This window comes from Arthrobacter sp. 147(2020) (assembly GCF_013116715.1).
GTDB lineage: Bacteria > Actinomycetota > Actinomycetes > Actinomycetales > Micrococcaceae > Arthrobacter_D.
The window spans coordinates 228,227-271,848 of the sequence record NZ_JABFOM010000002.1; the positions used below are offsets into that span (position 1 = coordinate 228,227).

Annotated in this window: 33 protein-coding genes and 1 tRNA gene (1 of these 34 cut by a window edge); 15 read left to right on the top strand and 19 right to left on the bottom strand. The window is 66.1% G+C overall.

Annotated elements, in window-relative coordinates; genetic code table 11:
- The 3 genes from HMI58_RS03295 to HMI58_RS03305 all read left to right on the top strand — a co-directional run.
- Positions 1-2,132 carry the 3' portion of a TPM domain-containing protein gene (locus HMI58_RS03295; RefSeq protein ID WP_171618135.1) on the top strand. Its footprint begins 16 nt before the window's first position, so the window shows 2,132 of its 2,148 coding nt (coding positions 17-2,148); its start codon lies beyond the left edge, outside the window; it ends in the stop codon at positions 2,130-2,132.
- Positions 2,133-2,207: 75 nt separating this feature from the next.
- A complete protein-coding gene (locus tag HMI58_RS03300; RefSeq protein WP_171584084.1) occupies positions 2,208-2,987 on the top strand; it encodes a PspA/IM30 family protein in 780 nt (259 codons plus the stop codon).
- A gap of 123 nt (positions 2,988-3,110) precedes the next feature.
- The gene (locus HMI58_RS03305) at positions 3,111-4,514 is read left to right on the top strand and encodes a deoxyribodipyrimidine photo-lyase (protein ID WP_171618136.1); all 1,404 of its coding nucleotides are present in this window, start codon (positions 3,111-3,113) and stop codon (positions 4,512-4,514) included.
- Between the two features lie 181 nt (positions 4,515-4,695).
- On the opposite strand, the gene HMI58_RS03310 is transcribed toward HMI58_RS03305, so the two are convergent.
- The 3 genes from HMI58_RS03310 to HMI58_RS03320 form a co-directional block, all read right to left on the bottom strand.
- Positions 4,696-4,769: transfer RNA gene (locus tag HMI58_RS03310), tRNA-Met, on the bottom strand.
- 71 nt (positions 4,770-4,840) lie between these two features.
- Complete coding sequence (locus tag HMI58_RS03315; RefSeq protein ID WP_171584317.1) at positions 4,841-7,771, bottom strand: UPF0182 family protein; 2,931 nt, start codon at positions 7,769-7,771, stop codon at positions 4,841-4,843.
- Between the two features lie 309 nt (positions 7,772-8,080).
- Entirely contained in the window at positions 8,081-9,181 is a 1,101-nt protein-coding gene (locus HMI58_RS03320) for a S16 family serine protease (RefSeq protein ID WP_171618137.1), read from the bottom strand.
- 359 nt (positions 9,182-9,540) lie between these two features.
- Here HMI58_RS03320 and HMI58_RS03325 point away from each other — a divergent pair, with 359 nt between their 5' ends.
- Entirely contained in the window at positions 9,541-10,971 is a 1,431-nt protein-coding gene (locus HMI58_RS03325) for a zinc-dependent metalloprotease (RefSeq protein ID WP_171584081.1), read from the top strand.
- On the top strand, positions 10,971-12,014 hold the full coding sequence (locus HMI58_RS03330) for an aldo/keto reductase (protein ID WP_171618138.1): 1,044 nt from the start codon (positions 10,971-10,973) through the stop codon (positions 12,012-12,014). The genes HMI58_RS03325 and HMI58_RS03330 overlap by 1 nt, the downstream gene beginning before the upstream one ends.
- Positions 12,015-12,060: 46 nt before the next feature.
- Here the strand turns inward: HMI58_RS03330 and HMI58_RS03335 are convergent, their stop codons facing one another.
- From HMI58_RS03335 to nudC, 3 genes are read right to left on the bottom strand one after another with little or no spacing between them, the layout of a single operon-like run.
- On the bottom strand, positions 12,061-12,639 hold the full coding sequence (locus HMI58_RS03335; RefSeq protein WP_171618139.1) for a M48 family metallopeptidase: 579 nt from the start codon (positions 12,637-12,639) through the stop codon (positions 12,061-12,063).
- Positions 12,636-14,747, bottom strand: a complete 2,112-nt coding sequence (locus tag HMI58_RS03340) for an ATP-dependent DNA helicase UvrD2 (RefSeq protein WP_171618140.1) — start codon at positions 14,745-14,747, stop codon at positions 12,636-12,638. Before HMI58_RS03340 ends, HMI58_RS03335 begins: the two co-directional genes overlap by 4 nt.
- A gap of 2 nt (positions 14,748-14,749) precedes the next feature.
- Positions 14,750-15,721 carry an NAD(+) diphosphatase gene (gene nudC / locus HMI58_RS03345; RefSeq protein ID WP_171618141.1) on the bottom strand — a complete coding sequence of 324 codons (972 nt, stop codon included), beginning with the start codon at positions 15,719-15,721 and terminating at the stop codon, positions 14,750-14,752.
- Positions 15,722-15,852: 131 nt separating this feature from the next.
- Between nudC and HMI58_RS03350 the strand changes: the two genes are divergently transcribed.
- Positions 15,853-17,214, top strand: coding sequence for a phosphotransferase (locus HMI58_RS03350; RefSeq protein WP_345890609.1), 1,362 nt, complete (start codon positions 15,853-15,855; stop codon positions 17,212-17,214).
- On the opposite strand, the gene HMI58_RS03355 is transcribed toward HMI58_RS03350, so the two are convergent.
- Genes HMI58_RS03355 through HMI58_RS03365 form a run of 3 tightly spaced genes read right to left on the bottom strand, consistent with a single transcriptional unit; the run spans position 17,211 to position 24,459 of the window.
- A complete protein-coding gene (locus HMI58_RS03355; RefSeq protein WP_318779115.1) occupies positions 17,211-20,744 on the bottom strand; it encodes an ATP-dependent DNA helicase in 3,534 nt (1,177 codons plus the stop codon). The two genes, HMI58_RS03350 and HMI58_RS03355, sit on opposite strands and share 4 nt — an antisense overlap.
- Complete coding sequence (locus tag HMI58_RS03360) at positions 20,741-23,977, bottom strand: ATP-dependent DNA helicase (RefSeq protein ID WP_171618142.1); 3,237 nt, start codon at positions 23,975-23,977, stop codon at positions 20,741-20,743. The genes HMI58_RS03355 and HMI58_RS03360 overlap by 4 nt, the downstream gene beginning before the upstream one ends.
- On the bottom strand, positions 23,974-24,459 hold the full coding sequence (locus HMI58_RS03365; protein WP_171618143.1) for an MGMT family protein: 486 nt from the start codon (positions 24,457-24,459) through the stop codon (positions 23,974-23,976). The genes HMI58_RS03360 and HMI58_RS03365 overlap by 4 nt, the downstream gene beginning before the upstream one ends.
- A 65-nt stretch (positions 24,460-24,524) precedes the next feature.
- On the opposite strand from HMI58_RS03365, the gene HMI58_RS03370 reads away from it, so the two are divergent.
- The 4 genes from HMI58_RS03370 (at position 24,525) to HMI58_RS03385 (ending at position 28,065) form a co-directional block, all read left to right on the top strand.
- On the top strand, positions 24,525-25,211 hold the full coding sequence (locus HMI58_RS03370) for a 3'-5' exonuclease (protein WP_171618144.1): 687 nt from the start codon (positions 24,525-24,527) through the stop codon (positions 25,209-25,211).
- 240 nt (positions 25,212-25,451) lie between these two features.
- Positions 25,452-26,426 carry an ATP-binding cassette domain-containing protein gene (locus tag HMI58_RS03375; protein ID WP_171618145.1) on the top strand — a complete coding sequence of 325 codons (975 nt, stop codon included), beginning with the start codon at positions 25,452-25,454 and terminating at the stop codon, positions 26,424-26,426.
- The gene (locus tag HMI58_RS03380; protein ID WP_171584072.1) at positions 26,426-27,172 is read left to right on the top strand and encodes a methionine ABC transporter permease; all 747 of its coding nucleotides are present in this window, start codon (positions 26,426-26,428) and stop codon (positions 27,170-27,172) included. The genes HMI58_RS03375 and HMI58_RS03380 overlap by 1 nt, the downstream gene beginning before the upstream one ends.
- Positions 27,173-27,225: 53 nt before the next feature.
- Positions 27,226-28,065 carry a MetQ/NlpA family ABC transporter substrate-binding protein gene (locus HMI58_RS03385; RefSeq protein ID WP_171584071.1) on the top strand — a complete coding sequence of 280 codons (840 nt, stop codon included), beginning with the start codon at positions 27,226-27,228 and terminating at the stop codon, positions 28,063-28,065.
- Positions 28,066-28,144: 79 nt separating this feature from the next.
- Here HMI58_RS03385 and hemL read toward each other — a convergent pair whose 3' ends face one another.
- The 8 genes from hemL to hemE all read right to left on the bottom strand — a co-directional run bounded on the left by hemL (position 28,145) and on the right by hemE (position 36,914).
- A complete protein-coding gene (gene hemL, locus HMI58_RS03390; protein ID WP_171618146.1) occupies positions 28,145-29,470 on the bottom strand; it encodes a glutamate-1-semialdehyde 2,1-aminomutase in 1,326 nt (441 codons plus the stop codon).
- A complete protein-coding gene (hemB, locus tag HMI58_RS03395) occupies positions 29,467-30,453 on the bottom strand; it encodes a porphobilinogen synthase (RefSeq protein WP_171618147.1) in 987 nt (328 codons plus the stop codon). Before hemB ends, hemL begins: the two co-directional genes overlap by 4 nt.
- 35 nt (positions 30,454-30,488) lie before the next feature.
- Positions 30,489-31,406, bottom strand: coding sequence for a uroporphyrinogen-III synthase (locus HMI58_RS03400; RefSeq protein ID WP_171618148.1), 918 nt, complete (start codon positions 31,404-31,406; stop codon positions 30,489-30,491).
- Complete coding sequence (gene hemC, locus HMI58_RS03405; protein WP_171584067.1) at positions 31,403-32,356, bottom strand: hydroxymethylbilane synthase; 954 nt, start codon at positions 32,354-32,356, stop codon at positions 31,403-31,405. The genes HMI58_RS03400 and hemC overlap by 4 nt, the downstream gene beginning before the upstream one ends.
- Complete coding sequence (locus HMI58_RS03410; RefSeq protein WP_171618149.1) at positions 32,353-33,567, bottom strand: ferrochelatase; 1,215 nt, start codon at positions 33,565-33,567, stop codon at positions 32,353-32,355. Before HMI58_RS03410 ends, hemC begins: the two co-directional genes overlap by 4 nt.
- The gene (hemQ, locus tag HMI58_RS03415) at positions 33,564-34,280 is read right to left on the bottom strand and encodes a hydrogen peroxide-dependent heme synthase (protein WP_171618150.1); all 717 of its coding nucleotides are present in this window, start codon (positions 34,278-34,280) and stop codon (positions 33,564-33,566) included. Before hemQ ends, HMI58_RS03410 begins: the two co-directional genes overlap by 4 nt.
- 100 nt (positions 34,281-34,380) lie before the next feature.
- Positions 34,381-35,850 (bottom strand): protoporphyrinogen oxidase, encoded by a 1,470-nt coding sequence (gene hemG, locus HMI58_RS03420; protein ID WP_171618151.1) that lies wholly within the window; start codon positions 35,848-35,850, stop codon positions 34,381-34,383.
- A 2-nt stretch (positions 35,851-35,852) separates the two neighbouring features.
- Positions 35,853-36,914 carry a uroporphyrinogen decarboxylase gene (hemE, locus tag HMI58_RS03425; protein ID WP_171584063.1) on the bottom strand — a complete coding sequence of 354 codons (1,062 nt, stop codon included), beginning with the start codon at positions 36,912-36,914 and terminating at the stop codon, positions 35,853-35,855.
- 204 nt (positions 36,915-37,118) lie between these two features.
- Here hemE and HMI58_RS03430 point away from each other — a divergent pair, with 204 nt between their 5' ends.
- Positions 37,119-38,441: a glutamyl-tRNA reductase gene (locus HMI58_RS03430; RefSeq protein ID WP_171618152.1), complete on the top strand. Its 1,323-nt coding sequence runs from the start codon at positions 37,119-37,121 to the stop codon at positions 38,439-38,441.
- A 12-nt stretch (positions 38,442-38,453) separates the two neighbouring features.
- Here HMI58_RS03430 and moeB read toward each other — a convergent pair whose 3' ends face one another.
- Complete coding sequence (moeB, locus tag HMI58_RS03435; protein WP_171618153.1) at positions 38,454-39,650, bottom strand: molybdopterin-synthase adenylyltransferase MoeB; 1,197 nt, start codon at positions 39,648-39,650, stop codon at positions 38,454-38,456.
- Positions 39,651-39,778: 128 nt separating this feature from the next.
- On the opposite strand from moeB, the gene HMI58_RS03440 reads away from it, so the two are divergent.
- From HMI58_RS03440 to HMI58_RS03455, 4 genes are all read left to right on the top strand, one after another.
- Positions 39,779-40,399, top strand: coding sequence for a TetR/AcrR family transcriptional regulator (locus HMI58_RS03440; protein ID WP_318779116.1), 621 nt, complete (start codon positions 39,779-39,781; stop codon positions 40,397-40,399).
- Between the two features lie 62 nt (positions 40,400-40,461).
- Positions 40,462-40,686 carry a DUF3107 domain-containing protein gene (locus tag HMI58_RS03445; protein ID WP_171584060.1) on the top strand — a complete coding sequence of 75 codons (225 nt, stop codon included), beginning with the start codon at positions 40,462-40,464 and terminating at the stop codon, positions 40,684-40,686.
- Between the two features lie 36 nt (positions 40,687-40,722).
- Entirely contained in the window at positions 40,723-41,025 is a 303-nt protein-coding gene (locus HMI58_RS03450) for a hypothetical protein (RefSeq protein WP_171618154.1), read from the top strand.
- Positions 41,026-41,092: 67 nt separating this feature from the next.
- Entirely contained in the window at positions 41,093-42,559 is a 1,467-nt protein-coding gene (locus HMI58_RS03455) for a protein adenylyltransferase SelO (RefSeq protein ID WP_171618155.1), read from the top strand.
- Here HMI58_RS03455 and HMI58_RS03460 read toward each other — a convergent pair.
- A partial coding sequence (locus tag HMI58_RS03460) for an HNH endonuclease signature motif containing protein (RefSeq protein WP_171618156.1) occupies positions 42,556-43,622 on the bottom strand: 1,067 nt, incomplete at its 5' end. The genes HMI58_RS03455 and HMI58_RS03460 overlap by 4 nt on opposite strands.

Consider the following 43,622-nt stretch of genomic DNA (forward strand, 5'->3'; position numbering starts at 1 on the left):
GGCGCCTCGCGGCAACAGTAGGCGTCACCGCTGCACTAATGCTGCCCCTGACCACACTTCCCGGCGTGTACGCTGCGCCACCGGTCGACTTCGGTGCGGAGGAGATCATCGACGACGCCGGTGTCCTCGACTCGGGCGGGCTGGCCGAACTCGAAGATGCGATCGCCCAGCTGAGGGACGAAGAGGGGTACCGGCTGCGGGTGGTTTATGTCGACACCTTCACTGATCCAGAAGACCCAGAGGAGTGGACAGCCCAGACCGCCGAACTTAGCGGACTCGGCGAATCCGACCTGCTGCTGACCGTCGCGATCGGAGACGAGAGCAGCTCGGGCCAGGCCAACTTTGTGGCCGCCAACTCCAGCCCCGTGCGCGCGGATGCGCCCCAGATTTACACGTCCTACATCCTGCCCGAACTGGAGGATGGGAACTGGGCCGCAGCGGGTGTCGCCGCAGCGACGGGTGTATCCGAATCACTCGCCGGTGAGACCGGCGGTTCAGGGAATGACGACAACGAATCGAACGGTGGTGGCAGCGCTTTGGGCGCGATTATTCTAGTAGGTGCCCTGGTGGCGCTCGCCGGTATCGGTGGCTTCTTCTTCCTCCGGTCCCGCAGCCAGAAATCGCTCACCAGCGGCCCCACCGAAACCCAGGACTTCGGTCCAGGACGCGGACCAGACGGCGAGGTCCTCGACCCGTTGGCGGCCTTCAGCGTCGAAGATCTGAGGAAGAAAGCGGGCAGCCTCCTCATTGCCGCCGATGATGCCATCAAGTCCAGCGAGCAGGAAGTCGGGTTCGCCCAGGCCCAGTACGGGGATGCAGCGGTGCAGCCTTTCGTCGACGACATCGCTGCTGCCAAGACTCACATGAGTGAGTCCTTCAAACTCCAGCAGCAGCTCGATGACCATATTCCCGACACCGAGGAACAACAGCGCACCTGGCTCGGCGACATCATCCGCCGCTGCGAATCGGTCAACAGCTCACTTCAGGAGCACAAGGCGGACTTCGACGCCCTCCGGGAACTCGAACGCAACGCCCCCGCTGCCCTGGCGGCGGCCCAGCGCTCTGCCGAGGAGGTCAGGACCCGTGTGGCAACCGCAGAGCAGACCCTGCGGCAGTTGCAGCAGAAGTACGCGGATTCGGCCACCTCGCAGGTACAGGACAACGTCGAGCAGGCCAACGAACGGTTGGAGTTCGTCGACAGCGCCTCCGCGTCGGCCCAGCAGCACCTGGATGCCGGTGATACCGGATCGGCGGTGATCGCCGTCCGGGCGGCTGAGGAAAGTGTTCACCAGACGACTGTTCTCCTTGAGGCCATCAGCAAGCGGGCTACCGAACTGGATGCGGCCAAGGAGGAGTTGGACCGCTCTGTTTCCGACACCGCCCAGGATCTGGCGCAGGCGCAGGCGATGCTCGCGACGGGTCAGCATCAGGAACTGGCTGGCCCGGTGGCCTCGGCGGAAGCTGCCCTCAACACGGTCCGTACCGAGTCGTCAGCGGGCAGGGTTGACCCGGTGTCGCTCCTGCAACGCACCGAGGCTGCGCATGCACAGCTGGACGCTGCGCTGGGCGGTGTAAAGAACCAGACCGAACAGACGCAACGCGCCCGTGAGGCGCTGCAGCATGCCATCATGGCGGCCCAGTCGCGTATTTCAGGAACTTCCGACTACATCCGTGCGAGGCGAGGTGGAGTCGGAAGCGAGGCACGCACCCGTCTCGCCGAGGCGGAACGGAACCTTGACTACGCGGTCCAGATCCAGTCGGACGACCCCGTCGCCGCACTGTCCCACGCACAGCAGGCAACGGCACTGGCAGAGCAGGCAGCCCAGATAGCCCAGCAGGACGTCGACGGCTTCGGCGGCGGCATGGGCGGTTTCGGTGGTGGAGGCATGTTCGGAGGCCGGGGCAACCAGGGCGGCGGCGGAATGGGCGGAGCCCTTCTCGGCGGCATCCTCCTTGGTGGAATCCTCAACGGTGGCGGTGGCGGCGGCGGCCTCTTCGGGGGCGGCGGCGGCGACAGCGGCGGAGGCTTCGGCGGTGGCGGCGGCGACATGTTCGGCGGCGGCGGCTTTGGAGGCTTCGGCGGGGGCGGCGGCGGCTTCGGCGACTTCGGTGGTGGCGGCGGCGATTTCTAGCCCACACCACGGCAACAGACCTCACCACAGTGGTGAAAACCTATCCAGAACAGACGCGAATTGAAAGGCAAACCCATGGTAAAACAGTCAATCTTCGGACGTATCGCCCAGCTAGCCAAGGCAAACATCAACTCCCTCCTGGACCAGGCGGAAGACCCCCAGAAGATGCTGGACCAGATGGTCCGTGATTACACCAACAGCATTGCCGAGGCCGAGAGCGCTGTGGCCCAGACCATCGGCAACCTGCGGATGCTGCAGGAGGACTACAAGGAAGACCTGGACAACGCCCGAAACTGGGGCAACAAGGCACTTGCCGCGTCGAAGAAGGCCGATGAGTACCGCAACGCCGGCGATACGGTCGATGCCGAGAAGTTCGACAACCTGGCCAAGGTGGCTATCCAGCGCCAGATGACCGCCGAGAACGAGGCACGCGGCGCAGAGCCGACCATCGGGTCGCAGGAAGAGATCGTCGAGAAGCTGAAGACCGGTCTCAACCAGATGAAGGGCAAGCTCAACGAGCTCACCAGCAAGCGCGACGAGCTGATCGCCCGCTCCCGCACCGCGCAGGCCCAGCAGCAGGTGCACGATGCGGTGAAGAGCATCGACTTCATGGACCCCACCAGCGAGGTGGGACGGTTCGAGGAGAAGATCCGCCGCGAGGAGGCCCGCGTGCTCGGTCAGGCTGAACTGGCCAATTCAAGCCTCGATTCGCAGTTCGAGAGCCTCGAAGACCTGGGCGAACAGACCGAGGTCGAAGCGCGCCTCGCCGCCCTGAAGTCCGGCGGCTCCGGCGGCCGCACGCCGTCGGCCATCGGGCAGGGCAGCGACTCCGAGGAATACCGGCCCGGCCAGTAACTCAGCTATCCCCGCGGGTAGGCCCGTGGGGATCGCAGCACAAAGCCGGCGTCCGGCGCAGAGCGAAGGGCGCCGGCTTTTTGCTGCCCTCTTCCTGTCCCCCGCGCCAGGTAGATTGGCATCATGTCTGAACAACAACTTGTCTGGCTCCGCGATGACCTACGCCTTGGCGACAACCCAGCGCTCTCCGCAGCCCTCGCGGCTGACGCCGAAAACACTATTGTCTGCTTCGTCTTCGACGAGGAAAGCGAGGGTATCCGCCCTCTCGGTGGAGCCACCCGCTGGTGGCTCCACCATTCACTTGCCAAACTTGGCCAAGCCATCGAACAGCTTGGCGGCCAACTGGTGCTGCGCTCCGGTCCAGCCGGTGATGTTATCCGCTCCCTGGTGCAAGAAACCGGCGCCGACCGGGTCCTGTGGAACCGTCGGTATGGACAGCCGGAGCGGACCATCGACGCTGCGCTGAAGTCGTGGTGTGGCGACAACGGGGTAGAAGCAACCAGCTTTCAGGCCAACCTCCTGTTCGAGCCCTGGCAGATCACCACCGGTGCCGGTGGACCATACAAGGTGTTCACGCCCTTCTGGCGGGCCTGCAGGGACCAGCCCGAACCACGGGCACCCCTGCCCGCTCCTGAGCGTCTGGCGGGCCCCTCTCTGCCGTCGGAGGACCTCGCCGCCTGGGGCCTACTCCCCACCCGGCCGGACTGGTCTGCAGGATTACAGGAACAGTGGACCCCCGGCGAGGACGGAGCCGCCGAACGGCTGGATGAGTTTTTGGACGGATCGGTTGACGGGTACGCCGGGAACAGGGACCTGCCCGGTGTCGAGGGCACCAGCCGGCTCTCACCCCACCTGCGGTTCGGCGAGATCAGTCCGTTCCAGATCTGGCACGCGTCGAAGGCTGCCACCAACCCTTCGATCGCGAAGGACATCCAGGTCTTCGGCTCCGAGGTGGGCTGGCGCGAGTTTTGCTGGCAGTTGTTGTACCACAACCCCGATCTGGCGACCCAGAACTACCGGCGGGACTTTGATGGGTTCGCGTGGCAGACGCCAACACCCGGCGAACTGGGTGCGTGGCAGCGTGGACGCACCGGCTACCCGCTGATTGATGCGGGAATGCGCCAGCTGTGGGACACCGGTTGGATGCATAACCGGGTGCGAATGGCCGCGGCGTCATTCCTGATCAAGAATCTGATGGTGGATTGGCGGGTGGGAGAGCAATGGTTCTGGGACACCCTGGTAGACGCCGACCCCGCCAACAATCCGGCGAACTGGCAGTGGGTTGCGGGCTCGGGTGCCGATGCCTCACCCTATTTCAGGATTTTCAATCCGGTCACCCAGAGCAAGAAATTCGACCGGGACGGCGCGTACCTCAAGCGCTTCGTTCCAGAACTGAGGGCTGCGGGAAACGTCCACGAGCCGTGGAAGGATGCCGAAGCACCGGGCGGCTACCCCTCCCCGGTGGTGGACCTGGCAGAAACCAGGGAACGTGCCCTGTCGGCCTACCAGGACCTCCGCGGCAGCTAGCTGCGGTAGACAAGGCTCCCCAACCCGAAGTGGATGAGCCGTCGGGGCTGCGCCGGTGAAAGCCCTGGGCGCAGCCCTCCGGGCTGGTCCAGCAGACTGGTTCCGGGGGCTCGTTCGGGGGGCTCGTCTGGGCACACAAAAAATCCCGGCCAGTCTGTGACTGGCCGGGATCTCTTTCTCGTTGCGGGGACAGGATTTGAACCTGTGACCTCTGGGTTATGAGCCCAGCGAGCTACCGAACTGCTCCACCCCGCGGCGTAAACTCAACGTTACGGCCCCGGGGTGGATAGTGCAAATCGGCGGGAATCGGGCGGCTATTCGCTGCCCTACTCCCCTGCTGGCGCGGCCCCTGACTGCCGCTCTTCGGCCTCCAGTGCCCGTGCCAGAGCGTCGCTCAGACGATCCTGGGCTTCACCGTAGGCAGCGAAGTCACCGTCGGCGAGGGCATCCTGCCCCTCCTGGATCGCCGTGTTGGCGTCCTCAAGTGCCGCCCGAAGGTCAGCTGCCGGATCGTCGGTTCCGCCGGTCGCCGGTGCGGTGGGCTCTTCAGTAGGTTCGCCCTCGGTGGGCTCACCCTCCACCGGTGGAGCAGCAGGATCGACCGGCGTCTCGCCGACGTTCTCGCTGTCACCGGTCACCGCTCCCGAGTCTCCGCCGAAGACCTGGTCCAGAGCCTCCGCGAGGGTCGGTGCGAAACCAACTTCTTCGCCGAAGCTCACCAGAACCCGCCGCAGGACGGGGAAGGACGAGTCGCCGGACGACTGAACGTAGACCGGCTGCACGTACGCCACGCCGCCACCGATGGGCAGGGTGAGCAGGTTACCGCTGATCACCTCGGAAGCACCCTGACGCAGCAGGTTCAGCTCCTGCGACACGGTGGTGTCCGAGTTGAAGAGGTTGGCAGCCTGACCGGGGCCGACCGCTGAATCCTGGCCTGATGAATCGAGCAGCCGCAGCGTGCCGTAGGTATCGGCTTTCACGCCATCCTCGCCAGTGCCGGCGTCGCCGTCGGCGGCCAGGAAGCCGTAGAGCACGTTCCGTGCCTCCTGGCCCGCAGGGACGAACGGGATGAACGGGGTGGTCAGCGAGAAGCTGGCCCCCTCCTGCTCGGGCATCTGCAGTGACAGGTAGTACGGCGGCTGGGGGACACTGATGGCCTCCCCTTCAAGCGTCGGATCGTTCGGAACGCTCCAGGCCTCGTTGTTGCTGTAGAAAGGCTCAGTCTCGGTCACGTGGTACCGGGCGAGCAGTTCGCGCTGCACCTTGAAGAGGTCCTCCGGGTATCGGACGTGGGCCATCAGGTCAGCCGACATGGCGCTGTAGGGCTGCAACGAGGAGGGGTAGATGTTCTGCCACGCCTTCAGGATCGGGTCTTCCTCATCCCAGGCGTACAGGTCCACTGATCCGTCATAGGCATCGACTGTCGCCTTGACCGCGTTACGGATGTAGTTGACCTGCTCCGGTGGGAGCGTGGTGGCAAGCCCCTCGGCGGTCAGTGAATCCTGGGTTGCCGACTGCAGCTCCTGCTGCGTCGAGTACGGGTAGTCGGCGGTGGTGGTGTACCCATCGATGATCCACTTCACGCGGCCGTCGACAATCGCGGGGTAGCTGTTGCCGTCGAGGGTCAGGTAAGGGGCGACCTTTTCGACCCGCTCCACTGGATCCCGATCGTAGAAGATCTGGGATTCGCTGTTGACCTGGTCCGACAGCAGGAGGTCGGTCGACTGGAACTTCAGCGCGTACACCAACCGGTTGAAGATGTTGCCGACGTCGGGTCCGCCGCTGCCCTGGAAGGTGCTGCGCGACTGCTGGTCGGATTCCTCGCTCTGCGGGCGGTCAATCTCGATCGGGTTGGCACCCTCGGGTGCGCCGACTACCGAATACAACGGGGATTCCTCGCCGAAGTAGATCCGGGGTTCATAGGTCGACTCATCGCCCAGGGACCCGGTGGACGGGATCCCCGACTGTATGAAGGTCGGGCGGCCATCAGGTTCGGTGGTCGAACCCGCTGCAGCGACAATCCCGTAACCGTGCGTGTACAGGACGTGCTCGTTGATCCAGCCGTCCGGTACGCCCGCAGTGTTCAGTTCACGAACAGCGATCACAGTGTCCTCGACTTCGCCGTCGATCTCGTACCGGTCGACGTTGAGGGTCTCGGGGAACTGGTAGTACTGCCGGAACTGCTGGAGCTGGCTGAAGGCGTCGCTGACCAGGTTCGGGTCGAGCAGCCGGATGTTCGCAGTGGTTTCGCCGTCCTCGTCAAGGGCGCCGGGCTCGGGGATGTCCGTCGGGTTGTATGCGCTGACCTCGACCTCGTCCAGCCCGTAGGCCGCACGCGTCAGATCGATGTTGCGTTCGATGAACGGCTCTTCACGGCTGAACTCTGAGGGCACCACCTGGAAGCGCTGGATGACCCAGGGGTACACGCCGCCGGCCAGGATAGCCACGATGATCAGCATCGCGGTGCCGATGATCGGGAGGCGCCACCGGCCGATGACGGCGGAGACGATGAACAGGACGGCGACGATGATCGCGGCTGCGGCGAGAATCGCCTTGGTGGGAATCACCGCATTGACGTCGGTGTAGAGAGCCCCGTCCCAGCGTCCGCCGGTACCGGTCAGGGTGGCGTAGCGGTCCAGCCAGTAGTTGACGCCCTGCAACAGGAGGAACAGCGCCGCGAGGATGGCAATGTGGACGCGGGCTGCCTTGGAAGTAAAGAGGCCCTTTTCCTCGAGGCGGATGCCGCCGTAGAGGTAGTGGGTCAGGATGCCGGCGATGGCACTGATGATGACCACGCTGATCAGGAAGCCGATCAGGAAGGTCAGGAACGGCAGGGTGAACACGTAGAACGCAATGTCCAGGCCAAACTCGGGGTCAACCTCGCCAAAGGGCTCCTGGTTGAAGAACAGCAGGACCGGCTGCCACTGGGAAGCGGCGGCGGTGCCGGCGAAGGCCGCAAGCACCACTGGGATGCCGAGCATCAGGAGGCGGCGGATGGGTTCCAGCTGGGCCTGGTACCGGTTCAGGTTGTCCTGGACCGCACTGTCAGGGGCATAGATCGGCCGTGACCGGTACGCAACCCGGAGGCTGAAGTACACGCAGATCCCCATAATGAGGAATGCAGCTGCGAACAGGCCGATCCGGGAAAGGTTCTCCGTCACGAAGACCTCGACGAATCCGAGCTGGCTGTACCAGAGCACATCGGCGTAGATCTGGGAGACCCAGACGAAGGCGATGACCAGCACGGCCAGCACCACCAACGTCGGGATGAGCGGGCTGCGTCTTTTCGCGCTGTTGGAATTGGTCTGGCTCGGCCTGCCGCCGAACGGCCGGTCTTCTCCGGAAGTCACATTTACCTCATCGTTGGATCCGTTGGATCACGGAAACCCCGTTCCCACTGCCCAGATCGGCAGTGCGACGCAGTAGTTCCATGCTTTTCCATTCTGCCCTGAACACGTCTGAGCAGCCCAATTTCGTTCCGGTCCGAGCCTGTTGACCCAAGATCGAAATGAAATCGTGTCCAAACCAGCCGTGAGGGAGCATCGGCGAGGTGCTGTTCTCCCCGATCAGCCGGCTTCGCAGGTGGGAAGGTCGGCGCCGTCGTTGCCGGCGCCGAGAGTGCTGACCGCTGCCACGGCGTCGTCGAGGGTTTCCACCCGGACCACCTGCAGCCCGTCGGGAACATGACCCACCACCTCGTCGCAATTGGCGGCCGGGGCCAGGAACACTTCGGCCCCCGCCTCACGGGCACCCGCAAGTTTCTGGCGGATCCCGCCGATGGGACCCACGGTGCCGGCCGAGTCGATGGTTCCGGTGCCGGCGAAGTGTTTGCCCCCGGTCAGCTCACCCTCGGTGAGGAGGTCGACGATCCCGAGGGCGAACATCGATCCGGCCGACGGGCCGCCGACGTTGTCGAGGGCGATGGTGATGTCGAATGGGAAGGTGAAGTTGGCGACCAGCCCCACCCCGAGCTGGAAGTCCCCCTCCGGTGACTCCTTGGGGGTGACGGCCTCGGTGATCTCCCCGCCGTCGCGCAGCAGTCCAATGTCGACCGACTCGCCGTTCGCAGCGTTCAGTGAGCTCCGGAGCACCCCTATATTGGTGACTTCGGTCCCGTCGACAGAGGTGATGACGTCGCCCTCCTCAAGGATTCCTGTCGCGGCCGCATCCTCGACCAGGCCCGCGACGGAGAGCTCCTCCTCGAACTCAATGTCCAGGTGGGCGAGGGCTGCGGCAATTGCCGATTCCTGGGAGGACGTCATCGCTACCGCGTTCTGCTCCTGGATGTCCTCCTGCGTGACATCGGGCGGGTACCGCAGCTCCCGGGGCACCACCGACTCGGTGGGGTCGAGCCATGCCCTGAAGACTTCAAAGATGCCAAGCTGGGTTCCCGGCCCGCCGGTCACGTACACGGTGGTCAGATCCAGGTCGCCGGAGGTGGGGAAGGTTTCCCTGCCTTCCACCTCGATGAGCGGCTGGGAATCGATCTCCCCGATGGTGTTGAAGGTGGGGCCGGGAGACTCCACCACGTAGGGCGCGGGCAGCAGGATCGCCGCCGCACCCAGCAGGAGCGCCAGGAATCCCGACACCACCATCACCGTAAAGCGGGGGTCCCTGGATGCCTTGGTGGGCGGCGGCGGGACGTCGACGTGGGTGGGCTGGGTCAACAGGGAACCTTCTCTTGAATTCAGGCACTGCCGTCTTCAGACACTGCCGCAACGATCAGACACTGCGCTCTTGGCTGGTAGTGCGTGATGGAACAACTTGTCCTCGCCAGACTTTGCCAGTTCCCCGGACCCCACGCGTGAGCCTCTCCAGCGTACTTCCTGCACCGGCCGAGGGCACCTATCGCTGGCCAGGTGTCCGCTTTGCCCTCAGCGAACGGTTCAGCGCGCCCGGGACAACGCGAGAGAGCGGCGGGTAACGTGGACGCCAGAACAAGTAGTTCACCGGCTGCACCTGAGCCACTTCCGGCTCCAGCAGCAGCCACATCCAACAGCAGCCAATTCCAGGACCGGTGGTAGCAGTGACGTCCAACCCGTCAGATCCGTCGAACGACGACGGCGACACCCCCAAGGACCCCCTCGCCGAAATGCTGGCGCGCCTGATGGGTGGTAACGCACAGGGTATGGATCCGCAGGAGCTGGCCAAAGCAGCGGGACTGCCCTCCGACCCCCAGGCGATGGCGATGATGATGCAGCAGGTGCAGGCGATGTTCGCTGCGCAAAGCGACGGGCCGGTGAACTGGAAGCTCGCCCATGAACACGCCCGACGTGTCGCGGCATCCGACAGCGATCCCTCGGTCACGCCACAGCAGCGGCGCGACGTCGACGAGGCCCTGAAGCTCGCCGAAATGTGGCTGGATCCGGTGACTGATTTCCCTTCCACCAGCACCCTCGGCCGTGCGTGGTCGCGCGCCGAATGGGTCGAGGCGACCATGGACACCTGGAAGCGGTTGACCGAACCGGTAGCTGTCAGCATCGCGAAGGCTCTTTCCGATGCGATCTCGGAGCAGCTGCCTGAGGAAATGAAGACCATGATGGGCGGAGCGTCATCGATGCTCCAGAACCTGGGTGGCGCCATGTTCGGCATGCAGCTGGGCCAGGCGGTCGGCGGCCTGTCCAAGGATGTGGTGAGTTCCACCGACATCGGCGTGCCGCTTGCTGAGGGGCAGATGGCACTCCTCCCTGCCAACGTCAGCGCGTTCGGCGAGGGCCTGGACATTCCCGAGCAGGAAGTCAGGCTGTTCCTCGCCGTGCGGGAAGCCGCCCATACCCGCTTGTTCACAAGGGTGCCCTGGCTGTCCGCCCACCTGCTGGGTGCTGTGGAAAGTTATGCCCGCGGGATCCACATCGACATGTCAAGAATCGAAGAGGTCGCACGGGACATTGACCCGTCCAACCCCGAGTCCATGCAGGCTGCCCTCTCCGAGGGCGTTTTCATGCCGGGACGCACTCCACAACAGGACGCCGCCCTGGTCAGGCTCGAAACCGCCCTTGCACTGGTGGAGGGGTGGGTCGACGAGCTGACCGCAGCCGCCACCGCCAACCTGCCATCCTCCGCCGCCCTGCGGGAAATGGTACGGCGGCGCCGCGCCACCGGCGGCCCTGCCGAGCAGGCGTTCGCTTCGCTCGTGGGACTTGAGCTACGCCCCCGGCGACTCCGTGACGCGGCCGCGCTGTGGGCACACCTCACCGAGGAACGAGGCATTGAGGGACGGGACGCGGTCTGGGAGCACCCAGACCTGCTGCCAACAGCAGAAGACCTCGACGACCCCCAGGGGTTCAGCCAGCGGCGACAGCTTGCCGAGTCCTCGGACTCCGAGGTTGATGCGGCGCTGCAGCGTCTGCTCGACGGCGGTTTTGACGAAGCGCCCGAAGCGGATGGGGCTGACCCGACTGACAAAGCTGAGCCGAACGACAACGACGACGACAATCCGGAAGACGAGAAAGCCTAATGTCTGAGACCACCACGACCCAGCCGACTACCCAGCTTGGCCGGACCGGTGTGGAGGTCAGCCGCCTCTGCCTCGGCACCATGATGTTTGGCGACTGGGGCAACAAGGACCACCAGGATTCGATCCGGATCATCCGGCGCGCCATCGATTCGGGAATCAACTTCATCGACAGCGCCGACATCTACGCATACGGCGAGTCGGAGGAAATTCTCGGCAAGGCGATCGCCGAGCATGGCAACCGCGAAGATCTGGTGATCGCCACCAAATTCTTCAACGGCATGAAACAGCTTCCCAACTACCGCGGCGGTTCCCGCCACTGGATCATGCGCGCGGTCGAGGACTCACTGCGCAGGCTGGGCACCGACTACATCGACCTGTACCAAATGCACCGGCCCGACGAGCACACTGACATCGACGAAACCCTCGGTGCGCTCGATGACCTCGTCCGCCAGGGCAAGGTCCGGTACATCGGCTCGTCGACGTTCCAGCCCTCCCAGGTGGTTGAAGCCCAGTGGGCCGCCCGGGAGCGTCGCACCTCCCGCTTCGTCACCGAGCAGCCGCCCTACTCCCTGTTGGCGCGGGCAGTGGAAGCTGACCTACTGCCGACCACCCACCGCCATGCGATGGGGACCCTCGTGTGGAGCCCGCTCGCCGGTGGCTGGTTGAGCGGGAAGTACCGTAAGGGCCAGGATCTTCCTGCTACGCGGCGTGGCTCCGAGAAGGATCCTTTCGACCTGACCAACCCCGTCACCGCCGCGAAACTCGAGGCAGCCGATGCCCTGGGTGGACTGGCTGATGACCTGGGGGTTCCGCTGACTCATCTCGCGCTGGCTTTCGTCCTCCGCCACCCGGGGGTCACCAGCGCGATTATTGGGCCCCGCACGATGGAGCAGCTCGAGTCGTTGCTGGACGCGGCGTCCCTGGACCTTGACGACGCGACCCTTGACCGGATCGACGAAATTGTTCCCCCCGGTACGAACATCGATCCGGCCGATGCGGGCTTCAGTAACTACTGGCTCGAAGCAGCCCGGCGCCGTCGCTGACAACACCCCTGACGGAGCCAGGCCACGGCCAAGACCCGGTCATTGCCTAGCGGCCAACCAACCCGTGGTTGGCCGCGAAGGCCGCGCCCGCAAGGAATGCCTTGGCCGTCTCGGTCTGGGGATACGCCTCCAGCAGCCGCCAGAAGTTCCTGTTGTGTGATGGTTCGATCAGGTGGGCCATCTCGTGCAGAATGACGTAGTCCACCACCCAGTCGGGCATGCCCTGCAGCTTGTGGGAAAGCCTGATCGTCCTGCGTGACGGAGTGGCTGAAGCCCACCGGGAGTTCTGGTTTCGCACCCAGCCGATCTTCAGGGGCTGGCCCCTCCCCTGCAGGTAGTCCCGCGACAGATCGGCTGCCCGCTGCAGAAGCTCATCCGTGGGTCCCGTGGTTCCGTCGCCATCGGCGTGCCGCGGCGTCTGTGAGTGTTTGGACTGCAGCTTGGAAACCATCCGGTGCACCCATTCCCTCTCCTGCGCGGCACTGAAGTGGGCTGGGATGGAAACGATCACGACGCCGTCGCGCAGGTCCGCGCTCACAGTGCGCCGCCGGCGCGCCGAGCGTCGGACCTCAACGGGCGGGTTGCCGGTCCCCAGCGACCAGCTGTCGGCGGGCGCGGCCGTCATGAGGAGTTGCTGTCCGCGATGATGGCGAGGACTGACTCGCCATACTTTTCCAGCTTTGACGGGCCGATCCCGGCGAGACCACCGAGGGATTCGATGGTTTCCGGCCGCGCTTCGGCGATGGCGACCAGCGTGGCATCAGTGAAGACAACGAAGGCGGGCACGTCGTTCTCTCGTGCCTGTTCCAGCCGCCAGGCCCGCAGCGCCTCGAACGTGGCTTCCTGATAGGTCGCCGGACAATCAGCGCAGCGACCGATCTTGCGCTCGGACCCGGAGCCCAGTACTTTCCCGCATACACGGCAGGTGGACGGGGCCGACACCTTCCGTGGCTGCCGGGCCTTCGGCGTGCGGTAGACCCGCTCGCCGTCGGCGGTGGGGCGCAGTCCGTCGAGGAAGCGTGTGGGTTTGCGGCTGGCCCGCCCACCCGGGGTGCGGGCGGTCGACCAGGACAGGGCCAGGTGTTCCCGCGCCCGGGTGATCCCGACGTAGAGGAGCCTGCGCTCCTCGTCAACCGCCTCGGGCGTATCGGCAAAGGAGATCGGCATCAGGCCCTCGCTGAGTCCCACCAGGAACACCGCGTCCCATTCGAGGCCCTTTGCCGCGTGGAGGGAGGCGAGGGTGACTCCCTGGACGGTGGGGGCGTGCTGGGCTGCGGCCCGCTCCTCCAGTTCGGCGACGAAGTCCTGCAGGGTGAACCCGTCAGCCGCCCGTGACTCGCTGAGCTCGTCGGCCAGTGCCACCAGCGCGGCGAGCGATTCCCATTTTTCCCTGACGGCGCCTGAGCTTCCTGGCGCTACGGCTGTGTAGCCGAGGCTGGCCAGGATGTCCCGGACCAGCTGGGGAACGTCGTCGGACCCGGCGGTCCGTGCCCCGGCGCGCAGTTGCAGCAGCGAGTCCCGGACTTCCCGGCGCGCGAAGAAGCGTTCACCGCCCCGCAGCTGGTAGCCGATTCCGGCGCTGGCGAGCGCCTGTTCGTAGGCTGCGGACTGCCCGTTGGTCCGGTAGAGGATAGCGATTTCGCTGGCCTGTACCCCGCTGTCCATCAGCGCGGCGATCCGGCGGGCGGCCTCGGCTGCTTCGGCTTCATCGTCGCTGCACTCGGTGAAGGACGGCTCAGGACCGGCCGGCCGCTGGGCGATCAGTTCCAGCGGGGTCGACCAGCTGGAGGATCCGGGGTGCCTTCCGGTTTCGGCGGTCCGGGCTGCGAGCAGGTTGTTGGCGAGCCGGACCACCTGCGGCGTGGAGCGGTAGTCGCGCACCAGCCGGACCACCTGGGCGCCCTCGTACCGGCCGGTGAAGTCGAGCAGGTGACGCGACGTCGCCCCGGTGAACGAGTAGATCGTCTGGCTTGCGTCGCCGACGACGCAGAGTTCACGGCGGTCGCCAAGCCACAGGTCGAGCAGACGCTGCTGGAGCGGGGAAACGTCCTGGTACTCGTCAACCACGAAGTGACGGTACTGGGCCCGCACGGTTGCCGCGACCTTTTCGTCCTCTTGCAGGATGCCCACTGTGATGAGCAGGACGTCCTCGAAGTCGATGACGTTGCGGTCAATTTTCAGGTCCTCGTAGCCGGCGAAGATCCGGGCCACGGTGGTGAGGTCCATACCGGCGGGTTCCACCCGGCCGGCGGCGGCCGCCGTGTACCGCTCGGGGGTGAGCATCGAGACCTTGGCCCATTCAATCTCTGCCGCAACGTCCCGGATGGCCGCGCGGTCGGTGGACAGCCGCAGCCGTCGGGCGGCCTCCGCGATCAGCTGTGCCTTGTGGTCAAGGAGGGCAGGGAGCGGGCCACCCACCGCAGTGGGCCAGAAGTACTGGAGCTGCCGGAGTGCGGCGGCGTGGAAAGTCCGCGCCTGCACCCCCTGAGCGGAGAGGTCGCGGAGCCGGGTGCGCATCTCCGCAGCCGCCCGCGCTGTAAAGGTCACGGCGAGCACCTGCTGCGGCTTGTAGACCCCGGTGTGGACGCCGTAGGCGATCCGGTGGGTGATGGCCCTGGTCTTGCCGGTCCCGGCACCGGCAAGGACACACAGTGGTCCCGTGAGGGTGGACGCGACTGTGCGCTGTTCGTCGTCGAGGCCGGCCAGGATCCTCTCTTCGAGAGTTGTTTCCATGCCTATGGCCGGTCCTCCGCGACTGACTCATCGAGAGGGCCGCCGTACCAGTGCTCAATCAGTGCACGGGAGACCGACACTCCCGTGGGGATGGTGATGTCGCCGGCGCGCACCGCAGTCGAGAGCTCGGAGCGGGTAAACCACCTGACGTCCATGATTTCGACGCCGTCGGGCACCTGGTTGGTATTCACGGCCGTGGCGATGAAGCCCAGCATCAGTGACGCAGGGAAAGGCCACGGCTGCGATCCGAGGTACTGCGGCGAATGCACTTCGATCCCCGACTCTTCGGCGACCTCGCGGATCACCGCGCCCTCGAGCGACTCCCCCGGTTCAACGAACCCGGCGAGGGTCGAGAACCTTCCCTCCGGCCAGGCAGCAGCCGATCCCAGCAGCAGCCGATCGGCTTCGTCGACGACTGCGACGATGATGGCCGGATCAGTCCGGGGGTAGTGGTCTGTGCCGTCGGACGGGCAGCGGCGCACCCAGCCACCCTCAGTAACTTCGGTCAACGTGCCACAGCGGGGGCAGTGGGTGTGTTTGGCATGCCAGTTGGCGATGGCGACAGCCTGGGCGAAAATACCCGCGTCCCGGCCGGACAGGAGAGTCGCGGCCGCGCGCAGGTCCACCCAGCCATCGTCGTCGAGGATGTCCGGGTCCACCGCATCCAGGACTGCCAAAAGAATATGGGTACCCTCCGGGACACCGCCGTGGTCCGGGTCATCAGCGAGTGTCCGGCCGAGATAGATCGGCGTGTCCGGACGCTTCACCTGGGCTGAGTCCTTCAACATCAGCCGGCCATCGAGCATCGGTGACCGGCCCTGCGCAATGAACATCACACGGGTGCCGGGTGCTCCCCACAGATCATCCAGCAGCGTAGGGCTGGACCGGAGAGCCCCGCCCCGGTCCAGGGACACCCGTGCCAGGGGGAGATTGCCAAAGGATGACAGTGCAGGGATCCGGAGGGTTTCGCTCATGGTTCTACGGTACGTTCTTGCTCCCCCAAAACACATTTCTCAGTGCTTTTCGGCGGAGGGCGGACGAGGTTCTGACGACTCGCCGCCCGTTACCACCCCATTATGCGGATGGCAGCCCTACCGTTGAGGATGTGAAACGGACACCCATGGAACTCGCCGCGATTGCCAGCGCCGCCGTACCCGGGCTTACCCCCACCGGGGTGGCAGGCGTCCCGGATGACGCTGCAGACTTCGAATCGGCGCTGTTGGTCGACGATTCGGGGAAGCAGTGGCGGGTGCGGTCGCCGAAGCACCCCGACGCCTCCATGAGGCTCGAAACCGAGCTCCAGGCGCTGAAAGCCTTCACCCCCGCGATGCGGGCGGAACTGCCGTTCCAGGTACCCCACATTGCCGGAACCCTGCGCCACGGCGAGCTGTGCACGTTCGTGTACGCCCATCTGGAAGGGTCCCCCCGCGAATTGGACGGCCTAGCCGCCGGAGGCCCCGAGATGGTCCGCGAACTGGGACGCACGCTTGCCGCCATTCATGATCTTCCCCCGCTGTTGGTCCACAACGCCGATTTGCCCAGTTACGAGGCGAACGAGTTCCGGCAGCGGAAGCTGAACGAACTCGATCAGGCAGCCATCACGGGCCGCATCCCCGCCCACCTCCTGCGACGCTGGGAGCACGCCCTGGAGGACGTCACCCTGTGGCGGTTCCACCCAACGGTGGTCCATGGGGACCTGCATGAGGACAACCTGGTAATTTCGGCCGGTCGGGTGAGCGCTGTGACCGGATGGACCGATCTCCGGGTGGGCGACCCCGCAGACGACTTCGCCTGGCTCCTGGCCGCCACGAACCCGCGTTTCGCCGTCGAGGTCCATGACGCGTATCTCTCCGCCCGTGCGGACGCCGCCGACCCGCACCTGATGCGGCGCGCCGCGTTGGCTGCCGAGTTCGCGCTGGCGCAGTGGCTCGTGCGGGGCGTGGCCATGGACAACGCTGAAATGATCGCCGAGGCGGAAGACATGATGGCCACGCTCGATCGTGACCTGCAGGCCGAAGAAGCATCGGCCGCCGCCTACCTGGCAGCGCAGGAAGCCCACCTAGCAGAACAGGGCCCTGCTGGCGGAACCGACGATGGCTTCGACAGTTACGACGGTCATCCTAACGACAGTGACGGTTTCGACGACAGTGCCAGTATCGACGACAGTGCCAGTATCGACGACAGTGCCAGTATCGACGACGGTGACCTGCACAACGACACGGACGCGTCCGACGACGGCGTTGAGGGGCGGGATCCCCGGGACGGCGAGCTGTCGGACGAGGACCATCTCGCCGGCACCACCCCGGAGGAACTCGTAGCCGAGGTAACTTCCGGGCAGGATCTCCGTGAGGAGGAGCTTGCCGACGAAGATCCCGCCGCCACGAAAACAGGAGGCGCAGTTTCCGTTTCCCGGGTTCCCACCGAGGACACCGAAACGACAGCGCTCCCCATCATCAAGTCCAGCTAGTCCCGGGCGGCCCGCTGGGTCGGCGCATCGCGGGAGGTCGGGGGCGCAGCGGTCGCCCTCTGAATGATGTTCTCCAGCCCCGCCTCGTCAGCCAGATCGTAGGGACGAATCACTGTGTCGGTGCTGGCATAGTAAAAGGCCGCCTGGACTGATTCCAGAGGAACCTCCTTCAGCCGCGCCCAGGCCAGCCGGTACAGAGCCAGCTGCACTGAACGGACAGCGAGTTTCTCCCGGGACGGTGGGGTACCGGTTTTCCAGTCGACAAGCTCCCAGTTGCCGTGACCGTCGCTGAACACTGCGTCGATCCGGCCCCGAACCACCAGGGAACCCACCTTCGTCTCGATCGGCACTTCAAGTTCCACGGGCACGCGTTGCGCCCAGACGGAGTTCCTGAAAGTGCTGATCATTTCCTCCAGATCAAGTGCCTCGTCTATGTGTGAGTCCGCTCCCGGGGTCTCGCCGAGGTCCAGCATCCCGCTCGTTCCGTAGTACTCCTCGATCCAGGAGTGGAAGGCAGTTCCTCGGCGCGCAGCCATTCCGGGGCGCCGAGGAACCGGCCGCCGAAGCTGGCGCGCGACGGCGGCTGGGTCGTCGGAGAGTTCCACCAGTAGCGACGCCGATATGTGCGCGGGCAGCTCCACTGCAGAGCTCACCGCGTGACGTGAATGCCGGGCGAGGGCCAACCGGGTTTCGTCGGCCCAGCGGCCGCCCGCGACGTGGGACGGGTCGTCACTACCGGCTGTGTCTCGGGGCGCACCGGCCGTTTGCTCGGCTGCTGCGGCAAGCACCGCTGAGGCAGCGGCCTCAACTCCCGGCCGGCGCGACCGAAGGGGATCTGCGGGCCAGGCAGCCCGTGCCAGCACTGAGTTCGCCGGATTGGTATCCCCCTCATCCTCCTCAGGCAACCAGCCAAGGAGAGTGAAGCCAGGTTGACGCTGCTCTGCGAGTTCACGCAGCTCGGTGAGGTACGGCGACGGTGGCGTCGGTTTGGAACGGCCCCCGCCCCATGCCGCCGAGGTGCAGACGAGGACGAACTTGGCCCGGGTGAAAGCCACATAGGCAAGCCGTCGTTCTTCCCGCTCGGCGTGGTAGCGGGCTTCGGCGGTGAAGTCCTTCTCACTGGCGATCCAGGACACCTGGTCGGGCTGCTCCCAGTCCCACTGTGGGAGTTCGGCAGCGTCTCCCCGGAGGTTCCAGGGAATCGCCGAATCGCCGCTGCTCCACCGGGAGTCCGAACCGCTGGGGAACGACCCTTCGTTGAGGCCCGGGACAAGCACGATGTCCCATTCCAGGCCCTTCGCTGCGTGCACTGTCAGCAGCTGCACGGCCTCCCGGTTAGTCTCCAGCTGGGTGACGGGCAGGCCGTCCTCCTCGGCGTCAGCTGCCTCAAGCCAGGCCAGAAAAGCCGCCAGGTCAACACGTTCAGCGGTCGAGCTGAACCCGGCCACCGCCTCGACAAATGCATCGAGATTCCGCCGGGCCTCGTGGATACCGACCTGGGGCTTTGCTGCCACCTCGATATCGAGCAGAATCCGGCGTTCCACCTCGTTGATCAGTGTGGTCAGGTCATCACCAACGAAATCCCTGAGGACGCGCAGCTCATCGCGGAGGCTGGTCAGGCGGGTACGGCCCTCGGCACTCAGCCCCCGGCCGCTTCCCGATACCCAGTCAACCGGCGGAAGCTGGTCGACCGCCTCGACCAGGCTGCCCGCTTCCACTGTGTCAGGCAGGACCACTGGCTCGTTCGGGTCCTTGCTGACCCCCGTGCCAGGCTCCGCCTCGGGACCGGCGCCCTGCCCGGTCGCCGAGAACATTCTGCGCCTGGCCAGCTGCCGGGACCAGTCGCCCAAAGCCATAATGTCCGCCGCACCGATCCGCCACCGCGCGCTGGAGAGCAGTCGGAGCAGGGAGTCCGACCGGTCCGGATCGCCGAGCACCCTCAGCACCGCCAACAGCTCAACAATTTCGGGGGTGCGGAGCAGTCCGCCCAGCCCAATGATCTGGACGGGGATGCCGCGCCGTTCAAGTTCAGCCCTGATCGGTTCAAACTGCCGGCGCCCGCGACAGAGCACTGCCACAGTTGGTTTGAGCCGCCGGCCGTCGGCGCCGCGTTCAAACGAACGACGCCGGTGCTGGACCACCTGGTCCGCGAGGATTGCCGCCTCACCCGGCAGCGTGCCGGTGTGATTCGACCCGGTGTGATTCGATACGGATTGATTCGTCACTGTCGCCTCGCAGAGGAACCGTCCCAGGTAGACCTCGCCCACACCTGCCCGTGGTTTGGGTTCGAGCGGGGGAACGAACAGGGTGGTGGACCGGAGCCAGCTGGGGGTCTGGTTGAGTTCCGCGGCGACTGTGTTCGCCGCAGCGAGGATACTGGTTCCATTGCGCCAGGCGACCGAGAGGTTGGCCACCGGTGACGGACGGAGCCCGTCGTCGACAGTCAGAGGGAATGTGTGGCGGAAGGTGCCGAGCTGGCCCGCCGACGCCCCCCGGAACCCATAGATCGACTGGTGGGGGTCCCCTACCGCGGTGACCGCCCGGCCGTCCCCGAACAGCTTGGAGAACAGCACCATCTGGGCAAACGAGGTGTCCTGGAACTCGTCCAGCAGCACCACCTTGAACTTGCGTCGCTCCATTTCGACTGCCTCGGGAATGTCACTGACGATCCGGGCGGCAAGTGCCACCAGGTCACCGAAGTCGAGCTGTCGGCGGGAATGTTTGGCGTCGGAGTAGTGCTCGACCAGTTCCGTGACGGTGATCCGGGTCCGCAGCTTGTCCAACAGTTTCGACACCGCCTGGGCCGGGCGGCGGGACGTGCCTGCGGCGTACTCCAGCTCGCCCACGGCCGAGATCTGTTCCCGAAGAATCCCCCGCACCTCCGCGGGGGTCACCAGGTGTTCGGCGCATTCCCCGGCCATCGACAGGACAGCTTTCACCAGGGTGGATTTCGCGGCACTGAAGTGTTCCCACTCTCCCTCGTAGGCCTCCACCACTGAGCTGGACAGCTGCCAGGCCTGCGCGGCGCCCAGCAGTACCGAATCCCGTTCCACCCCGATCCGCAGCCCGTAGTCCTGCACGATCGCGTTCGCGTAGGAGTGGTAGGTGGAGACGCTGGGATCGAGGCGGTCTTCGTCAACCTCGTCGTAGCCGGCCGCATGCAACGCCGGGTAGAGGGCGGCGAGCTGCTGCCGGATCCTCGTGGACAGCTCCCCCGCTGCCTTCTTGGTAAAGGTCACTCCGAGGATCTGTTCGGGACGTACCTGAGCGTTCGCCACGAGCCAGACCACGCGGTCAGCCATCGTCTTCGTCTTGCCCGATCCGGCACCCGCAATCACGAGCAGCGGCTCCAGGGGCGCTTCAATGATCGTGACCTGGTCGGGCGTCGGGTATTGCACCGGCGAATCCGGGTCCTGGTGCAGCAATTCGGCCAGCTCCCGCGCGGAGAACCTCGGTACAGGGCGGTTCTCCGGAGCTTCACCACGAGTGGGGGTGGCAATGGAATCGGTAGGTGGTGCCTGGCTGGTCACTCGGTCACCTGCCGGCCCTCTGGGCACAGCGGACAGATCTCGGGAAGCCTGCACCCCGATCCGCCGTGACCCGAGCGTTTCGGATCGTGAACCGTGTCAAACTGCGCTGCGGACATCAGACCCGCTGCCTCCTCGATCATTTCCCTCGCCCACCGGTCGTCAGTGGACAGTGCTGGTTGTTGTTGGACTCCCGCTTCCTTGCGGGTGGTGCCGAGCTGAACCAGTGCCGCACCGCCGGATCCGGGGGCCAGCCCGCCCGTCAGCGCACCCTCGTTCAGGGCCACCTGGTACGAGGCAAGCTGAGGGTGCTGTTGAAGGTCTGCCTGCGGCGGTGAGGACTTCCCCGTTTTGAGGTCGACAATAACCAGCCGGCCCTCGGCATCAATTTCCAGGCGATCGATCTGTCCACGGAGCCGCGCGACACGCTGCTCGTCCCCGACTGCAACCTCAAGGTCGACCTCGAAGTCCACCTCCGTGCCGACCAGCGACCGGCCCGACTTCCGCATCATCAAGACGTAGCCGGCGAGCTTCCGGACCATCTGCTCGGCCCGCTCGAAGTCGATCTTCCCTTCCCAGTTCTCCTTCATGCCCAGGGACGGCCACCGCCGCTGCAGCTCCTCGACATACTGGTTGCCGGTCGCCTCCGGATAGTCCTGGGCGATCCCGTGCACCAGCGTCCCCAGCGATCGGGCGAAGTCCATCGTCGGTTCGCCACCGGCGGCCGAGACGAACCAGTTCAGCGGCGACTTCAGCACGGCGTCGACCTTGGAGGGCGATACCGGGATTGGTTGGTCCGCTGGCGCGACAGGCGACGTGGTTGACAGTTCCTTCAGGCCCCACCACGCGTTCGGATGTGCGCCGGGTACTTCCGGCGAATGATTGACCATCGTTCCCAGGTGGCGCGCCGCCTCCGCTGAAAGGTCCGGGTGCGTGGGGGCCTGCTGCGCATACTTCCTGAGTTCCGCAACCAGTGCCCGGAGGGTCAGCGGTCGCTGCACCTCGGTGCGGGGTCGCTCCAGCTGGCCCGGCGGAAGCGGATCCACCAGATCGAGGAACGGGGACGGTTGCGCCACATCTGAAGCGACAGCACAACAGATGAGTTCCTCGGCCGCCCGTGACACGGCAACCGAGAAGCTTCGTAGCTCATCGAAGCGAATCTCCTGCATCAGGATCAAGGGGTCACGGTGCCGCCGGAAGTCGGCTCCGTGATCCATCAGCGCGGTGAGCTCCCCGGACCCCAGCAATTCCCCCCGCAGCCGGAGGTTTGGCCAGACGCCCTCCTGGATACCGGCGACGATGACCACGGGCCACTGCCTGCCCGCCGCGCTGGCAGGGGTGAGCAGGGCGACCGATTCCTGCTTCTGGGCGCGCGGAGCCAGGGTGTCCATGGGCAGTTCCTGGCTGGTCAGATACTCAAGGAATCGTGCTGGCGGAGCACCTGGCACCTGGTCGACGAATCGTTCAGCGGTCTGGAAGAGGGCGACGACGGCGTCAAGGTCGCGGTCGGCCCGGGCCGACGACGGCCCGTCCGCCACTGCCGCGTCAGCCCATTTGGAGGACCATCCGGAGGCCTCCCACAGGGCCCACAACACCGTCTCGGGGTTGGCTCCGGGTGCGTCGAGCGCAGCGGTTCCAGCGGCGATCACGCGACAGATCCGGCGTGCCGCCGTACCGCCCTGCAACCCGGAGCTGAGCAGCTGGGGATCGGTCAGCGCTTCCACGAGCAGTTCGTCGCTGGTACGTCCGCGGCCGGACGCCACCTCCTCCTGGCGGAGACTCTGGCGTAGCCGACGAAGTTCAAGGGTCCCGGCTCCCCCTATCCGCGAGCAGAGCAGTGAAACGGCTACCTCGGCGTCGAGGTGGACCTGTCCCAGCACCACACCGAAGATGTCCAGGAGTGGCTTCACCGCAGGTTCGTCGCGGATGGCGCGCTCGGCCGCCGGAACGTTAACGGGAATGCCCTGGCCCGTCAGGTAGCGCTGGAACTCGTTCACCTGTGCGCCGGTCCGGACAATTACTGCGACATCGGCGAGGCTTCGTCCGCCGAAGAGCTGTGCCTCGAGAATGCGTTGGGCAACGTACCGCAGTTCGTGGAACGAAGAATCGACCAGGTGCGCCGAAACGTTGGTCGTTCCCGCGGTTGGAACGGTTCCCGTGCCCGGCGTCGGAACTTCAAGCGTCCTGTACACCGGCGAACCGCCCACCACCGAGATGCGTGAGGCGACGTTCTGCCAGGCACTGGCCAGCGGGCCTGACAACCGGTGGGAAGCCGTGAGCGCAATGGTGTGGAGTTCAGTGGTGGACGTCAGGTCTGTTGCGAGTCTCCCGGTGAGCTCCGGCCGGGCACCCCTGAATCCGTGGACCACCGTGTCCGGGCACGACGCCACCAGTACGTCGCGGTCCCGGGCCAGCAGGGTCAGCAATGCGTGGACGGCCGCGTTGGACTCCTGGTAGTCATCCACCAGTATCAGCCGCAGGCGGGCACGCTCCTGATCGAGGAACTCCTCATCGAACTCCAGCAGGTGCCGGGCGGCGGTCAGGACTCCGGCAGGGTCAAAGGCTTCGGGCATCCGCAGGTCCACGACGTCGCGGTACTCACGGTACAGCTGAGCGCCAGCCGTCCAGTCGGGCCGGTCGAACCGGCGGCCCAGATCCGCGAGTTCGGCCGGGTCCATTCCGTATTCGCTGACCCGGTCGAACAGCTCCCTGACCTCTTGCCTGAACCCACGGGTGCCCAGGGCCAGGGACAGCCCGTCCGGCCAGCCGAGCGCGATGACCCCGGGCCGGTTGTGGCCGTCCAGGAGTTCCTTGATGATGAGGTCCTGCTCAGCGCCGGAGAGTAGCCGGGGGCTGCGGACCAGCTCCGGCATCCTGCCGGCGATCCGTGCCCTGCGGATCAGGTCAAACGCGTAGGAGGTCCAGGTGCGCGCCGGTGCGGTGCTGAGGCTCCGGTTTAGGCGGGCGGTCAATGCGTCACGCAACCGGGCGGCACCCAGTCGTGAGGGGGCAAGCATCAGCACCGTCGACGGGTCGAGATCCTCCTCGTTGATCCGGCGCACGGCCGACTCGATCAGGACGGTTGACTTGCCGGTGCCGGGGCCGCCGAGCACCAGCACCGGCCCGCTGCCTGCACCCAGCTCAACAACCCGGAGCTGCTCGGGGCTGAGGTGGGGTACTGAGGAGGCGGGCTCATCGGCGCCCGGAGCGGTCACCAGCCGTGGTATCAAACTCATGGCAACAGCTCATCACGGGCCACTGACATTTTCGCCGCAGCCTTCTGAGACGCAATTCTTTCGCCTGACACAGTCTCAGCCGATCCCGGGAGGGCCGCTGCCGGATCGGAGTAGGCCGCAAGGCGGTCGCGGATGCCGTCGAGGATGGTGCGTTCCTGGGCTGTCGGATGCCAGCGTCCCGCCCGCATATCGATTGTGTACCCGGCTGCGGACCCTTCCACTTCCGGTTCTTTGGTGCGCAGCGGAGTTCCTTCTGCCGTGTAGAAGGGCACCGCCCGTGCGCTGAGGCCGCGGGGTGGCTGCCCACTCGCGCGGATAACCCGCCACCAGGGCACGCCGTCCCCGGAGCGGGACATCGCAGCCCCCACCTGGCGCGGGCCTGCCATTTCCAGGAGTTCGGCAATGTCGCCGTAGGACAACACCAGGCCGGCGGGAATCTGCTCCGCCACCTCATACACCGCCTCAGCAAAGTCCGCACGCATGAATTCCAGCCTAGCCGGAGGAACCTCCCCGAAAATGTCGTAGCCGACCGATAGCGTCTTGAGGTATGGACAGTTGGCACCACCACCCCCGCGCAGCATTTGATCTCGAAACCACCGGACGCGATCCGCAGCAGGCGCGGATTGTGACCGCCTCGATCCTGCTGGTCGACGGCGACGGGGCGCTGCTGGAACAGCACGAATGGCTGGCTGACCCCGGTGTCGAGATTCCCGCCGAGGCCGCAGCCATCCACGGGGTCAGCACCGAACGGGCCCGTCGGGACGGCCAACCGGTGCAGCAGGTTGTCGGACAGGTCGCTGCGGTCCTCGGCCGGTTGTTCGCCGCGGGCACCCCGGTGCTTGCCTTCAATGCCCGTTACGACTTCACCGTGCTGGCCCGCGAAGGCGAACGTCACGGCGTATCGGTGCCGCTGCCGTTCCCCGTGCTGGATCCTTACATCATGGACAAGCAGGCGGACCGCTACCGGCGCGGCAAACGGACCCTGACCGCCATGTGCCAGCACTATGGGGTGCCATTCGAGAACGCCCACACCTCGGCCGCCGATGTACTGGCGACGTTACGGGTGGCAGCGGTCCTGGCTGCCCGGTTCCCCCGCCTGCAGCACCCGGCCGATGCGCTTCACGCATCGCAGGTGGTGTGGGCGGCGCGGCAGGCCGAGAGCTTTCAGGAGTACCTCCGCCGCGAGGACCCGTCGGCAGTGGTCGAGGGGCGTTGGCCGGCAATCGCCTCCTAGCCACCGCTCCCCACTTCTTCCGCCTCGCCTCGTCACCGATTCAGCGCTTCCCAACGACGAGCAGTCGAAGATTCTTCGAGTATCGTCGCGCAGATCCCGGATTGGCAATGTCAGCGTGATGCTTAGCACAAAAGTTCAGTCACTTCTTTCATGCGTGTGAAGATGGCTTGGGCGCTGGCGAGTGCGCCCGCCACCAGGATCCATCAAGGCCCTGGGGCGCATCTGCAACCGTGAGGGCCAATGATCACCGTCTCCGACCTGCGCAAGACCTACCAGCAGGGCACCCGCACCATCACCGCTCTGGACGGTGTGTCTCTGACAGTGCCGCGGGGGTCAATCCACGGGATCATTGGGCACTCAGGTGCCGGAAAGTCCACCCTCGTCCGGTGCCTGACCCTCCTCGACCGTCCCACTTCGGGCTCAGTGACGATCGACGGCCGGGAACTCACCGCGGTCCCCGATTCACAAATCCGCACCGCACGACGTCGGATCGGAATGGTGTTCCAGCACGCGAACCTGATGGATTCGCGGACAGCAGCGCAGAACGTCGCCCATCCGCTGGAGCTGGTGAAGACGCCGAAGGCCGACATTGCCAGCACTGTCGCACGGCTCCTGGACCTGGTGGGCCTCGCCGGTTTCGCTGACGCCTACCCCTCGCAGCTTTCCGGCGGTCAGAAACAACGGGTCGGGATTGCGCGGGCCCTGGCCTCCGACCCGGATGTGCTGCTCTGCGACGAACCCACATCAGCCCTCGACCCAACGACCACCGATGACATCCTGGACCTGATCCACAATCTCACCGACACCCTGGGCTTGACCGTGCTCATCATCACGCACGAGATGAATGTCGTGAAGCGCATCTGCGACTCGGTTTCCCTTCTGGAAGATGGACGCGTTGTGGAGCATGGCCAACTGCGGGACGTCGCCGCCAAGCTTGACGGGAAGCTGTCGCAGGCACTCCTGCCATTGCCAGCCCACCGACCTGGCGACCGGCCGGCCCTTGAACTATTGCTGGCCGGTGACGTCGCCTCCGGGCCCGTCCTATCCGACCTTGGACGCCAGTTCGACCTGAGGATCAACGTGCTGGCCGGAAGTGTGGAGACGCTTGCAGACAGCCGGTTTGGCCGGCTCCGCATCGAGGTCGAGGAGCCAGCGCCGATCGATGAAATGCTCGAGTACCTGCAGGCCCAGGGCGTCTCGGCGAAGGTGGCGTAATGGAATTTCTTGATCAGCTGTTCACCAACCCTGGCATCACCCGCGCGTTGCCCGAGGAGTTTGCTGCGACCCTGCAAATGGTCGGCATCTCGGGGTTCTTTACCCTGTTGATCGGGCTGCCCCTGGGTGTCTTCCTGTCAGCCAGCGCCCCCGACGGGCTCCGTCCCATGCCACTGACCAACAAGGTGATCAGCGGCGTCGTCGTCAACATCACCCGTTCCATTCCATTCGCCATCCTGATGGTTTCGCTGATCCCGCTGGCCCGGCTCCTGACCGGCACGTCGATCGGACCGGTCGCGGCGTCGGTGTCACTGAGCATTGGAGCCATCCCGTTCTTCGCACGCCTGGTCGAGACGTCACTGAGGGACGTGAGCAGCGGGAAGATCGATGCCGCCCTCGTGATGGGATCCACCCGGATGCAGGTGGTGAGCAAGGTCCTGCTTCGTGAGGCGCTTCCTGGCCTGATCGCCGCGTTCACGACGACGCTGGTCACCCTGGTCGGCTACTCGGCGATGGCAGGGATCATCGGCGGTGGCGGGCTCGGACGCCTGGCCTACAACTACGGCCTGCAACGATTCGACACCACAGTCATGGTGGTGGTGATCATCATCATCGTGCTCATTGTGCAGGCGATCCAGCTTGCCGGTGATGCCGCCGCCCGCCGCGTTGACCATCGCTCGGCCGCGACAGCCGGAAGCGGCAAACGCCTCCGCCGTCGGGCAGCCGTCCAGGTGGTCGGCAGCTAGCCCACCAGGTCACAAGTCTTTTTGTAAGTCATCTTGAAAGGAAACCAATTCTGTTGCGCAAGCTACTCACCCTCACCATCACCGGTGTCGCTGCTTCCCTGGCCCTGAGCGCCTGTGGAGGGTCGGCGGATACCGAGGTCGTCTCCTCGCTGGACCCGGCGAACCCCCAGACCATCACCGTTGGCGCAAGCCCGCAGCCCCACGCCCGGATCCTCGAGTTCGTCGATGAAAATCTGGCCGAAGACGCAGGGCTCGACCTGGAGATCACCGAGTTCGACGACTACACCACCCCCAATATCGCTCTCAGCGACGGGGATCTGGATGCCAACTATTTCCAGCACCTGCCCTATTTCGAGAGCCAGGTCGAGGGTCAGGGCTACGAGTTCTCCCACGGCGAGGGTGTCCACATCGAACCGTACGCTGCCTTTTCCGAGCAGCACGGCGACATCGCTGATATCCCCGAGGGTGGACGCATTGCGATCACCAACGACCCGTCGAACCAGGCCCGTGCGCTGACCCTGCTGCAGGATGCCGGGCTGCTGGAGGATGTTGCCGAGGACGCGTCGGTGCTCGCCCTGTCCGACGAGCAAAACCCGATGGGTCTGGAGTTCATCGAGAACCAGCCTGAGCTGCTGCTCAACGACCTGCAGGATCCCAGCGTCGACCTGGCGATCATCAATGGGAACTACATTCTCGACGCCGGCCTGAGCACCACCGACGCTCTGGTGGTGGAGTCGCTGGACGGCAACCCGTATGCAAACTTCCTGGCATGGAACACCGCTTCGGAGGGTGACGCCCGGATCGACAAGCTGGAAGAGCTCCTCCACTCCCCCGAGGTCAAGGCCTACATCGAGGAGCAGTGGCCGAGCGGCGACGTCGCACCGGCTTCCTAAACGATACATAACCCAAAGAACCCCGCACCGAGAGCGCAGACCGTCTCGGTGCGGGGTTCTTTGTTGTCTTGAGTCAGGTTCAGTTGTCCGGAGTCGCTCCCGCTGCGGCGGCCGCTGCTGCGGGCAGCGCTTCGTAGATCCGGTTCATGGCCGCGTCGTCGTGCGCCGAGGACAGGAACCACGCCTCGAACACCGACGGCGGAAGGTAGACGCCTGAATCCAGCATTGAGTGGAAGAACGGTGCGTACCGGTAGGCCTGCTGCGCCAGCGCGTCGGCGTAGTTGTGCACGCCGCCCGACGACGTACCGAAGGCCACGCTGAACAGGTTCCCGGCCCGCTGGATGGAATGATCAACCCCGGCGCGGTCCAGTTCGCTGGACAGTGCCGTTGACAGGGCCAGCGAGGCGGAGTCGATCTGCCGGTAGACCTCCGGCGTTGCGGCGGTCAGCTGGGCTACCCCGGCCGCCATCGCCAGCGGGTTACCTGAGAGCGTGCCAGCCTGATAGACGGGACCGAGCGGGGCGAGGTGGTTCATTACCTCTTCGCGGCCGCCGAGGGCCGCCGCGGGAAGGCCACCACCAATCACCTTTCCGAAGGTCAGCAGGTCGGGGGTCCAGGCCTCGGCAGTGTCAGCGACACCCCCGGTGAGGCCCCAGTACCCGCCCGCGCCCACCCGGAATCCGGTGAGGACCTCGTCGACGATGAGCAGCGCGCCATGCGCCGCAGTAATCCTGGCGAGACCGGCGTTGAAACCGGGACCGGGGGTGACGACGCCCATGTTGGCAGGCGCTGCCTCGGTGATTACCGCGGCGATTGAATCTCCGTGTTCGGCGAACGCGGCCTCGACAGCGGCAAGGTCGTTGTAGGGCAGGACCAGTGTCTCGGCGGCGGTGGCCGCGGTGACTCCGGCTGAGCCGGGCAACGCCAGGGTGGCCACGCCGGAGCCAGCGGCGGCCAGCAGCGAGTCGAGGTGACCGTGATAGCACCCGGCGAACTTCACGATCAGGTTGCGTCCGGTGTAGCCACGGGCGAGCCGGACAGCGGTCATGGTGGCTTCGGTGCCCGTGGAGACCATCCGGAGACGTTCCACGGCTGGCACCCTATCCTGCACCAGCTGTGCCAGATCGGCCTCAGCGGGGGTGGACGCTCCAAAGGACAGACCGTTGTCAGCGGCACGGTGCACCGCGTCCAGCACCGCAGGGTGCCCATGTCCGAGCAGGGCGGGGCCCCACGAGCAGACCAGGTCGACGTACTCCCGGCCGTCGGCATCGGTGACGTGCGGGCCCTTCGCGGAGACCAGGAAACGGGGGGTGCCTCCGACCGAACCAAAGGCCCTGACCGGCGAGTTCACACCGCCCGGCATCAGGGTCTGAGCCCTAGCGAAAAGATCTTCTGAAACGGTCATGAGTGTTGCTCCTTCAGCCAGCCGGCAAGTTCGGTGGCCCAATAGGTCAAAATAATGTTCGCGCCGGCGCGCTTGATGCCAAGGACAGATTCTTCGATGGCCCGGCGGCGGTCGATCCACCCGTTGGCCGCGGCGGCTTCGATCATGGCGTACTCACCGGAAATCTGGTAGGCGCCGACCGGCACGGGGGACAGCGCTGCGACGTCGGCGAGGATGTCGAGGTAGCTCATGGCGGGTTTGACCATCACCATATCCGCGCCCTCCTCAAGGTCCAGTTCGACCTCAAGCAGTGCCTCGCGGCGGTTGGCTGCGTCCATCTGGTAGGTGCGCCGGTCGCCCTGCAGCTGCGAGTCAACCGCCTCCCGGAACGGACCGTAGAACGCTGAAGCGTACTTGGCGGCGTAGGCCAGCACGGCTGTCTCCTGGTGTCCCGCTTCCTCGAGGGCCTGGCGGATGACCGCCACCTGGCCGTCCATCATCCCGGACGGCCCCAGCACATGCGCGCCAGCGTCCGCCTGGGCGACGGCCATCTCGGCGTAAATGGCGAGCGTGGCGTCGTTGTCGACCGTGCCGTCAGCGGCCAGGACACCGCAGTGCCCGTGGTCGGTGAATTCATCAAGGCACACGTCACTCATGATGACAAGGCCATCGCCCACCTCGGCGCGGACATCGGCGATTGCCCGGTTCAGCACGCCGTCCGGGTCCAGGCCGGCGCTGCCGGTCGCATCTCGGTGCGCCGGGACACCAAACAGCATGATGCCACCAACTCCCAACCCGACAGCTTCCGCTGCGGCACGCTTCAGGGAGTCGGTGGTGTGCTGGACCACCCCGGGCATCGAGGAAATAGGGTGTGGGCTGGTGAGGCCCTCCCTGATGAAGGCTGGCAGCACCAGCTCGGCGGGGCTGAGCCGGTGCTCGGCCGTCAGCCGGCGCAGCGCCGGTGTGGTCCGCAGCCGACGGGGCCGGTGTTGGGGGAAACTCATGGTGCTCCTTCTCTCTTGCACTTAGCCTGTCACGATCAGGGGTGGTCCCGCACCGCGGCGGCAACGGCGTCCGCTATTCCCGCGGGGGTCGGTTCCTCGGCGACGGCTGCGACGGGAATGCCCCACCGCACCGCTTCGGCAGCCGTGCTGGCGCCAATCATGACGGCGGCTAGACCGGCCGGGAAATTCGCTCCACTTGGTTTGGGCTTTTGTTCGCCCAGCCTGCGGACGGTACTCGGTGAGGTGAATACCACCGCGTCGACTGCGCCGTCGGCCACGGCCGCCCAGAACCCTGCGGGATCCAGTTCGGTCGGAGCCGAGGTCGCGGCCGACGTCGGCGCGTCCCGCTCGGCTTCCGGTGGGACCAGGGTGGTCAGCCGCCGTCCTGGAGCGGCCGGGTAGGCAACGGTGAGGTAGGCGATCACTCTATGAACATCCCAGCCCTGCCCGCTGAGCGAACGTTCCAGGGTGTCAGCCGCGAGGTCGGCCTGCGGGAGCAGGACTTGGCCTTCGGGTGGCAGCGTGCGCAGGGCTGCGGCCAGCCCGGACGCGGCGCTTTCCTGGCCGGTCCGCCCGGGCACCAGATCCACCCGGTACCCTTCGGCCGCCAGCGCACTGGCGGTGGCCTCGCCGACTGCCGCGACGCGGGTGTGGCGGGGCAACCCGCCGGGGAGATCCAGCCCGAGATGGGCGGACCGCTGTTTCAGGGCGCGGACGGTGGTGCTGCTCGTCACGACGAGCCAGCTGAAACCCCCCGACTGCAGGCGGTGCAGAGCTGCATCGAGCGGTCCGGTGTCATCGGGGATTTCGAAGTCAATGAGCGGCAGCAGTTTCACGGTCGCGCCCCGAAGGGCCAGTTCCCCGACAATCGGCCCTGCCTGGTCTGCCCCGCGCAGCAATACGGTGCTGACACCATCAAGCGGCAGCGCACCGGAGGCCGGGGCTGGGGTCATTGAGCGGTGAGTGGCGCGATGGTGGCTGCCCCCGCAGCAAGGAGGTCCTCAGCAAGCCCAACACCGAGCGCGTCGGCCCCGTCAACTGAGAGGTCCCGTCCCGAGCGGGCCAGGCGCAGCAGTTTCGTCCCGTCGAGGCTGCAGACCACTGCCTGCAGGGCAAGGACCCCCTCGTTGATCGTGGCGAGCGCCCCAATGGGTGCACTGCACCCCGCTTCGAGCCGGCGCAGGACGGCCCGCTCGGCTGTGACCGCCAGCCGGGTGCTCGTGTGGTCATAGTCGCGCAGGGCAGCGGCGAACGATGAGTCTTCGGCGTCGCTGGTCCGGCATTCAACGGCAAGGGCTCCCTGGCCCGGAGCCGGCAACATGACGGTCGGGTCGATGAGCTCGGTGATGTGTGAATCACGGCCGAGCCGGAGCAGCCCGGCTGCTGCGAGGACCACCGCGTCCAGGTCCCCGGGCCCCGAGTCACTGAGCCCAGCGACCCTGCCCAGGCGGGTGTCAACGTTGCCGCGGATGTCGATGACGTCCAGGCCGGGCCGGGCTGCACGCAACTGCGCCGCCCGGCGGGGGGACCCGGTTCCCACCGTGGCACCGTCAGGCAGGGTAGCCAGAGTCAGTCCGTCGCGGGCGCAGAGCGCGTCACGGGTGTCGGAGCGTTCAGGGATCGCAGCTACTGTCAGCCCGTCGGCGGGGGTGGTGGGCAGATCCTTCAGGGAGTGCACGGCAAGGTCACAGCGGTCATCGAGCAGCGCGTCGCGGAGCGCGGCGACGAACACCCCGGTCCCGCCGATCTGGGTAAGGGACCCCTTGTGGACGTCCCCCTCGGTGCGGATCCGGACCAGTTCGTGGTGCGCCCCGCTCAGGTCGCTAACCCGTTCGGCGACCGTGGTGGTCTGGGTGAGAGCCAGCGCGCTGGCGCGCGTACCAACCCGGAGCGGCTGGGTCACGAGGCCGGAGCCGTCCCCGAAACACCGACCGTCGAGTCGGCGGCAGCAACGGTAGGCTTCGGTCCCCGACGGTTGGCACAGCAGTTCGGTCGGCACACGTCGAACCAGGGTCCCAGGTTCGTTGCGGCGGGCCGTTCGGCAATGTTGTTATCAATGGTGCGTTCGCAGACCAGATCCACCAGCCCGGCCACGAATTTCTCGTGGGTTCCCGGAGTCGGGACACGCTCGGCGAGGATGCCCAGGTCGGCGCAGGTCTCCAGGGCCTCGGTGTCGAGGTCCCATTTCACTTCCATGTGGTCGCTGACGAACCCGAGGGGCACAATCACGACGCCCTTGGTACCGGCAGCGGCGAGGTCCTTGATGGCGTCGTTGATATCGGGCTCGAGCCACGGCACGTGGGGAGCGCCGGAGCGCGACTGGTAGACCAGCGACCAGTCGACGTTGGCCGAGGTCGGGATGCGGTCGAGGACCGCCTGCGCGGTGGCCAGGTGCTGGGCTACGTAGGCACCCTCTGCGTAGGCGGGACCGCCGTCGGCCTCGCCGTTGACCCGGGGGCCGGCAGCGTCGGCGTCACCGGTGGGAATCGAGTGGGTCGCGAACAGGATGTGCATCGGCGCGTCGGCTTCCCCGCTGTCGGCGAGCTTCCGGCGCAGCGCTGCCAGACCATCAGTCACCCCTTCAACGAAAGGCTCGACGAAGCCGGGGTGGTCGAAGTACTGACGGACTTTGTCCACTTCGAGCTTCCCGTCGAGGCCGGTCTCGACCAGGGCCATACCCAGGTCCTCGCGGTACTGGCGGCAGCTTGAGTAGCAGGAGTAGGCGCTGGTGGTGACAGTCAGGACGCGGCGATGGCCGGCGTCGTACGCCTCCTGCAGGGTGTCAGCGATGAACGGGGCCCAGTTGCGGTTGCCCCAGAACACGGGCAGGTCGATCCCGCGGCTGGCCAGTTCGGCTTCCATAGCTGCCTTCAGCGCACGGTTCTGTGCGTTGATGGGGCTGATGCCTCCATTGGCACGGTAGTGGTGCGAGACCTCTTCAAGCCGCTCGTCGGGGATCCCACGGCCGCGGGTGACGTTGCGGAGGAAGGGGATCACATCCTCCTGGCCCTCGGGTCCGCCGAACGAGGCGAGCACGATGGCGTCGTAGTTCTTTGGCGCCATCCGGCCGGAGTCGTCAACACCGTCGAGCGGGTGAAATGCCTGTGCGGTCATAGGAGCACCTCTGCAATCCCGGCGGTATCGATCCGCCGTCCGGTATAAAAGGGAATTTCGTCACGAACATGACGCCTGGCCTCTGTCTCACGCAGGTGGCGCATGAGGTCAACGAGGTCAACGAGTTCGGGGGCTTCAAGGGCCAGGATCCACTCCCAGTCGCCGAGCGCGAAGGAGGAGACGGTGTTGGACAGGACCTGCGGGTAGTCGCGGCCCTTCATCCCGTGGTCGTACAGCATTTCCCGGCGCTCTTCCGATGGCAGGATGTACCAGTCGTAGGAGCGGACGAACGGGTAGACGCAGACCCATTCGGCCGGCGGAACGTTGCGCGAGAAGGCCGGCGAGTGGCTCTTGGAGAACTCTGCCGCCCGGTGGACTCCCATCGCCGACCAGACAATCTCTGCGGACGCGAACTCGGCGGTGCGGCGGATTTTCCGGACTGCTGCCTGCAGCGCTTCGGGCTTGGATCCGTGGAGCCAGACCATGACGTCGGCTTCCTCACGCATCGCTGATACGTCGTAGAAGCCGCGCAGCGTGACCCCGTCCGCCTGAAGGGAGGCGACTACTGAGTCGAGTGATCCGGTGGCGGAGGGCTGCGTGAGCGCACTCCGCTTGAACACCGTCCACAGGGTGAAGAACTGCTCTGCCGCGACGTCGCCGTCGGTGGCTGTTGAAGGATTCTGCGTGTGCTCCGTGCGGGTTTGCTCACTCATGGTACTAGTCTGCCCCGCCGCAATGAGCAAACCGAAATTCAAAGGTTCTACTGCGCGTAGAAAGTCGCGAACATCACAGTGCCGCCGAATTTTCCGACCGCTAGGTGAGCCGGTCGGCCAGCGCTTTCGCCCGCACCCGTGCGTCGTCGATCACGGCGACGAGACCAGTTCCTGCCAGCCAGGCGCCGGTGATTTCCAGAGTTCGCTCAGCAGCGGCGGCGGCACGGACCCGTGCCACCAGGTCCCGGTGACCGACTGACGCGTGAGGGAGGGCGCCGTTCCAGCGGACCACCTTCCAGCCCACCACATCATCATCGGCAATCGGGGTCTCCAGCAGGGTCGATGCGTCGGCGAGCGCCTGCCGGTAGAGGCTGTCGTCATCGGCGAGTTCCTCCCCCACCTGCCCAGCCCTGCCATAGGACAGGCGCAGCACGTGCGAACCCGGCCCGGCCTGGTCGGCCAGCCACTGCCATTTGGCGGTGGCGTGGGTGAGGGCTTTGGCGCTGACTCCCTCGGCCCCCGCAGCCACCAGGACGCCGGTTCCCCGGGGATGTGCGTCGAGTTCCGGGACGTCGACCACGAGGGTCACCAGCGCAACGCCGGGAACCGCCCGGGGGCGGTCAGTGACCAGCCGCGGCAGTGCCTCACCCAGCAGGTCGACGGCGCCAGGCCCATCCACTGCCATCACGACGGCGTCTGCCGTCATCGTGGACTCGGTGCCGGTGGGTTCGGTGCCGGTGGAAGCGCTCGTGGTGATCGTCCAGCCGGTCCCGGCGCGTGCGATGCTGCGCACTTCGTTCCCGGGCTGCAGGTGAACGCCGGCGGCGCGCAGTTCAATGGTCAGCACCCGCGTGAGCTGGGCCATCCCTCCGCTCAGTCCCCCGACCGCTGATCCGGCCGGCGCTGCTGCGCGCATGGCGCCTACTGCAGCGCCGAGTGACCCGTGCTTCTTCATCATCTTGCGGAGGCCCGGTGCCACCGAATCGACGTCCAAGTCATCGGGGTCAGCCGAGAATACTCCGCCGACCACCGGGGCAACGAGACGGTCGAGGACGTCCACTCCCATCCGTGCGCGCACCACCTCGCCGAGGCTGACGCCGTCGTCCTTGTACAGGCTTCCGAGGGGCAGCACCCGGTCCAGGGATGCGCGCAGCGCTCCCGCCCGGCCGATGGCCTTAACGATGTCGGGGTCCAGCACGTCGGCGGGAATACCCAGGATGCCGCTGCGGGGCAACGGCATCGCGCTGTGCTGGGGGTCTTTTCCGGGGAACCGGATCCAGGCGCCCACCGGGTTGGGGGTGACCAGCAGGTCCCCGAGGCCCAGTTCGCGTGCCAGCGCCGGGACCGTCTCCGAACGGGTGGAGTAGGACTCGGCACCGCTGTCCAGCCTCAGCCCGGCGACCTCGTGGTCGGCAACGCAACCGCCGAAACCCGCTGAGCGCTCGAGGACTGTGACGTCCAGACCCCGGCCCACCAGCTCACGGGCCGCGATCAGCCCGGCCATTCCGCCACCGATGACGACGACGGTCTTGGCCGCCGCCTGGCGGGAAACAGTGGTGCGGTGCGGCATGGTTACGGTTCCACCGAGTGGACGAGTTCGACGATGCGCGTGAGGACCGTGGGATCGGTGTCCGGCGGTACCCCGTGGCCGAGGTTCACCACGTGGCCCGGGGCGGCTGACCCTGCCTTCAGTACGTCGAGCACGTGTGCTTCGAGCACCTCCCACGGCGCGGTGAGCAGGGCAGGGTCGATGTTGCCCTGCAGCGGAACCGTGCCGCCGAGACGCCGGTTGGCCTCGTCGAGGGGAAGCCGGTAATCCACTCCCACCACGTCCACCCCGACATCGCGCATGGCGACCAGCAGCTCCGAGGTGCCGGTCCCGAAATGGATGAGGGGTGCGCCGAGGCCCCTGACGAACTCGAGGGCACGGCCGGAGGCGGGGGCGACGTGTGCCTGGTAGTCCGCCAGACCGAGGGATCCAGCCCATGAATCGAACAGCTGCGCCGCGCTGGCACCGGCTTCCAGCTGGGCCCGGAGGAACTTGCCCGACGCGTCGGCAGCCCAGCGCGTAAGAGCACCCCAGGTCTCCGGGTCGGAGTGCATCATGGTGCGGGGGCCGAGGTGGTCGCGGGACGGTTTGCCCTCGACCATGTAGGCGGCGAGCGTGAACGGCGCGCCTGCGAAACCGATCAGTGGGGTGCTGCCGAGTTCAGCGACGGTCAGCGCGACCGCCTGCCGGATCGGTTCAAGCGCCTCGTCGGTGAGCTCCGGCAGCGCCGCGACGTCGGCGGCGGTGCGGATCGGGGAGCCGAGCACCGGCCCGATTCCCGGGACAATGTCGACGTCGACGCCAGCAAGTTTCAGCGGGATGACGATGTCCGAGAAGAAGATGGCCGCATCCGTGTCGTGGCGGCGGACCGGCTGGAGGGTGATCTCCGAGGCCATAGCCGGGTCCAGGCACGAGTCGAGCATTGCTGTCCCCTCCCGCAGTTTGCGGTACTCGGGCAGCGATCGCCCGGCCTGGCGCATGAACCACACCGGGCGACGGCTGGGCCGCTCACCGCGGTAGGCCGAGATCAGTGGCGAGGAGGAAGTCCGGCCATCTACCAGGGGGTGTGTTGCACTCAAAGTCATATCTCGATTGTGCCCAAGTTCGGACGGTTTGGGTTAACCCGCCCGTCGCCGACATGTGGTGGACCGCCCGGCTCCCCCGCCCTCCGGCTGGCGCAAGGTGGTGAATCTCACCCCGAACCGGGTCGCCCCGATCCCTGGATTGGCGGGGAACTTAGGCAATCCTATTCAAGGGTGGGGCACAGATTTCGCTATGCTGGTGGGGCTGTGGTTTTACTATCCTTGGTTGCAACCCATTCCGATGTGGATCTGGAAACCGTCGCCCGACTCAGTGTCGGCGCCGACCAGGTCGCATCCGTTGTGCTCGCTGACGGCCCGGCGGTCTCCGGGGCAGTCACCCTGGCCACCTGCAACCGCCTCGAAATCTATTGCGATGCCCCGTCCAGCGACGATGTGGAGGCTGCACGCTCCACAGTCATCGCCCGCATCAGTGAGCTGTCGGGTCTACCCGAGAGCTGGGTTTCATCGGCCTTCACCACCCGCACGGGCGAGGATGTTGCCCGTCACCTCTTCGCTGTCGGTGCGGGCCTTGACTCGGCCGTCGTCGGCGAGCGGGAAATCGCCGGCCAGGTGCGTCGCGCATTGATCGAATCCCAGGCCAAAGGGACCACCAGCGGACCGCTGGTTCGACTCTTCCAGGAAGCCTCCCGCACCGCGAAGGACGTCGGGGCACAGACAGCCCTGGGCAGCCAGGGCCGCTCCATCGTGTCGGTCGCCCTTGAACTCGCAGCTGACCTTTCGCTGACCCGCGAATTCGCTGACAAGTCAGTGGTGGTGTTCGGGACCGGCGCCTACGCCGGTGCCACCATGGCACTGCTGAAGGAGAAGGGCTGCACCAACGTCTCGGTCTACTCCTCCTCCGACCGCGCCGAAACCTTTGTCTCCACCCGGGGCGGCGTCGCGCTGACCTCCGAAACCCTCCCCGCAGCGCTGGCTGAGGCCGACATTGTGGTGGGCTGCAGCGGCAGCGACAACCGGGTCGAGGCCGACGACGTCGAGCGGGTCCGCGCCGGCGTCGACAAGCCCCTGATCATCGTCGACCTCGCGCTCAGCCACGATTTCGACCCAGCCGTGGGTGCCCTGCACAACGTTGAACTGATCACCCTCGAGTCGGTGCGGGCTGCAGCCCCCAGCGAACAGGCCGCGGCCCTCAGCCAGGCGAGCACACTCGTCGCCGATGCCGCGAGGAACTTCCAGGACCGCCAGAACTCGCGGGCCATGGACACGGCTATCGTCGCGCTCCGGAAGCACACCCAGCAGGTGCTGGAATCCGAAATGCAGAAAGTCAGAGCCCAGCACGGGTGCACCGCGGCGGCAGAAGAAGTGGAGTTCGCTCTGCGGCGGATGGTCCGCCAACTGCTGCACGTGCCGACGGTCCGCGCCCGGGAACTGGCCGCCGACGGCCGCCAACAGGACTACGCCGCAGCGCTGGAAGCGTTGTACGGCATCAACCTGGATGCCCCGGACGACCAGTCGGGCGAAGCCAGCTGCCCGGTACGGCAGGATCCGCCTGCCACCGGCACTGCCTAACCTGACTCAGTTCTAGTAGACCGGCTTCTCCGGCTCAATCTGTTTGACCCACTCCAGGATGCCGCCGTCCACGTTGTAGACCCGCGAGTGTCCTTCGGTGCGCAGGTGCCGGACCACGTCGGCTGATCGCCCACCCGCCTTGCAGTGCACGTAGACATCCCGGTCCGCACTGACCGCCAGTTCGCCGGAGAGCACCGAGTTCTTGGGCATGAGAGTAGCGCCGTCGATGCGGACAATTTCGTATTCCCCCGGTTCCCTGACGTCGATCAGGTCGAAATCTCGCTCCCCGCTTCCCCGCTCGCGGAGCAACCGCTCGAGCTCGGCGACGCTGACCGACGGCACGCGGTTCTCCGACGCTTCGTCGGCCGCTGTGTCGCCAGCGGCCGGGAGTCCACAGAACGCCTGGTAGTCCATCAGCTCGGTAACCGGCGACGCGTCGGGATCGCGACGGACGCGCACCTCGCGCCAGCTCATTTGCAGTGCATCGAAGATCAGCACCCTACCCAGCAGCGAAACCCCCGTGCCGGTGATCAACTTGATCGCCTCGTTGACCATGACCGACCCGATCTGGGCACACAGGACACCGAGCACCCCGCCCTCGGCGCAGGACGGCACCGATCCTGGCGGTGGGGCATCCGGATACAGGTCGCGGTAGCTCGGGCCGTGCTTGGCCCAGAACACGCTCACCTGCCCGTCGAACCGGAGAATTGAGCCCCAGACATAGGGCTTTCCCAGGATCTCGGCAGCATCGTTGACCAGGTAGCGGGTGGCGAAGTTGTCGGTGCCATCCAGAATGAGGTCGTACCCGGAGAAGATGTCCACGGCGTTGCTGTTGTCCAGCCGCACCTCGTGTTTGATGACGGTGACCAGCGGATTCAGTTCCGCGATGCGCTGGGCCGCCGATTCCGCCTTCGACTGCCCGACGTTCGAGACCCCGTGGATGATCTGGCGTTGCAGGTTGGACAGGTCGACGACGTCGTCGTCGACAATGCCGAGTGTCCCTACCCCGGCCGCGGCGAGGTACAGCAGCGCTGGGGAGCCCAAGCCACCGGCACCGATGACCAGCACCCGGGCGTTCTTCAGACGCTGCTGCGCTGTCATCCCAAATTCGGGGATGATCAGGTGGCGGGAATAGCGCTCAGTCTCTTCCCGGGTCAGCGTGGCATGCGGGGCAACCAGGGGGGCCAGAGCCTGGCCGTTTGTGCTCATGCATTAAATGTATGCCCGTTGAACTGCCGGGGGCCAGCCGCGCGACCGGAGAGGTTACCCACGGGTAAACTGGAGGCTACCTCCCCGGCCCCACTGTGGGACACCCTCGACCGAAAGCCAGACGAACTGTGAGCGCAGAAGCACCGACAGGCGGCAAACCAACCCGCCTCCCGCGGGATGAGCGACGGCGTCAGCTGCTGAGCGCCGCCCACGAAGTGTTTGTTGCCAACGGGTACCACGGTGCGGCGATGGACGAAATTGCCGAGGTGGCGAAGGTCAGCAAGCCAGTGCTGTACCAGCACTTCCCGGGGAAGCGGGAGCTATACCTGGCATTGCTGGAAAGCCACCTCGCCGAGCTGACCGCCCTGCTGGTGGAGGCTCTCCAGTCCACCACCGACAACAAGCTCCGGGTGCACGCCACGATGCGGGCGTACTTCCAGTTCATCGCCCAGGACAGCCAGGCTCACCGGTTGGTCTTTGAATCCGATTTGTTCAACGACCCCGACGTCAGCGGCCGGCTGGAAGAGTTCAACGCCCGGTTTGCCGACGCGATCGCCGGCGTGATCGCGGAGGACACCCGCCTGTCCCATCTGGAAGCGACTCTGCTGGGGCACGGTCTGGCCGGGATGGCACAGGTCAGCGCGCGCTACTGGCTGGAGACTGACGGCAGCATGGACATCGATGCCGCGAGCGAGCTGATTTACCGTTTAGCTTGGCGCGGAATCAGTCGCTTCCCCAAGGAAATCTAGAGTAAGTTCCAGTGAGGGCAAGCAATCACCACCCACTTACCGCTATAGCAGGAGGAACCGCCATGGAAATCAAGATTGGTATCCAGAACGTCAACCGGGAAATCGTTCTCGAGTCCGAACAGACCGCCGACGAGGTTGCGGACATTGTTGCAAAGGCGATGAACGGCGGTTCTGAGCTCCGGCTGGCGGACAGCAAGGGCCGCCACGTCATCGTGCCGGCAAACGTTCTCGGCTACGTGGAAATCGGCGCCGAAGAGTCACGCCGGGTAGGTTTCGGGGCCCTCTAGCGAGCGGCGCAACCAGGACCAGAGGCGGGGTGGGGCATGGTAACGCTCTTGGCAGTCACCCTGGTGACGCTGGTGCTCGGCCTTGCCGTGCGATTCGCCAACCGGCACCATCAGCACTACAACACGTTGCTGCTGCCGGTCCTCGCCCTCGCCTCGGGTCTGGCCAGCTGGGTGATCGTGCAGTTCACGGGGCTAGGCTACAACCCGGATCTGTTTTGGCTCAGCTGGCTACTGCCAATCCTCGCCTCCACCGTAATCACCGTTGGTGTCGCGTGGTGGCTCGGTCAGCACCGGGAAGCATCCGAAGCTGCAGCACTCCGGAAGGTGTCCGATGACTAGCGTTCCGGTCGCCGCGCGCCGCCGTCGGACTCCCCCGCCGTCGAACCAGGCCCTGTAGGCTCACATAATGAGCGTTACACCCGAGCTGGCACTCTCACTCGACAACCGCTTCGCGCGGGAACTGCCCGAGCTGGCGATTCCCTGGCAGGCAGAAGCAGCGCCCGAACCCCGGTTGCTCGTCCTGAACGACCCCCTCGCCGCGCACCTGGGGCTCGACAGCTCCGCCCTGCGCACGCCGGAGGGGCTCGGCCTCCTGACGGGTACCGCAGTGCCCGAAGGCGCGACCCCGGTAGCGCAGGGCTACGCCGGGCACCAGTTCGGTGGGTTTTCCCCCCGTCTCGGCGACGGACGGGCGCTCCTCCTCGGAGAACTCACTGACGTGGGCGGCGACCGGTGCGACCTGCACCTCAAGGGGTCGGGTCGCACCCCCTTCGCCCGAGGCGGCGACGGCCTGGCCGCCGTCGGACCAATGCTCCGGGAATACATCATCAGCGAAGCCATGCACGCCCTCGGGATTCCCACGACCCGTTCCCTCGCCGTCGTGGCAACCGGACGATCGGTCCGCAGGGAAACCCTCCTGCCCGGCGCAGTGCTGGCCCGGGTGGCGTCCAGCCACCTCCGGGTCGGCAGCTTCCAGTACGCACAGACCATGGGCGACGTCGGCCTCCTCCGCCGCCTCGCCGATCACGCGATCAGCCGCCACTATCCCGACGCCGCGACCGCCGACCACCCCTATCTCGCCCTGTTCCAGGCTGTCCAGGCTGCCCAGGCCTCCCTGGTGGCCAGGTGGATGCTCGTCGGGTTTGTGCATGGGGTGATGAACACCGACAACATGACCATTTCCGGGGAATCAATCGACTACGGCCCTTGTGCCTTCATGGACGGGTTCGATCCCGGAGCGGTGTTCAGCTCCATTGACGATGCCGGTCGCTACGCCTACGCCAACCAACCGGTGGTCGCTGAATGGAACCTGGCCAGGCTCGCCGAGGCGTTGTTGCCCCTCCTCCACGATGACCAGGAGCAGGCTGTCGCGCTGGCCACCGAATCGCTCGGTCGGTTCCGGGACCAGTACGGTGCCGCGTGGGCATCCGGAATGAAGGCCAAGCTGGGGATCGCCACCAACCATGACGACTCGGTGGTGCTGCCACTGGTGGATCAGCTCGTGAACCTGCTGCAGGACACTGGCGCCGATTACACCTCCTTCTTCAGGTCCCTCGGGGCTGCGGCGCGGGGCGACGTCGGGCCGGTGCACGCCGTAGTCGGCGGCGACGGGCAGGGTCTGGACGGATGGCTGGAACGCTGGCTGGCTCTCGGCCCGGACTCCGCTGCGATGGATCTGGCCAATCCCGTCTATATCCCCCGCAACCATCTGGTGGAGGAAGCCCTCACAGCAGCGGCGGCGGGCGATCTGGAGCCGCTCGGACGCCTGCTGGAAGCTGTCACCGCGCCGTTTGACGACCGCCTGGGACTCGAACGCTACGCCGTCGGCGCACCGGAGGACTTCGGAACCTACCGGACATTCTGCGGCACTTAGGCAGCCGGTCCTTCTCGCAATCGTCTGGCCGCACCTTGTTTGGGGCTGCTGCGGTCCCCTATCCGGCGGCGTCGCGAAGCTAGCGTGACGGATTCCAGGCGGGTAACCGGATCGGTCCTCCCCGGTTCGGCACCTGCACCTGCGCCACCACCGGCACTGGCACTGGCACTGGCACAGGTAACAGTGCCGGCTCCTGCACCGACGCTGGCCCGTGTGATGGCTCCGGTGCCGGGTAGGGGTGGTGCGGTTGAGTGGTAGGTGTGGCCGGTGGGCGTGGTGATGCTGAAGGTGTGTCGGGGGCGTGTTTGTGGTCTTGATCCGGAGACTGTTTGGGCTGTCCAGCCGGGACGTTCTTTCGTGTGATTGCACGCTTCGCAGAGCCCCGCACCGTTGGCGATCGTGGTCGTTCCGCCGCAGCGCCACGGCACAATGTGGTCGAAGTGGCGGATCGGGGCATCACAGTACGGGGTGCGGCAGGTGTCGTCGCGGGCGGTGATGAACCGGCGTTGAGCTCTGGTGAAGAGCCGGGCGGTGGAATCCATCGCCACCAACTCCCCGGTCGCCGGCGCAGTGTAGAGCCGACGCAACCACACATCGAAAGCATGGGGTGCAGGGCTGGCGGTGTTCTCGGCTGGGACATCCCGACCGGTGGAACCGGCTGATTGGTCGGTGGCCGGGCCAATGACCGGGACAGTTGTGGCGGGGCCCTGGCCGGTTGTTCCGCTGCTCGTCATCTGTCCCGTTTGGAGGAGGGTGCGTGCCCAGTGGGAGCCGATGATGCCGTAGCCGGGGATCCTGGCTGGTTCGCTGTCGCCTTGGAAGAGGGCACGGTCGGTCATGATGAGCTGCAGCTCGACCCGGCTGACACCGCCGGGGACCCCGGTGACACGTTCGACCAAGGTGTCAGCCATCACCTGGCCCCTGGATCTGGGGTCTCCGGCGGCCCGAGTGGTGTCGGCGTGGCGGGACAGGGCTGCGTAGGTGCCAACGGCTTCTTTTACGGGGAGCAGGGCGGTGAGGTAGGCCATGGTGTCCGGTGCGGGACGGATACTCACGCACCGTT

Excerpts from the sequence above, each read along its gene's own strand:
- HMI58_RS03360 (WP_171618142.1), bottom strand. The coding sequence starts at position 23,977 with ATGAGTTTGATACCACGGCTGGTGACCGCTCCGGGCGCCGATGAGCCC.
- hemG (WP_171618151.1), bottom strand. The coding sequence starts at position 35,850 with ATGCCGCACCGCACCACTGTTTCCCGCCAGGCGGCGGCCAAGACCGTC.
- HMI58_RS03365 (WP_171618143.1), bottom strand. The coding sequence starts at position 24,459 with ATGCGTGCGGACTTTGCTGAGGCGGTGTATGAGGTGGCGGAGCAGATT.
- HMI58_RS03450 (WP_171618154.1), top strand. The coding sequence starts at position 40,723 with ATGGTAACGCTCTTGGCAGTCACCCTGGTGACGCTGGTGCTCGGCCTT.
- HMI58_RS03370 (WP_171618144.1), top strand. The coding sequence starts at position 24,525 with ATGGACAGTTGGCACCACCACCCCCGCGCAGCATTTGATCTCGAAACC.
- hemB (WP_171618147.1), bottom strand. The coding sequence starts at position 30,453 with ATGAGTTTCCCCCAACACCGGCCCCGTCGGCTGCGGACCACACCGGCG.
- nudC (WP_171618141.1), bottom strand. The coding sequence starts at position 15,721 with ATGAGCGAAACCCTCCGGATCCCTGCACTGTCATCCTTTGGCAATCTC.
- hemL (WP_171618146.1), bottom strand. The coding sequence starts at position 29,470 with ATGACCGTTTCAGAAGATCTTTTCGCTAGGGCTCAGACCCTGATGCCG.
- HMI58_RS03455 (WP_171618155.1), top strand. The coding sequence starts at position 41,093 with ATGAGCGTTACACCCGAGCTGGCACTCTCACTCGACAACCGCTTCGCG.
- HMI58_RS03400 (WP_171618148.1), bottom strand. The coding sequence starts at position 31,406 with ATGACCCCAGCCCCGGCCTCCGGTGCGCTGCCGCTTGATGGTGTCAGC.
- HMI58_RS03445 (WP_171584060.1), top strand. The coding sequence starts at position 40,462 with ATGGAAATCAAGATTGGTATCCAGAACGTCAACCGGGAAATCGTTCTC.
- HMI58_RS03410 (WP_171618149.1), bottom strand. The coding sequence starts at position 33,567 with ATGACCGCACAGGCATTTCACCCGCTCGACGGTGTTGACGACTCCGGC.
- hemQ (WP_171618150.1), bottom strand. The coding sequence starts at position 34,280 with ATGAGTGAGCAAACCCGCACGGAGCACACGCAGAATCCTTCAACAGCC.
- HMI58_RS03380 (WP_171584072.1), top strand. The coding sequence starts at position 26,426 with ATGGAATTTCTTGATCAGCTGTTCACCAACCCTGGCATCACCCGCGCG.
- HMI58_RS03375 (WP_171618145.1), top strand. The coding sequence starts at position 25,452 with ATGATCACCGTCTCCGACCTGCGCAAGACCTACCAGCAGGGCACCCGC.
- HMI58_RS03340 (WP_171618140.1), bottom strand. The coding sequence starts at position 14,747 with ATGGAAACAACTCTCGAAGAGAGGATCCTGGCCGGCCTCGACGACGAA.
- moeB (WP_171618153.1), bottom strand. The coding sequence starts at position 39,650 with ATGAGCACAAACGGCCAGGCTCTGGCCCCCCTGGTTGCCCCGCATGCC.
- HMI58_RS03335 (WP_171618139.1), bottom strand. The coding sequence starts at position 12,639 with ATGACGGCCGCGCCCGCCGACAGCTGGTCGCTGGGGACCGGCAACCCG.
- hemE (WP_171584063.1), bottom strand. The coding sequence starts at position 36,914 with ATGACTTTGAGTGCAACACACCCCCTGGTAGATGGCCGGACTTCCTCC.
- HMI58_RS03330 (WP_171618138.1), top strand. The coding sequence starts at position 10,971 with ATGTCTGAGACCACCACGACCCAGCCGACTACCCAGCTTGGCCGGACC.
- HMI58_RS03300 (WP_171584084.1), top strand. The coding sequence starts at position 2,208 with ATGGTAAAACAGTCAATCTTCGGACGTATCGCCCAGCTAGCCAAGGCA.
- HMI58_RS03305 (WP_171618136.1), top strand. The coding sequence starts at position 3,111 with ATGTCTGAACAACAACTTGTCTGGCTCCGCGATGACCTACGCCTTGGC.